This window comes from Pseudomonas sp. B2M1-30, assembly GCF_025447575.1.
Classification (GTDB): Bacteria; Pseudomonadota; Gammaproteobacteria; order Pseudomonadales; family Pseudomonadaceae; genus Aquipseudomonas; species Aquipseudomonas botevensis.
The window spans coordinates 228,830-284,426 of record NZ_JAOEJT010000001.1 but is presented as its reverse complement, the minus strand read 5'-3'; the positions used below and the strand labels follow the sequence as shown (position 1 = coordinate 284,426).

The window sequence follows — 55,597 nt, the reverse complement described above, 5'->3', positions numbered from 1 at the left end:
CCCAGCATCGACACGGCCATGCCGCTGAGCAACAGGCCTTTGCGCCCGATCACGTCGGACAGCGGCCCGATCAATACCTGAGCCACCGCGATCCCGACGGCGAACAGACTGACCGAGAGGGCGATGGCCGCCAGCGTGTTGCGGAAATGTTCGGCCAGCTCCGGAAACGAGGGCAGCAGGACATCCAGCGGGAAAACACCGAGCAACACCATCGCCAGCAACAGGCTGACGGCTCCGCGCCGCTGTCGGGTGGTTGCCACGGGGTTTGCGCTATCCATCGATCAGTCCTGCCTGGGCGAACAGTGCGCGGTTACGGGGGGATTCGAAAAAACCGGCCTTGCGCAGCGCGTCCAGCGTCGCGGTGGCGCCTGAGCGGGCGCGCTGCCGGCTGAGCGGCGTCGCCGCCGTCTCGCAGACAATCTGCGTCACGGCCTGTTCGGCGATGCCTGCGCCGCGCAGGCTCTGTCGCAACCAGTGTTCGTCGACCTCGAAGAAAATCTCGATGATGTCCAGCAGCATTGCACTGGCAAAGAGCTGCTGGCGGCTGCTCAGGGTCAGCCACAGGTAATGGAACACTTCGGCGAAGTAGCGGCTGTGACGGGCCTCGTCGGCCAGGTGGTCGCGCAGCATGTCATTCACACTGGACACCAGGCTGTCGCGACAGACGTCGAGCAGCTCCCGGGCGATGATGGTTTCCGAGACGAAGCCGAGGAGAAACCACGCCAGTGGGCGGTCCATTTCCGGCGTTCGGGCAACCAGTGCGTTCATGCAGGTGATGCGCCGTGGCATCTGCGGGCGCTCGGCGATTCCGTACAGGGCGGCAATCTGTTCCGCCAACTGACTGGAGAACAGCGCGTGATACCCCTCGTCGGTATAGAGCTGGAGCGCGGCGGTCTTCATCGGTGGCGGGACTTCGGCCGGTAGCTCTGCGTGGATGATGACTTCCACCGCGCGATTGACGATGCGGTGTTCGAGGAGTGTGGTGTAGTCGAGAAAATGCACCAGGTGATTGGCCGTCAGCCGGTGCAGCACGTCGCGCCCGGCGGCTTCAATGGCCGGATGGGCCAGATAGGGCAGGAGGGCGGGGGGAAACCAGTGGCGGGTTTGCAGTTGCTGCTGCACGTCTTCCGGCAACTGATAGTCATGGGTGCTGCTGCGCACCGAGGCGCGGCGGTTCCAGTCGCCCAGCGTGAATCCGGGAGCGTCGTGTACGGAGGTCTTGAGGGTGCTCATGGCTGTGTTTCCCGCAACAGATCGCGCATTTCCTGGCACATCGCCTGGCCGTCGCTTTTGCCGCAGCCGACGAAGAACAGCGGTTGCTCGGCGTCCTCGAGTTTCAGCAAAGCCTGGACCTGTTCGTCGGTGAAGGCCCCGGTCAGCCAGGTGTTCAGGCCCAGGGCGGTGGCGACCAGCTGGAACGTCTGCGAGAGGTGGCCGGCCTCCACGAAGGCCATGCGATAGGCCCGTGAATGCAGGTATTTCCACCAGAGCCGGTCGAACCGGGCGGTGATGAACAGGCCCAGTGGCAGATTGTTGATGAAGTGCTGGCCGCCGAGCAGTTGGCCCAGGGCGCTATCGGGCAGCGGGTTCACCTGTGTCAAGGCGTGTGCGGCCGGGCAGTAGGCGTAGACGCCGGGTTCCAGGCCTTCGACGTTCTGCACCAGCAGAAAACCTTCGCAGGCGTTCAGCCCACCCCCGGAAGGGCTGCTGCGTCGTGCGCCGAGGCCAGGGGCGACGCCGTCGTCGCTGGCATGTTCGCGTTCGTGCAAGTAGCCCAGGGACAGATAAAGCAACGTGCTGACGTCGCTCAGGGAAAGGCTGCTATCGCTGAAACTGCGACAGGTTTTACGCCGGGTCAGGGCTGCGGACAGGCTGTCGCGAGCGACTGCGCCAGGTGTCGGGAGCGCGATGCGCGAACTTCCGGGATATTGCGGCCGATCGGTTTTCGGCGCGGGTGTGGCGAGTACTTCCGTGCAATGTTCCAGATATTGTCTGGACCATTCCTTGATGTTCTGTGGTGTGTGTGAACTGGGTATGTTTTGCGTGCCGATATGAAATATCTTTGATAGTTCATCCCAGCCCCATGCGGGACTTTCAATGAATGTTGTACTTATTATTCCGGCATTCAATAGTTGAGTGTCTATCGTGTTTTGTTTATCGAAAGTATTCGGCTCGTTGATAAGTTGTGCAAGTCGACTGGAATATTCAAGGTCAAGTTCATGTTGAACATGATCCTTGTAGTTCCAGACCACCTGCCCAGGGGGGCGCGGAAGTATGAACAGGTAGGGATTGATGTGCATTTTCGCGGGTTCGCTCTGGATGAAATCAAAAAGACGCCGGGGGGCCGGCACTCCCCTGCGTCCTGATTTACTTAACGGGTCGCTTTAGGGGCAACCAGAAAAGCCAGGTTGGCGATTTTGCTGGATTCGAGAGTAATGGTTTTCATGAGTGAACTCCTTGTTCATTGTTGATTTGATGATGAGTGCCACCTCGTGGTGACAACTTAATAATAGTTTGTAATGGATTGTTGGCAAACAAATATTGAGTAGGAATATTCCAGTAATTTTGTCGGAGCAATCTTGTGTCTTGAGACTAACTTGTAGGGTTTATTTCCTTGTTTGCAAGATACAGGGAAATATCCTCGTCGCTTGTAGGGCGCAAGAGTAGGAAGGTTATAAATATGAAGGGTAAATCCGCAGCCGGGCGTTGTGCCGTCGTGCAAAGCAAACGGGGAGCCCGTGGGCTCCCCGTTTTCGCCGATCAGCTGTTTGGCAGCAGGCGGCAGGTGATGCTCTTGATGTAGCGGGTTTCGGCGATGGCCGGGTGGACCGGATGATCCGGACCCTGACCGCCACGCTCCAGCAACTGGATGTTGCGATCCAGGTGGCGGGCGCTGGTCAGCAGGATGTTCTGCAGGTCGTCTTCCGGCAGGTGCATCGAGCAGGATGCGCTGACCAGGATGCCGTCCTTGGTGAGCAGGCGCATGGCTTGCTCGTTGAGGCGGCGGTAGGCGCCTTCGCCGTTCTTCATGTCTTTCTTGCGCTTGATGAACGCCGGCGGGTCGGCAACGATCACGTCGAAGCGCTCTTCGGCAGCCTTGAGTTCTTTCAGCGCTTCGAAGACGTCGCCTTCGATGCAGGTCATCTTGTCGGCGAAACCGTTCAGGGCGGCGTTGCGCTCCACGCCATCGAGGGCGAAGCCCGACGCGTCGACGCAGAACACTTCGCTGGCACCGAACGCACCGGCCTGCACGCCCCAGCCACCGATGTAGCTGTACAGGTCCAGCACGCGTTTGCCGTTGACGTAAGGCGCCAGGCGCGCGCGGTTCATGCGGTGATCGTAGAACCAGCCGGTTTTCTGGCCCTGGATCACCGGGGCCTCGAATTTCACGCCGTTCTCTTCCAGCGCGACCCATTCCGGCACCAGGCCGAACACGGTTTCGACGTAGCGGTTCAGGCCTTCGGCATCGCGGGCGGCGGAGTCGTTCTTGAACAGAATGCCGCTTGGCTTGAGCACCTGAGTCAGCGCGGCGATCACGTCATCTTTATGCGCTTCCATGGTTGCCGAGGCGATCTGTACCACGACGATATCGCCGAAACGGTCGACCACCAGACCCGGCAGCAGGTCGGAATCGCCGTAGACCAGACGATAGAAAGGCTTGTCGAACAGGCGCTCGCGCAGCGACAGGGCGACGTTCAGGCGATGCACCAGCAGCGATTTGTCTAGCGATAGCTTGATGTCGCGCGACAGCAGGCGGGCGCAGATCAGGTTGTTCGGGCTCATCGCGACGATGCCGAGCGGTTTGCCACCGGCGGCTTCGAGGATGGCCTGGTCACCGGCCTGGAAGCCGTGCAGCGGCGTGGCGGCCACGTCGATTTCGTTGCTGTAGACCCACAGGTGACCGGCGCGCAGGCGACGGTCGGCGTTGGCTTTTAGGCGCAAGCTAGGCAGGGACATGACGTCGCTCCGGAAAAAAGAGCGGGAGTATACCGTGTTGCGGCTGGCGTCGGGCCGGGTGAGCGATGAAACGCTGACGGCGCCATCGTCGGAACACCGCCCGGAGCAGGCTCGCGTGCACAATTGGATACAAGTGAATCAGGCGAAATCCATGGGCTGGTCTTGAATGAAATCTTCCCGATCTGCCCCTCGAAGTGTCGTCCGTCGGTTTTTAAGGGTTAGAATCGCCGCCTGTCCCAGAGTGTGTACTTATGTCCCAAGAGCTGACCACCGAACAGATTCAACAGTCCCTGCAAGGCATCAGTGTGCCGGCGCAGCCGCAGATCATGGTGGATCTGCAGATGGAGCAGTACATGCCCGATCCGGATCTGGAGACGATCGCCAAGCTGATCTCCCAGGACCCCGGCCTGTCCGGCTCGCTGCTGAAGATCGTCAACTCGCCGTATTACGGCCTGAGCAACAAGATCACCTCGATCAAGCGCGCGGTGAACCTGTTGGGTAGCCGTTCGATCGTCAATTTGATCAATGCGATGTCGATCAAGGGCGAGATGAACGACGACACCATCGTCACCCTCAACCGCTTCTGGGATACCGCCCAGGATGTCGCGATGACCTGCCTGACCCTGGCCAAGCGCGTCGGCACCGAGGCGAGCGACGAGGCCTACGCACTGGGCCTGTTCCATGACTGCGGCGTACCGCTGATGCTGCAGCGTTTCCCTGACTATATGACCACGCTCGAAGAAGCCTATGGCAGCGCCAGTGCCGAATGCCGGGTGGTGGACACCGAAAACCGTGTGTACAACACCAACCATTCGGTGGTCGGTTACTACACCGCCAAATCCTGGCGTCTGCCGGAGCATGTCAGCGCGGCCATCGCCAACCACCACAATGCCTTGGCGATCTTCAGCGACGACACCTCGCGCAACACTCAGATGAAAAATCTGCTGGCGATCCTCAAGATGGCCGAACATATCTGTGCGTCGTACCGGGTACTGGGCAATCAGACCGAAGACTTCGAATGGCAGGCGGTCGGGCCGCTGGTGCTCGAGTACATCGGCCTCTCGGAGTACGACTTCGAAACCCTCAAGCAAACGATCCGCGAACTCGGCGCACACTGATTCAACAAGCCCATTGATTCGAGAAACTCATGCCTGAATTGCCGGAAGTCGAAACCACCCGTCGCGGTATCGCCCCGCATCTGGAGGGCCAGCGCGTCAGTCGGGTGATCGTGCGTGACCGGCGTTTGCGCTGGCCGATCCCCGAAGACCTCGATGTGCGCCTGTCCGGGCAGCGCATCGTGCTGGTCGAGCGGCGGGCCAAGTACCTGCTGATCAATGCCGAGGCCGGCACGCTGATCAGCCACTTGGGCATGTCGGGCAATTTGCGCCTGGTGGAGGTCGGGCTGCCGGCGCTCAAGCATGAGCATGTGGATATCGAGCTGGAATCCGGCCTGGCCCTGCGCTACACCGATCCCCGGCGTTTCGGCGCGATGCTGTGGAGCAACGATCCGCTCAATCACGAATTGCTGATCCGCCTCGGGCCGGAACCGCTGACCGACCTGTTCGACGGCGAGCGGCTGTTCCAGCTGTCCCGTGGACGGTCGATGGCGGTCAAACCGTTCATCATGGACAACGCGGTGGTGGTGGGCGTCGGCAATATTTATGCGACCGAAGCGCTGTTCGCCGCCGGCATCGATCCGCGCCGCGAGGCCAAGGGCATTTCCCGGGCGCGGTATCTGAAGCTGGCGATCGAGATCAAACGCATCCTCGCGGCGGCCATCGAGCGCGGCGGCACCACGTTGCGCGACTTCATTGGCGGCGACGGGCAGCCGGGGTATTTCCAGCAGGAGCTGTTTGTCTACGGCCGTGGTGGGGAACACTGCAAGGTCTGCGGCACGGGGCTGCGGGAAGTCAAACTCGGGCAGCGTGCCAGTGTGTGGTGCCCGCGCTGCCAGACCTGAGCAAAAAGCTGAAAAAGTCCTACGGTCTATAGTGAGTTGTCTCACTGTTCAGCCCGAAGGATCGTGCCATGAAATCCCTGCAAATCCTCTTTGTCACGCTGCTGCTGTGTTCCAGCCTGGCCGTCCAGGCCACGGAAGGCGGCAGCGGTGATCCGCGCTACGCCATCCAGAATCCACCGGCCTACGCCATGCTTGGCGATCTGCTGATTGCCCGGCCATTGCTGGTGGTGGCAACAGTGATCGGGGCGGGGGCGTTTGTCGTGTCGTTGCCGTTTACCGCACTGGGCGGCGGGATTGGCGATGCGGGGCAGGCGTTGGTGGTCGAACCGGCGAAGGCCGCGTTCGTGCGGTGCCTGGGGTGTACGGGGGAGGGGTTTGAGCAGCGCGAGTGAGCTGAGCCGGATGGCAGGGTGTGGCTGACGGCCTCTTCGCGGGCAGGCCCGCTCCCACACTGCCTGAGGTGAACACAAACCTTGTGAGCACCCGAGAACTCCTGTGGCAGCGGGCTTGCCCGCGAAGGCGTCCGGACAGGCGCCGAAGACTCAGGCCTTGCCGGTAATCTTGCGGTACTTCTCCATCAACTGTTCTTCAGTCTCCGGATGGGCTTCGTCCAGCGGAATGCAATCCACCGGGCAGACCTGCTGGCACTGCGGCTCGTCGTAGTGGCCGACGCACTGGGTACACAGGTTCGGGTCGATCACGTAGATCTCTTCGCCTTGGGAAATGGCGGCGTTCGGGCACTCGGGTTCGCAGACGTCGCAGTTGATGCAATCGTCGGTGATGATCAGGGACATGCTAACTCCAGCCGGGGCGGCAGGCCCGGGCGCTATAAATCAATGCGCGCAATTGTGCCGCATTGGCGCCCGCAGTGCACGCGGGCGCCGTTTGAACGGTCTTTACTTCTTGAAACGCTGGGTCAGCGCCTCGGCCACGACTGGGTGGACGAACTTGCTGATATCGCCGCCCAGGGCCGCGATTTCCCGCACCAGGGTCGAGGAAATGAACGAGTAACGCTCGGACGGCGTGAGAAACAGGCTCTCCACATCCGGCGCCAGTTGGCGGTTCATGTTGGCCAGCTGGAATTCATACTCGAAGTCCGACACCGCGCGCAGGCCACGCAGGAACACATTGGCGTTCTGCTCTTTGGCGAAATGCGCCAGCAGCGTCGAGAAACCGACCACTTCCACGTTCGGCAGGTGCTTGGTGACTTCGCGTGCCAGCTCGACCCGTTGCTCCAGCGGGAACAGCGGGTTTTTCTTGGGGCTGGCGGCGACGGCGATGATCACATGGTCGAACAGCCGCGAGGCGCGTTCGACCAGATCGCCATGGCCCTTGGTAATAGGGTCGAATGTACCTGGGTACAACACTCGGTTCATCGCGTCGTCCTGGCGGGAGTCCGTTGGGGAGTCGGATGGTATCGCAGCCGTCCCGGTCGGCCAAGTCGCCTGTTGGGTAAGAAAGCACTATAGACGATAGGAATATTCGGTTTTTTCACGGGTTTCTCAACCGTTCGCCGAGAGATGTCGCCAGTTGCGCCGTCAGACCATACACCGACAACTGCGGGTTGGCGCCGATGCTGGTGGGGAACAGCGAGCCATCGTGAATCGACAGGTTGCGCAACTGATGATGCCGGCCAAGGCTATCGGTGACCGCGCTTTTCGGGTCTTCGCCCATGGCGCAACCGCCCATGACATGGGCGCTGCCCAGCCGCGTGCGATACAACTCCAGGCTCAGGCCGTCGATCAATGTTTGCGCCTCGGCCAGGCTGTTCACGTAGCGTGCGTCGGCGTGCATCGGCATCACCGCTTTGGCGCCGCCGGCGAACTGGATTTCGGCCATGACGTGGAAGGCCCGGCGCAATCCGTCCCAGGCATAAGGCGACACTTGATAGTCGAGCACCGGCGAGCCATCGCCGCGCAACTCGACGCTGCCACCCTGGCTGTCCTGATGAAAACCGTCACGCAGCAACGCCAGCATCGCGTGGGTACGCGGCAAGTCCGCCATGTGTCGGGCGTTCTCCTGACCAAAACCGCCGAGCAGCGTGGCGGCCAGCGCCGGATGCAGCGGCGGCACTTCGAGTTTGAACGCCATCGGCCCGGTGGTGCCGTCCTTCCATTGGAAATGGTCGGAGTAGATCGACTGCGGTGCCCCGTAAAACGGGTTGATGACCTCGTCGAAACGCCCGGCGGACATGTTCACCGGATGCAGGAAGGTGCGTTTGCCGAGCCGCTGGTGCGGATCCGGTGCGTCCGAGCGCAACAGCAGCGCCGGGCTGTTGATGCCGCCACCCGCCAATACGTAATGCCGGGCCTTGACCGTGATGGTGCGGCCGGTCGGTTCGACGCAGCGTTCGTCCATCGCCACGCATTGCAGGCCGGTGACCTTGTCGCCATTGATGGTGAGTTTTTCCGCGCGGGCCAGGTACAACAGCTCGCCGCCCTTCTCCAGCGTGGCCGGAATGGTGGTGACCATCATCGATTGCTTGGCGTTGGTCGGGCAGCCCATGCCGCAATAGCCCAGGTTCCAGCAGCCGCGCACGTTACGCGGAATCACGTGCCAGCTATAACCGAGCTGTTCGCAGCCTTTGCGGATCACATCATTGTTGGCGTTGGGCGGCACCCTCCACGGTGCAATGCCCAGGCGCTGCTCCATTTTTTCGAACCACGGCGCCATCTCCGCCGGGCTGTGGCCCTTGACGTTGTGCTCTTTGGCCCAGTGTTCGAGGGTTGGCTGCGGTGTGCGGAAACTCGATGTCCAGTTGACCAGCGTGGTGCCGCCAACCGCGCGGCCCTGCAGGATGGTGATCGCGCCGTCCTTGCTCATGCGGCCGATGCCTTCCTGGTAAAGGCTGCTGTAGGCCTGGTCTTCGAGCAGTTTGAAATCGCTGCTGGTCTTGAGCGGGCCTTCTTCGATCAGCAGCACCTTGTAGCCGGCGGCGCTGAGGATTTCCGCCGTGGTGCCGCCTCCTGCGCCGCTGCCGATGATCGCGACATCGGCTTCGAGGGTCAGGTCATCGGTCAGTTGCGCGCCGTTGTAGGTTTTCCAGCCACGGGCGAGGCCTTCGCGGAACGGGTCGGGTACGGGCATCTATCAGGTTCTCTTTATTATTCTGGATGCGGTGGTGCGGCGGCTGCGGCCTGCGTGGGCAAGCCCGCTCCCACATTGGGTTTCAGACCGTGGGCGGACCGGGGTAACCGCAGTGCGCCCAGGATTCGGCGCGGGTGTACCAGGCCATCATCACCATTTGTTGCAGGGAGCTGTGGCCCATGCGCAACAAACTCAGCGAGCTGTTTTCCCAACGTTCGAGGAAGTGGCGCATCGCTTCGGGACTGGCGTTTTCCCAACTGCCCCAGATCCCCGTCAGCGGCCCGCGCGTCACGGCCATGCCCAGCACGTCGAACAATTGTCGGGTGAGCTTGAGCATTTCCGGCGACAGATGATCGAGGCTGGCATCCAGCGATTTGAGCGTGCCGTCGATGGCGGCGGGCATCGTCTCGACGGTCACGGCGCCGTCGAGCATCACCGGAATCAGTGCGCGCAGAAACAGCAGGTCACCGTTGCGCAGCGCGGCAAAACCATTCGCCGGAACGCTCGACGAACAGCCACTGAGGCTGGCGCCAACGCCGGCGGTGGCAAGGAAGGCCGTGGCGCCGAGGCTGAATTTCAGCAGGCCCCGACGCGACAGGGCGGGTGTTTCGGTCAGGCTTGGGTGCATTGTTGTTATTACCCGGCGGAGACGTTAGCGAATGAACAGCTTCTGGATCAGTTTCTGGATGGATTTTCCGTACGGCGGATAAATCAGCCGGGCCGCGTTGAAGCGCTGTTTCACCAGTACGCCTTTGGCCTTGCTGAACGTCAGGAAGCCCTCGTGGCCGTGGTAGTGGCCCATGCCCGACGGGCCGACGCCGCCAAACGGCATGTCATCCTGGGCGACGTGCAACAGGGTGTCGTTGAGGCATACACCGCCGGAATGGGTTTCGTGCAGCACGCGGTTCTGTTCGCGTTTGTCGTAGCCAAAGTAGTAAAGAGCCAGAGGACGTGGCCGCTGATTGATGTAAGCAAATGCCTGGTCCAGATCCTGATACGGCACGATCGGCAGCAACGGGCCGAAGATCTCGTCCTGCATCACCGTCATCTCATCGCTGACATTCAACAGCAGGCTGTGGGGCATGCGTCGGCCCTGGCCCTGATCGAACAGCGGGATCAGCAGCGCGCCCTTGAGGGTGGCGTCGCTGAGGTAGTCGTTGAGCCGCGCGAGCTGACGTTCGTTGATGATCGCGGTGTAGTCCGGGTTGTCGGCGAGTGTCGGATAAAAGCCGCGTACCGCCTGGCGATAGGCTTCGACGAAACCGCCGACCCGGTCTTCCGGCACCAGCACGTAGTCGGGGGCGACGCAGGTCTGCCCGGCATTGAGGGTTTTGCCGAAGGCGATGCGTTCGGCGGCGTCCTTCAGCGGCACGTCGCGGGAGACGATGGCCGGGGATTTGCCGCCCAGCTCCAGAGTCACCGGCGTGAGGTTTTCCGCTGCGGCGCGCATCACGTGCTTGCCGATGCTGGTGGCACCGGTGAACAGCAGGTGATCGAAGCGCACGCGGGAAAACGCCACGCCGATATCCGCCTCGCCAAGCACCACGCAGACCAGATCCTCGGGGAATATCCGCGCCAGCAATTCCTTGAGCAGCAAGCCGGTGGCCGGGGTCGATTCGCTGAGCTTGAGCATCACCCGGTTGCCCGCCGAGAGCGCGCCCACCAGCGGGCCGATCGCCAGAAACAGCGGGTAGTTCCACGGCACGATGACCCCGACCACGCCCAGCGGTTGGTACACCACTTTTGCCGACGCCGGCTGAAAGGCGATGCCGACTTTGCGCCGCGACGGCTTCATCCATTGCTTGATGTGGCGGCTGGCGTAGTGAATGCCGTGCAGGCTCGGCATCAGTTCGGCGAGCAGCGTTTCATCGGCGCTGCGGTGGCTGAAATCGGAGCTGATGGCGTCGATCAGGGCCTGCCGTTCGTTGCTCAGCACATCGCGCAGGGCCTTGAGCCATTGCTGGCGCTGGGCGGCGGGCGGCATCGGGTTGGCGGCGTAAGCGGCCCGCTGCGCTTCGAACAGCCGGTTGAGCTCTTCCAGCGGCTGTTGCAGCGTTTGCAGGTAGGCAATATCGGCGGTCATCGTCGGCTCCGGATTTGTTGTTGTGAGGAACTTTTTAGAGTCTATGCTCTATAAAGTCAAATGACTTCCTTGTGCGTGATGGTTTTATCCCGTTCCGGATAGGTCGTAAGATGCCCGTCAACGCACTCTGAATTAAAGCTCAAGCCATGGCCCCACGAATAAAAACCAGCGAGCGCATCGTGCAGAACAGCCTTGAGCTGTTCAATCAGCAGGGCGAGCGCAGCATCAGCACCAATCACATCGCCGCCCATATGGAGATTTCTCCGGGCAATCTGTACTACCACTTCCCCAACAAGCAGGCGATCATCGCCGTGCTGTTCAGTGAGTACGAAAGCCTGGTCGACAGCTTCCTGCGTCCGCCCCAGGGGCGCGCCGCGACGGTCGAGGACAAGCGTTTCTATCTCAAGGAACTGCTGTCGGCGATGTGGCGTTACCGCTTTCTGCACCGCGACCTCGAACACCTGCTCGACAGCGATCCGGATCTGGCCGGGCGCTACCGGCGCTTTTCCCAGCGCTGCGTGATCCAGGGCGCGGCGATCTACGATGGCTTCGTCGCGGCCGGGATCCTGAAGATGGACCGGGTGCAGATCGAGTCCCTGACCCTCAACGCGTGGATCATCCTCACCTCCTGGGTGCGCTTTCTGTGCACGACCCGGGAAAACTCCAACCACCTCAGCGAGCAGGCCATCAAGCGTGGCGTGTATCAGGTGCTGGTGCTGGAGGCGGGGTTCGTCACCGACGAGGCCCGCGATGCGGTCAACGCATTGTTCGAGGAGTTCTACGTACCGCTGGCCCAGGCGCTCGAAGAAAAGCCGTAATCCCTTTCCCTCTCAGGAGTCGTCCGTTATGCCGATTGCGCAACTGATCAGCCCGCAGGCGCTGCATGCCCGCCAGGAACAACCGGGGCTGGTGATTCTCGATTGCCGTTTTGCCCTCGAAGATCCGGACTACGGCCAGCGCAGCTACGCCGAGGGTCATATCGCCGGGGCGAGCTTCGCGGATCTGGAGCGTGACCTCAGCGGCCCGGTGATCAAGGGCGTGACCGGGCGTCATCCACTGCCGGAGCCGGCGGCACTGATCGAGCGCCTGCAAGCCTTTGGCATCAATGACGACAGCGAGGTGGTGCTGTATGACGACGGTCCCGGTGCCTACGCGGCGCGGGCCTGGTGGTTGCTGGCGTGGCTGGGCAAGCGTGACGGCGTGTTCATTCTCGATGGCGGGCTCAAGGCCTGGCACGCGGCGGGCCTGCCACTGAGCCTGGACCCGCCGGTCGCCCATCGCGGCAACTTCAACGGTCAGCCGGACATGCACCTGTTGCTCAGCGCCGAGCAACTGCAAAAACGTCTCGGCCAGCCAACCCTGACCCTGCTCGATGCCCGTGCCTTGCCGCGCTTCAAGGGTGAAGTGGAACCGATCGACCCGATCGCCGGGCACATCCCCGGCGCGCAATGCGCGGCGTTCACCGACAACCTGGGCAGCGATGGTCGTTTCCTGCCGGCCGATCAGCTCAAGCAGCGCTTTGCGGCGAAACTCGACGGGCGTTCGCCGACGGACCTGGTGGCGTATTGCGGCTCCGGGGTGACGGCCTGTCACAACCTGTTCGCCCTGTGCCTGGCGGGTTATCCGCTGGCGGCGTTGTATGCCGGGTCATGGAGCGAGTGGATCAACGAGCCTGGCCGAGGCATCGCCACCGGCGAATAATCCTCGCCATTGCTTTTCTGCGGGAGGGGGGTGGCTTCCTCCCGCATCGAGCTTTCAGCGCTCTCGGGCTTCGGGCAATTGCCGGGCGCTGCGATACGCGGCCGGTCCCACGCCGTAGACATGCTTGAACTGCCTGCTCAAATGGCTCTGGTCGGCAAATCCCAATTGCGTGGCGACTTCCACCGGCAGGCAACCGCTCTGCAACAGCCCGCGAGCGCAGGCGATGCGTTGCTGCATCAGCCAGGTGTGCGGCGGCATGCCGGTGGCGCGGCGGAACACGCGGGCGAAGTGGAACGGCGACAGGTTCACCGCCGCCGCCAGTTCTTCCAGCGACGGTGGCGCCGCCAGTTGCGCATTCAGCAATTCCTTGGCCATGGCCACCGCCCGATGCTCCTTGCCCGGTTGGCCAGCGATCTGCACCGCCGCGTGACGCTGCAACAGCAGCATCATCATTTCGCGCCAGACCGTCTGCTGCTGTAACGCGGTGGCCGGACTTTCCAGCAAGCGATGCAACTGACAGAAACCATTGACCAGATCCGGATCGCGATACAGCGTCGCGCCGAAGGCCGGCATGGGCGCCGTGGGCAGGTCCAGTTCTTCCAACAGGCCGACGATCTGTCCGGTGTCGGGATAAAACGCCCGGTACAGCCAGCCGTCTTCGGTGCCTTTGTGGCCGTTGTGCACTTCGTCCGGATTGATCAGCACCAGCGTGCCGCTGCCGGCCAGGTGTTCGGCGCCGCGATAGCGGTAGCGCTGGGCGCCGGCCATGATCATGCCGATCACGTAGCCGTCATGGACATGCGGGGCAAAGCGATGCTCGATGTAGCGTGCGGTCAATAACTCGACCCCGGTCAGCGGTGCGGCCTGCCAGAAACGGATCGATTCGCCCTGTTCGTTCATCGCCTCACCCACGCCCGGCGCTGGCGAGCCATTGCGGAATGCGCCGCTCCAGGTAGTAACCCGGCGTGCGGAACGAGCCGTCGACGAAGCCGACATGCCCGCCCCGGGCCTGCAATTCGAACTCGGTCGAGGTCGACAGCTCGCTGGCTTGCGGCAGGCTGTGGGGGAACACAAACGGATCGTCCGCCGCCTGAATGATCAGGGTCGGGGTGCGGATTTCGCCGAGAAAGTAACGGCTCGAGGCGCGGCGATAGTAATCCTCGGCATCGACGAAACCATTCAGCGGCGCGGTCACCCGGCCATCGAAGTCCCAGAAGGTGCGCATGTTTTCCAGCGAGCCGAGCGCTGCCAGTGCCGCCAGGCCGTCCTCGCGTCCGTCATGCTGGAACTGACGTTGTTTGTTCTTGATGTAGGCCAACATCTCGCGCATGAAGTGCGCCTGATAGACCCTGGAAAACCCCTGGCCGATGCGGTCGGCACACTGATCCAGACGAAACGGCACCGAGACCGCCACCGCGCCGAGCACACCGCTGGCGCTGCCGGTTTCCCCCAGATGCTTGAGCAGCACGTTGCCGCCGAGGGAGTAGCCGACCGCATACAGCGGCGCCAGTGGCCGCTTGGCGCGCAGGTGCTTGATGGTTTCGGCGAGGTCTTCGCTGGCGCCGGAGTGGTAGCTGCGCGGCAACAGGTTCGGCTCGCCCGAGCAGCCGCGCCAGTTCAACGCGACACTGGCCCAGCCTTGCGCCGCCAGCGCGGCCTGGATGCCGGCGACATAAGGCGAATTGGAGGAACCGGTCAGCCCGTGCAGCACCAGCACCAGAGGTGCGTCGGCGCTGTGCGGGCCATGCCAGTCGAGATCGAGGAAATCGCCATCGTCGAGCCACAGGCGTTCGCGCTCGCGCTCCAGATGCACGGTCTTGCGCCACAGAGGCCCCCACAAGGTTTGCAGGTGCGGATTGCCGAGGCCGAAGGCGGGGGTGAAACGAAAGCCGGATTCGGTGGAAGGCAAAGGTGCGCGCACGGTCAATCTCGAAAAGGGTTATGCAGGCAGCGGCGACGCGAAGTGGCGGCTGCGACGGTCAAGGAAAGCCTAACTTGCCACAAACCCGGTATCCGCGCGACACGTCTGCCCGGACGGGTTGATGACTGGAGCATCCACTGGCTGTGGCAGCGGCAGTTGCTCGACCGTCGGGCCGACGCTGATCACTCGCCACTGCTCATCGGACCAATGCCGGTTCAGCGCGGATTTGATTTGCTTGAGCGTCAGTCGCTGCACCTGCTCCATGAAGTAATCCAGATCAAGGGGCAGCTCATGGCGATTGATCTGCACCAGACGTTCGAGGATCTGCTGATTGCTGGCGCTGTCCACGACACTGGTATTGGCCAGGCGTCGCTTGAGGTGGTCGAGTTCTGCCTGGGTCGGGCCATCGCGTAAATAGTCGCTGAACATCGACCGCACCAACGCCGCCGTCTCGCGGGTGAACTGCGGGCTGGTGTGCAGGCTGATCGTGGTCATTCCGCTTTGCGCCCAGTCTTCCGTACGGGCTTTGGCGCCGTACACCAGGCCACGTTTTTGCCGCAGTTCGTTGATCAGGCGCGAGTTGTTGCCGTTGCCGAACATCAGCGTCGCCGCATACAGCGCGGGGTAATCCTGATGCTGGCGCGAGACGGCGGGTTGCCCGAGCAGCAGGTACGTCTGTTCCTGCTCGCGCTCGACATGACTTTCTTTGACCGTGCCGGTCGGTTTGGCTGATGCAAGGGCTGGACTCGCGGGGGGGGCGGGCAGTGCGTCGGCGATCTGCCGGCTGATGGCCTGGGCCTGCTCCAGCGTCAGGTCGCCCACCAGGGTGATTTGTGCATGGCGCGCCGAGTAGGCCTGGCGGTGGAAGTCCTGCACGGCCTGGCGGGTGATCAGATCCAGGCTCGCCTGGGTTCCATAGATCGAGTGGGCGAACGGCGTTTCGGGAACCAGAAGCGCCTGGAGGCGCAGGGCGGCAATGATCTCCGGCTGTCGGGCCGTGGTCAGCAGGCGGCCACGCAGTTCGTTCTTGACCCGAATCAAACCGTCTGCGGACAGTGACGGCTGGCCGAGAATCCGGGTGAAAAGTTGCAGGGCCGGTGCGCTTTTCTCAGGGTCGCTGAGGCTGCGCAGGGAGTAACTCGCGCGCTCCTGATCCAGTTTCATGCCCAGCCTGGCGCCGACGCCATCGAAGGTTTCACTGATGGCCGTGTAATCGGCCTTGCCGGCCACGCCTTCGTTGAGCAGGCTGAACGTCACGCCGGCCAGGCTGGGCGAGGTGACGTCGCGGGTGCTGCCGGCGGCGAAGCTGACATGGACATCGAACATCGGCGCTTGCGTGGTGCGGATGAACAGGATCTTGGTGCCGCTGCGGGTTTTCCAGCCCTTGATGGTCAATGGCCGTGGCGTGGGGCGAATGCCTTGCGCTTCCCGCAGCGATTGCAGGCGTGGTGCGGGGAATCCGGCTGGCGCGGTAAGCGCGTGATCGGCCGTCGCCGGTTCGGCGCTCAGGCAGGTAATCAGCACCAGCCAGAACAGGGCGATTCGCGGGTCATGGAGGCATTTATTCATGGCCGGCCTCCTTCACCAGAACATGGGCCGTGCTCAGGCGCTCACGGGTCAGATACGTCTCGGCGGTCCGACGAATGTCGGCGGGTGTCACTTTCTTCAGCTCCTCGATGTCCTGGTCCAGCAGTTGCCAGGGCAGGCCGCTGCTTTCCAGCAAGGCCAGTTGATGGGCGGTGTGTTCGATGAAGTCCCGGGTATAAATCTGCCGCGCAATCAATTGGGTTCGGGCGCGCTCCAGTTCGTCTGCGCCAGGCGCGGTGGCGCGCAGTTCGTCGAGCATTTGCCAGATTCGCGTTTGCGCCGCATCCAGGCTGGCGGTATTCGAGTCAGTGAGTCGGGCGGTGAGTGTCAGCAGGCTGTCGCCTCGGGTGTGCGGGGTGTAGTCGGCCTCGACTTTGCTGAACAGGCCTTCCTGGAATTGCAGACGCTTTTGCAGGCGCGCGCTGGGCGAACCCGCCAGCAGCATCTCGATCAGACGCAGGGCGTATACCGTGCGGCTTGCCGTAGCGGTGACCTGTCCCGGCACATTGAAGGCCATGATCAACTCGGGCGCGTGGACGGGGAGGTGAAGTGTCACCTGGCGTTCGCCCGGCTCGGGCAACTCGCGCATCGGCTGCATCGCCGGAAAGGGTCGACTGGCGATTGCGCCGAACCAGCGCCTGGCCAACGGTTTGACCTGCTCGAGGGTCACGTCACCGACGATCACCAGCACCGCGTTGCCGGGGGCGTAGCGCGATTGATACCAGTCGCGCAGATCGCTGGCGGTCAGGCGGTACAGGTCGTTCATCCAGCCGATGACCGGCGTGCGCAGGCCGCTGGAGGGGAAGGCCAGGGTCGAGAGGCGTTCGAGGGCGGTTTCCATCGGGTCGTCGTCCACCCGCAGGCGGCGCTCTTCACGGATCACCGCCATTTCGGGGATCAGCTCTTCGGTGCGCAGGTGCGCGGTCGACATCAGGTCGGCCATCAATTCGAAGGCGACCCCCAGATACTGCGTCGCCAGCGTCTGGTGATACGCGGTCACATGCTGGCCGGTGAAGGCATTTTCCGCAGCGCCCAGTGATTCAAGAATGGCCGCGGCCTCTCCTGAACACAGCTTGCTGCTGCCTTTGTAAAGCATGTGTTCCAGGGCGTGGGACAGGCCGGTGTGGCCGGGGGATTCGTCGCTCGAACCGACCTTGAACCAGAGCTGCGTGGTCACCAGCGGCGCGCGGTGATCTTCGCGCACGATGACCTTCAGGCCGTTGTCCAGCACGAAGTCATGAGTGGGAGGGGCGGGGGTCGCCAGCGCCAACAGCGGGGTCAGCGCCAGAACAAGCAGCATCCTGCTGCACAAGGTATCCATGGGGGATTCGTCCTCAGTGGGTTACGGAAATTCGCAAGCCACTGTGACGATTGCCCGATGCGGATGTGCGGTAGTTATCTACCACACAGCCGTTGTTGCCCATCGGGACGGATTACGCGCCGCGCTGCCACAGCGCGTAGTACACCTGCCCGGATTTCTGCTCGCGGTGCAGACGCCAGTTGCCCGGCAGGCCGAGGGTCGATGGCGCGGTTTCGCTTTCGGTGTAGATCCATGCGTCAGCGGCCAGCCATTGGCGCTCTTCCAGCAGCGTGCAGGCGGCGGGCAGCAGGTTCTGGTTGAACGGCGGGTCGAGGAACACCAGGTCGAACGCGGTGGCTTCCTGGGTTTCCAGATAACGCAGTGCATCGGCGGTCTGCACCTGGCCGGTGGTGCAGCGCAGGGTGCCGAGGTGTTCTTTGAGGCTCGACACGGCGACGTGACTGGCATCCAGCGCCACGCCCATGGCCGCGCCACGGGACAGCGCTTCGAGGAAGATCGCCCCGCTGCCGGCGAACGGATCGAGCACCTTGGCCCCGGCCACGTACGGCGCGAGCCAGTTGAACAGGGTTTCGCGCACGCGATCCGGCGTCGGCCGCAGGCCCTGGACGTCCGGGAAGCTCAGTTTGCGACTGCGCCATTCGCCGCCGATGATGCGCAGCTGGTTCACGCCATTGTGTTGCTTGGGTGCAGGCTTTCTTGGACTGGCCATTAATGCTCCGGAACCCCGAGCGGCTGCTCGGCAGGTTTATCAGATGGGGCCGGTAACGGCTTTTGCGGCACGGTCGGGCCAGCGCTGACGATGACCAGTTTGTCCGTGCTCAAGTGTTTGTTCAGGGCATCCTTGACCTGCTCGACGGTCAGGCTCTGGGACTGACGCATGAAGTCATCCAGGTAGCTCAGCGGCAGATTGTAGAAGCCCATGGCGCCGAGCTGGCCGACGATGTCGGCGTTGCTCGCCGTGGACAGCGGGAAGCTGCCGGCCAGTTCGCGTTTGGCGTCGTCGAGTTCTTTCTGGGTCGGGCCGGTCTTCAGGTAATCGGCGAGTACGTCCTGCACCAGTTTCAGGGTGCCCTCGCTCATTTCCGCGCGGGTCTGCAGGTTGATCATGAACGGCCCGCGCACCTGCATCGGGCTGAACGCCGAATACACGCCGTAGGCCAGGCCACGTTTCTCACGCACTTCGCTCATCAGACGGGTGCCGAAACCGCCACCGCCGAGGATCTGGTTGCCCATCGACAGCGCGGCGTAGTCCGGGTCGTCACGGTCGATGCCCAGTTGCGCAATCATCAGGTTGGTCTGCTTCGACGGGAACTCGATATGGCTGACGCTGGCCTTCGGCTCCTGCGGCTGGGCAATCTTCACCAGCGCCGGGCCTTTCGGCAGGGCGGCGGAGACCTGGTTGGCAATCGCCTCGGCTTCGGCGCGGGACAAATCACCCACCAGTGCAATCACCGCGTTGCCGGCGGCGTACGCCCTGGCATGGAACTCACGCAGTTGCGCCAGGGTGATCTTCGGCACGCTTTGCGCGCTGCCATCGCTGGAATGGGCATACGGGTGCTCGCCATACAGACGCTTCATCAGCTCGAGGCTGGCGAGTTTGCCGGGATTCTGTTTCTGGTATTCGAACCCGGCAAGCATCTGGTTCTTGATGCGCGCGAAGGAGTCGGCGGGGAAGGTCGGTTTGCCCACCACTTCCGAGAACAGTTTCAGTGCCGGCTCGCGCTGCTCGGCGGCGCTCAGACTGCGCAGCGAAGCAATGGCCATGTCCTTGTAGGCGCCGTTGCCGAAGTCCGCACCGAGGCTTTCGAAACCCTGGGCGATGGCGCTGACGTCTTTGCCGGCGACGCCCTCGTTGAGCATGGCGTTGGTCAGCAGGGCCAGGCCCGGCGCGTTGCCGTCCTGGCTGCTGCCGGCGGAAAAGATCAGGCGCATGTCGAACATCGGCAGCTCGCGCGCCTCGACGAACAGCACCTTGGCGCCTTCGGCAGTGTTCCAGGTCTGCACCTCGAGCTTGCGGCTGCTCGGTGTCTTGCCGTCGAGCTCGGCCAGGGATTGCAGTTTCTGGCTGGACTTGGCGTTATCCAGCGCTTCACTGGCCTTGGTGTTGTCGCTTGGCGCCAGGTAGAACGCGGTGGCGCCGATCACCGCCACGGCAATCAGGCCGAGCAGCAACAGACGTGGGGTTTTGCGCTCACTCATGAGTCGTCTCCTGTGGCAGAACATGGGCGACGCTGAGACGTTCGCGGGTGAAATACAGCTTGGCGGCGTTCTGGATGTCCTGCGGGGTGACGCTTTCCAGATCGGCCAGTTCGGTGTCCATCAGCTTCCACGACAGGCCTACAGTCTCCAGTTGGCCGATGGCGGTGGCCTGGCTGGTGATCGAGTCGCGCTCAAAGACCAGGCCGGCGATGACTTGCGCGCGCACCCGCTCCAGTTCTTCGGCGGACGGCGCGGTGGTTTTCAGCTGTTCCAGCAGTTTCCACAGACCGGCTTCAGCCTGGGCCATGGTTTTCTTCTTCTGCGTGTTCGGGGTGGCGGACAGGGTGAACAGGCTATCGCCGCGCGTATAGGCGTCGTAACTCGACGCGCCGCCGGATACCAGCTCTTCGCCGCGCTCCAGTTGGGTCGGGATGCGACCGCTGTAGCCGCCGTCCAGCAGCGCCGAGATCAGCCGCAGGGCATTGACCGAGCGTTTGTCTTCGGCGGTGGCGAGACTCGGGACGTTGAAGCCGAGCATCAGGCTCGGCAGTTGCGTCTGCACGTGCAGGGTGATCTGGCGCTCGCCGGGTTCGGCCAGTTCCAGCGGCTTTTTCGCCGGTGGCACGTCGCGTCTGGCGATCGGCCCGAAATAGCGCTGGGCGAGGGTCTTCACTTCGTCCGGGGTGACGTCGCCGACCACCACCAGCGTGGCGTTGTTCGGTACATACCAGGACTGATACCAGTGACGCAGCTCCTCGACCTTCATCCGGTCGAGGTCGGCCATCCAGCCGATGGTCGGCGTGTGGTAGCCACTGGCCGGGTAGGCCATCGCCTTGAAGCGCTCGTAGGCCTTGGACATCGGCTTGTCGTCGGTGCGCAGGCGGCGTTCTTCCTTGATGACCTCGATTTCCTTGGCGAACTCGTCGGCCGGCAGGCGCAGGCTGGCCATGCGGTCGGCTTCGAGTTCGAAGGCCACGCCCAGGCGATCGCGGGCCAGCACCTGGTAGTAGGCGGTGAAGTCGTCGCTGGTGAATGCGTTTTCTTCGGCGCCGAGATCACGCAGGATCAGCGAGGCTTCGCCGGGGCCGACTTTCTCGCTGCCCTTGAACATCATGTGTTCGAGGGCGTGGGACAGACCGGTCTGGCCCGGGGTTTCGTAGCTGGAGCCGACCTTGTACCAGACCTGCGACACCACCACCGGCGCGCGGTGGTCCTCGCGCACGACGACCTTCAGGCCGTTGTCGAGGGTGAATTCATGGGTCGGTTGCGGGTCGGCCGCCAGGGCCGAAAGGGGCAGACAGACTGTGCCGAGCAGCAGGCCGGCAGCGCGGCGGGCTAGAGCATTCATTCGTTTTTAAACCTGTTGGGCTGCCCGCTTGGTCTTAGCGTCGGCGGGCGAGAGGGTGCTAGGATACTGATCCGTTTTACCGGCGACCACGCCTATCAGGTTTCAAAACTTGATCAGGCTGTATGGGTTCGCGGCAGAAAGCTGAGGTTTATCGACTAAACTTCGCTTTTTCGCCGAATTTTCCGGTTTGTCCTTCATTGAAACGATTCCTTTGAGGTGCCGCTGGTGCCTCGACAAAATGTTGCGCGTGAACAAGCTGGGTGAAACACAGTCTGTTCTGCATCGAATATTTATTTGCCGGGGCGCCTGATGGCGCGTCGCTACCGTGAGATAGCCGTCCTCCATGTTTGGTTCCAACGACGACAAGAAGACCCCAGCTGCGGCTGGCGAGAAGAAAGGCCTGTTCGGATGGCTGCGCAAAAAACCGCAGGAGCCCGTCGTCGAACAGCCGGCCGCGATTCCTGAGCCAACCCCGGCTCCCGCTCCCGTAATAGAAGAAGCGCCGGCGCCGGTTGTCCTGCCGATTGCCGAACCGGTGCTGCAACCGGTGGCCGAGGCCGAACCTGAAAACACTCATGCCGCCGAACTGCCGCTGACCCCGGTTGCCGAGCCCTGGCTGACCTTGCCGGTGGCGGAAGAGCCGGTGGCGCTGGTCGCAGAGGCCGCGCCGCATGTGACCCCGCCGATTCCGGCCCCGGCTGCGCTTGTTGCCGAAGCTGTCGAGATTGCGCCGGTTGCTGCAGTTGCTGAACCTGCGCCCGTCATCGCCGAGCCTGCCGCTGTCGCAGCGGTTGCCCCGGTTGTTGAAATCGCCGAGCCTGCACCTGCACCTGCACCTGCACCTGCACCTGCACCTGCACCTGCACCTGCACCGGTTGTCGCGGCGCCAGTCGTTGCGCTCGAAACGCCCGCAGAACCGCCGCGTACCGAGGAAGCCAAAGCCGGTTTCTTCGCCCGCCTCAAGCAAGGCCTGTCCAAGACCAGCGCCAGCATCGGCGAGGGCATGGCCAGTCTGTTCCTCGGCAAGAAAGCCATCGATGACGATCTGCTCGATGAACTCGAAACCCGTCTGCTGACCGCCGACGTCGGTGTCGAAGCCACGTCGCTGATCATTCAGCGCCTGACCCAGAAGGTCGCGCGCAAGGAACTGACCGACTCGGATGCCCTGTACAAATCCCTGCAAGCCGAACTGGCCACGATGCTCAAGCCCGTCGAGCAGCCGCTGAAAATCGTCTCGCAAAGCAAGCCTTTCGTGATCCTGGTGGTGGGCGTCAACGGCGCCGGCAAGACCACCACCATCGGCAAACTGGCGAAGAAGCTGCAACTGGAAGGCAAGAAAGTCATGCTCGCCGCCGGTGACACCTTCCGCGCGGCGGCGGTGGAGCAATTGCAGGTCTGGGGCGAGCGCAACAAGATCCCGGTGATCGCCCAGCACACTGGTGCCGACTCCGCCTCGGTGATCTTCGACGCCGTGCAGGCCGCCAAGGCCCGTGGCATCGACGTGCTGATCGCCGACACCGCCGGTCGCCTGCACACCAAAGACAACCTGATGGAAGAGCTGAAAAAGGTCCGCCGGGTGATCGGCAAGCTCGACGCCGATGCGCCGCACGAAGTGCTGCTGGTGCTCGACGCCGGCACCGGCCAGAACGCCATCAATCAGGCCAAGCAATTCAACCAGACCGTCGAACTGACCGGCCTGGCGCTGACCAAGCTCGACGGCACCGCCAAGGGCGGGGTGATTTTCGCCCTGGCCAAGCAGTTCGGCCTGCCGATCCGCTACATCGGCGTCGGTGAAGGCATCGACGACCTGCGTACCTTTGAAGCCGAACCCTTTGTCCAGGCACTGTTTGCCGAGCGGGAGCGTTCATGATTCGTTTCGAACAGGTCGGTAAGCGCTACCCGAACGGTCACGTCGGCTTGCATGAGCTGAGCTTTCGAGTCCGTCGTGGTGAGTTCCTGTTTGTCACCGGCCACTCCGGCGCCGGCAAGTCCACGCTGTTGCGCCTGCTGCTGGCGATGGAGCGTCCGACCAGCGGCAAGCTGCTGCTGGCCGGGCAGGACCTGAGCACCATCAGTAACGCGCAGATTCCGTTCCTGCGCCGGCAGATCGGCGTGGTGTTCCAGAATCACCAGTTGCTGTTCGACCGCACGGTGTTCAACAACGTCGCCTTGCCGTTGCAGATTCTCGGGTTGTCCAAGGTGGAAATCGCCAAGCGCGTCGATTCGGCACTGGATCGCGTGGCGCTGTCGGACAAGGCCGATCTGTACCCCGGCGACCTGTCCACCGGTCAGCAACAGCGCGTCGGCATCGCCCGCGCCATCGTTCACCGGCCGGCCCTGCTGCTGGCGGACGAACCGACCGGTAACCTCGATCCGCGTCTGGCGGCCGAGATCATGGGGGTGTTCGAAGACATCAACCGCCTGGGCACCAGCGTGCTGATCGCCAGTCACGACCTGGCCCTGATTGCGCGGATGCGCCATCGCATGCTGACCCTGCAACGCGGCCGATTGATCGGCGACGGGGAGGCCGGTGTATGAGTGCGACACGCAGTCCGAAGGTTTCCGAGCGGGTGGCCCCGAAGGCCGCCGATCCGCAACCGCCGAAGAAGAAAAAACACGACGATGACGATGGCCCGGATTTCGCCACGTTGTTCCGTGCCTGGATCGAAAGCCATCGCGCCAGCCTGCTTGACAGTCTGCGTCGCCTCGGCAAGCAGCCGATCGGCAGCTTTTTCACCTGCATGGTGATGGCGGTGGCGCTGAGCCTGCCAATGGGCTTGTCGTTGTTGCTGAACAACGTCGAGCGTCTGGGCGGTTCGTGGCAGCGCGCGGCGCAGATTTCCCTGTATCTGGACCTCGATGCCAGCCCGCAGCAGGGCGAGGCGTTGCGCGAGCAGATCAAGGGCATGCCGGGTGTGGCGGATGCCGAATATGTCGGTCGCGACCAAGCGCTGGAAGAGTTCCAGCAACAGTCCGGTCTCGGCGAGGCCCTGCGTGAGCTGCCGGAAAACCCCCTGCCCGGCGTGGTGCTGGTGACGCCGAAGGAAGTCGACAAGTCGACTCTGGAAGCATTAAGACAAAAACTATCCGAGCTGCCCAAGGTACAACAGGCACAACTTGATCTAGTCTGGGTCGAGCGTCTGGCCGCCATCCTCAAGCTCGGTGACCGTTTTGTCTTCGGTCTGACGGTGCTGCTGGTTTCCGCATTACTTTTGGTGATAGGCAATACCATTCGTCTTCATATTGAAAACCGCCGCACAGAGATCGAAGTGATTAAACTGGTCGGCGGCACTGACAGCTATGTGCGGCGTCCCTTCCTTTATATGGGCGCGTTGTATGGTTTCGGTGCGGGGATCCTGTCCTGGGGCGTTCTGGCGTTCGGTCTGAACTGGCTGAACGATGCGGTGGTGGGGCTGGCCGGCTTGTACGGCAGTGATTTCGCGCTGGCGGGAGTGCCAGTTGCCGACGGTCTGTCGCTCTTGCTTGGCGCGGTGCTGTTGGGTTATATCGGTGCATGGATTGCAGTCGCACGCCATCTCAGGGAGCTGGCGCCGAAGTAGAATCTTTTTTGCGCGTGATTGACCTTGCGGTGTTTAAGGAAACTTTCATTTGAGTTTCCGGTCAATTTTTCGCAATGCTGAAAAGCATGAGTCTGTAAGTCGGAGGTTTTTCCGTATGTCCAATTCTTTGCAACCTGCGTATGCATTGGTTCCAGGCGCAAACCTGGAAGCCTATGTGCACACCGTCAACAGCATTCCATTGCTGACGCCGGAGCAGGAGCGTGAACTGGCCGAGAGTCTCTACTATGAGCAGGATTTGGGGGCGGCTCGGCAGATGGTGCTCGCCCACCTGCGTTTTGTCGTACACATCGCCCGTAGCTATTCCGGCTACGGTCTGGCTCAGGCTGACCTGATCCAGGAAGGCAACGTCGGCCTGATGAAGGCCGTGAAGCGTTTCAACCCGGAAATGGGCGTGCGTCTGGTGTCCTTCGCGGTGCACTGGATCAAGGCCGAGATTCACGAGTTCATCCTGCGTAACTGGCGGATCGTGAAAGTCGCGACCACCAAGGCCCAGCGCAAGCTGTTCTTCAACCTGCGCAGCCAGAAGAAACGTCTGGCCTGGCTGAACAACGAGGAAGTCCACCGCGTGGCAGAAAGCCTCGGTGTGGAGCCACGGGAAGTGCGCGAGATGGAAAGTCGCCTGACCGGCCATGACATGGCCTTCGACCCGGCCGCAGAAGCGGACGACGACAGCGCCTTCCAGTCGCCGGCCAACTATCTGGAAGACCACCGGTACGACCCGGCCCGTCAACTGGAAGATGCCGACTGGAGCGACAACTCCAACCACAACCTGCACGAAGCGCTGGAAGTGCTGGACGACCGCAGCCGTGACATCCTCTACCAGCGCTGGCTGGCAGAAGAGAAGGCCACGCTGCACGACCTGGCGCAGAAGTACAACGTGTCGGCCGAGCGGATCCGTCAGCTTGAGAAGAGCGCGATGAACAAGCTCAAGTTGTCGATTGCCGCCTGACCGGTAACCGCAACAAATAAAAACGCCCCGATCAGCGATGATCGGGGCGTTTTTGTTTGTGTTCGCTTTGTGGGAGCCGTTGTAGTCGAATTACTGAGCCCACGGTGCGCGGCGCGAATCATTGAGCGTCAGCAAATAGCTATCTCCACCCAGCTGGCTCATCTGCTGGCGAATCCATCCGGCCCGGCGTGAAACATAAGCCGTCGGATGGCTCGCGCTCCAGACCCGGGGGTTGGGCAGTACCGCCGCCAGATAACTGGCCTGCTGTCGGGACAATGAGCGGGCGCTCACGCCAAAGTGGTGCCGCGCCGCCGCTTCGGCGCCAAACACGCCGTCGTCCCACTCGACGCTGTTCAGGTACACCTCAAGAATCCGCTGCTTGGGCCAGAACACCTCAATCAGCCCGGTAAACCAGGCCTCCAGACCTTTGCGCAGATAGCTGCGTCCGGACCACAGAAACAGATTCTTCGAGACTTGCTGGCTCAGGGTGCTGGCACCGCGAATCGAGCCGCCGAGTTCGTTGTGCGCCAGTGCGGCCTTGATCGCGCTCAGGTCAAAACCCCAGTGCTCGGGGAATTTCTGGTCTTCGCCGGCAATCACCGCGACTTTCAGGTCATCGGAGATTTCATCCCAGGGTTTCCAGGTCCGTTGCAGGTCGATGGGCTCGCCGTCGACCCAGGATTCGATCTTGCGCTCGACCATCAGCGCCGTCCCCGGCGGCGGCACGAAACGGAACAGCAACACCAGCAAGACGCTGCCGCCCGCAAACCAGAGCAGGGCCTTCGTGAGACGACGGAAAAATAAACGCAGCATAGAGATGGCTTGGCCGAACCGTTTGAGCGGGCCATTATACAGACCCTGCCGATCGAGTCTGGAGTTGCACATGCTGCGTGGTTTTCTGATGCTGGCCGCTTTTTTCGGTTTCACCGGTGTCGGCCTCGGTGCCTTTGCCGCCCACGGCCTGAAAAACCGCCTCACGCCGGAGTACCTGGCGATTTTCCACACCGGCGTCACCTATCAATTGGTACACGCCCTGGCGCTGTTCGGCGTGGCGTTGCTGGCGACACAGATTCAGGGGCGCCTGGTGGCCTGGGCCGGTATCTCCTTCACCGTCGGCATCCTGCTGTTCTCCGGGAGCCTCTATCTGCTCACCACCGTCGGCATCGGCAAGCTTGGCATCATTACCCCGTTCGGAGGCCTGGCGCTTCTGATCGGCTGGCTCTGCCTGGGGCTCGCCGCCTGGCGCTTGCCGCTGACCGCCTGACGCTTATTGCTGACCTTTAGGTCACGATCGGGCTAGAATGCCAGCCCCTAAAAATGATGGCGGCGTTGCGCATGCGCATTCAGTTGAACGGTGAATCCCTTGAACTGCCCGACGGCGAAACCGTTGCGGCCCTGCTGACCCGTCTGGAACTGACCGGACGCCGGGTGGCGGTGGAACTCAATCTGGATATCGTCCCGCGCAGCCAGCATGCCGACACCACGCTCAACGACGGCGACAACGTCGAAGTCGTTCACGCCATCGGCGGCGGCTAGTCAGCCCGCCCGCACGGGTACAGCATTGTGCAAGACCCTCACCCCTCAAGAGGATTCCCCATGAGCATCGTTCGTAGCGACAAGCCTTTCGTCCTGGCCGGTCGTACTTACCAGTCGCGTTTGCTGGTCGGTACCGGCAAGTACCGTGACATGGAAGAAACCCGTCAGGCCATCGAGGCCTCGGGCGCCGAGATCGTCACCTTCGCCGTGCGCCGTACCAACCTCGGCCAGATCGAAGGCGAGCCGAACCTGCTCGACGTGCTGTCGCCGGATCGCTACACCTTCCTGCCGAACACCGCCGGCTGCTACGACGCGGTCGAGGCCGTGCGTACCTGTCGCCTGGCCCGTGAGCTGCTCGACGGCCACAACCTGGTGAAGCTGGAAGTGCTGGCGGACCAGAAAACCCTGTTCCCCAACGTGATCGAAACCCTCAAGGCCGCCGAAGTGCTGGTCAAGGAAGGTTTCGACGTGATGGTCTACACCAGCGACGACCCGATCATTGCCCGGCAACTGGCGGAAATCGGCTGCATCGCGGTGATGCCGCTGGCCGGTCTGATCGGTTCGGGCCTGGGGATCTGCAACCCGTACAACCTGCAGATCATCCTGGAAGAAGCGAAAATCCCGGTGCTGGTGGATGCCGGTGTCGGCACCGCTTCCGACGCCACCATCTCCATGGAACTGGGTTGCGATGCGGTGCTGATGAACTCGGCCATCGCTCACGCCCAGCAGCCGGTCATGATGGCCGAAGCCATGAAACATGCGATCGTCGCAGGCCGTCTGGCCTACCTCGCCGGGCGCATGCCGAAAAAACTCTATGCCAGCGCCTCTTCGCCGCTGGATGGTCTGATCAAGTAAGAGCCATTGATGACTGAATCGAACGACACGCCTGTCCTGCCGGACGAAGGCGAAGAGCGCCAACACCGCCGCATCAAGAGTTTCGTGATGCGTGCCGGGCGCATGACCGAAGGCCAGCAACGCGGCCTCGACCAGGGCGCGCCGCTGTACGTGCTGCCGCTGGCCGATGCGCCGGTGGATTACGATCAGGTGTTCGGCCGTTCGGTGCCGCGTTCGCTGGAAATCGGCTTCGGCATGGGCCACTCGCTGCTGGAAATGGCGGCAGCGGCGCCGGATCAGGACTTCATCGGTGTCGAAGTTCACCGTCCGGGTGTCGGCGCGCTGCTCAACGGCGTGCTGACGCAGGGTCTGACCAACCTGCGGGTCTACGATTGCGACGCGATCGAAGTGCTCAACCGTTGCATCGCCGACAACAGCCTCGATCGTCTGATGCTGTTCTTCCCGGACCCGTGGCACAAGAGCCGTCACCACAAGCGTCGTATCGTTCAGGCGTCGTTCGCCGAGCTGGTGCGCAGCAAGCTGAAGGTCGGCGGCATCCTGCACATGGCGACCGACTGGGAACCCTATGCCGAGTACATGCTGGAAGTGATGAGCGTCGCGCCCGGCTATCGCAACCTCGCCGAAGACGGCAAGTGCGTACCGCGTCCGGCCGAACGCCCGATCACCAAGTTCGAGCGCCGTGGCGAACGTCTTGGCCATGGCGTGTGGGATCTGAAGTTCGAAAAGCAGTCCTAAGCGTCACCCAAAAACACCGTGGGAGCGGGCTTGCTCGCGAAAGCCGTGTGTCAGACAACACCCGTGTTGAATGATCCACTGCCTTCGCGGGCAAGCCCGCTCCCACTGTTGTTTTTGCGGTATCGCTGAAGTCAGCGGCGATCCGCGACTACGCCAATCAACACCAGCACCACCAGCAACACCGGCGCCAGGCTGTAGTTGTTGAACTGGCTCAAACCCTTGACCACCCAGGGCGTGGCGTAGATCAGCGCGGCGCCGCTGCCGATCATGCACAGCAGGGCCATCAGCGGCACGCGCAGGGCGCCGGCGATGCTGCCCAGGCGTTGCTCGACCCAGCCTTTGAAATCGGCGCCGAACAGCACCAGCAGGCAACCCACCAGTGCCAAAGCGATTTCCGAGAGGTTGCTGCGGCTCCAGCGCGACACGGTGGCGAGCAGGTCGAGTATCAAATCCATTGGGGTTTCCTTGGGGCTGTCAGCTCAGAAAATTCTGCAGCAAGTCGTTGAGGAACAGTTGTCCGCGCTCGGTGGCCGCCAGACGTGACGGTTCGACCTGCAACAGACCGCTTTGTTCGGCTTCGCGGCGCTGTTCTTCGAGGCTCTCCAGGGACATCCCGGTGCGCTCCGGATACAGCCGCGATTCGACCCCGGCGGTCAGGCGCAGGGCGTTCATCAGGAACTCGAACGGCATCTCGTCGTTGGTCAGGGCTTTCTCGCCGGCCTGGAAGTTCTTCGCCGGGTTGAGGTAGTCCTTCGGCAGGCGCGTCTTCCAGGTGCGCACGATACGCCCGTCCGGATGGCTGAGCTTGCCGTGGGCACCGGCGCCGATGCCGATGAAGTCGCCGAAACTCCAGTAATTCAGGTTGTGCCGCGCCGGTCGGCCGGGTTGGGCGTAGGCCGACACTTCGTACTGCGCGTAACCGTGCTCGGCCAGCAGCGCTTGCCCGGCCTCCTGAATGTCCCACAGGGTGTCGTCTTCCGGCAGCACGGGTGGCTGGTTCCAGAACACCGTATTCGGTTCCAGGGTCAGTTGATACCAGGAAATGTGCGTCGGATTCAGTTCGATGGCCTGGCGCAGATCGCTCAGGGCGTCGTCCAGCGACTGGTCGGGCAAACCGTGCATCAGGTCGAGGTTGAAGTTATCGAACCCGGCCTGGCGCGCCATGCCGGCAGCGCGCACGGCTTCGTCGCCGTTGTGGATGCGGCCGAGGGCCTTGAGTTTTTCCTGCTGGAAGCTCTGGATGCCGATCGACAGGCGATTGATCCCCAGCTTGCGGTAGGCGACGAACTTCTCTTGCTCGAAGGTGCCGGGGTTGGCTTCCAGGGTGATTTCGATGTCGTGGGCAAACGGGATGCGCTGCTCGACGCCCTCAAGCAAGCGCCCAAGGGCTTCGGCGCTGAACAGGCTTGGCGTGCCGCCACCAAAGAAGATCGAACTCAACTCACGGCCATACACCGCGTGCAGATCCTGATCGAGATCGGCCAGCAACGCGTCGACGTATTCCTGTTCCGGCAGCTCGGGGCTGGCGGTGTGCGAGTTGAAGTCGCAATACGGGCATTTACGCACACACCACGGGATGTGGATGTACAGCGCCAGGGGCGGCAGCGTCGGCAACGGTGCCCGAGGCGAGGACGCGGCGCCGCCGACGATCAGCGACGACGCGGGGGAACTGTCGGTCATTTCAGGCCCAGACGCTGGCGCAGCAGATCCATTGCACGGGCGCGGTGGCTGATCTGGTTCTTGTCCGCCGGGCTCAGTTCGGCGCTGGAGACATTACGCTCCGGCACCCAGAACAGCGGGTCATAACCGAAACCGTGTTCGCCGCTGGCGGCGGTCAGGATACGTCCGTGCCACAGGCCTTCGCAGAGGATCGGCAACGGGTCGTCGGCGTGACGCACCAGCGCCAGCACGCAGACGAATTGCGCGCCGCGCTCGGCTTCGGGCACGTCCTTCAGAGCGTCGAGCAGTTTGGCGTTGTTCGCCGCATCGCCCTTGCCGTCGGCGTAACGCGCCGAGTAGATGCCCGGCGCGCCGCCGAGGAAATCCACCGCCAGGCCCGAGTCGTCGGCCAGCGCCGGCAGGCCGGAAATCCGCGCGGCATTACGCGCCTTGAGGATCGCGTTCTCGACGAACGACAGGCCGGTTTCTTCCGGCTCCACGCTGCTGAATTCGCCAATCGAGCGCAGTTGCACCGATTCGCCGAGCATGGCCTGGAGTTCCTTGAGTTTGCCGGCGTTGTGGCTGGCCAGTACGAGTTGCTTGAGGTTCATCATTCGCCGGGGAAAATGTCTTGGTTGAAGTTGATGGTGTTGACCTTGTCGCCGGTCTGCACCTTGATCTCAAAGGTGCGGGTTTCCTGCTGTTCCACCGGGAACTGGGCGATGTAATACACCGCGCCCTGTTCGGTGACCTGGCGGAAATTCAGGGTCACACTCTGGCTGGTCAGGTCTTTGACCGTGCCAGTGACAGTGGCAGTCAGCGGCTTGCCGTCCTTGAGCACCGAGACGTTGATCACGCCCTGGTTCTTGCTGCGGATCAGCTCCACAGCCTTGGCGATGTCCGGTTGCAGATACGTCGAGTTGAAGGTGTTGTAGTGAACCGTCACATCACCGAAGACTTCCTTGCGCTCGCCCTTGATGACGTCGGCGGCCATGGCGGTGACGCTCAGGCAGGCAGTTAACAGCAACAGCGCTAGACGACCCATGATCGTTCTCCTCGAATGTTGTGGTTCAAACCGCGATTTTGTGATCCGCAAGCCCGGGGCTGCTGACGCGGTAGATACCGATCTCACCTAATAGATTAGGCCATAGCTTACTGGCCCACCCATGCCGGTGCTGTTGATCCACGGCAAGCCGATCAATGACCTTCGCCGCACGTTCGCGACACAACTCTTCAAAGTCTTCGAAAGTGCAAAAGTGAATGTTCGGCGTGTTGTACCAGGTGTACGGCAGGAACTCGGACACCGGCATCCGGCCCTTGCTCGCCAGATACCAGCGGCAGCGCCAGTGGCCGAAGTTGGGGAAGGTGATGATGCACTGGCGACCGACCCGCAGCATTTCGTCGAGGATCTTGTCCGGGTAATGCACAGCCTGCAGAGCCTGGGTCATCACCACGACGTCGAAGCTGTTGCTGGCAAAGTTGCCCAGGCCCTTGTCCAGGTCCTGCTCGATGACGTTGATGCCCTTGGCGACGCACTCGGCGATGTTGTCCGGGTCGTTTTCCAGGCCGTAGCCGGTGACCTGTTTATGGTCGCGCAGCCAGGTCAGCAACTCGCCATCACCGCAGCCGAGGTCGAGCACGCGGCTGCCGGCGGGGATCCATTCCTGGATGATTTCCAGATCAGCTCTCATGGCTTTCTCACAACGTAATGCGGTTCATGTAATTGCCGAACGCCTGCAAGTAGCGCGGGATCGGAATCAGGAATGCGTCGTGGCCCTGGGGCGCATCGATTTCCAGGTAACTGACGTCCTTGCGCGCGGCCATCAGCGCGTCTACCAGTTCCCGCGAGCGGGCCGGGGAGAAACGCCAGTCGGTGGTGAACGACATCACGCAGAATCTGGCTTTGGCGCCTTCGAAGGTTTTCGCCAGGTTATCGTCGAAGTTCGCCGCCGGATCGAAGTAGTCCAGGGCCTTGGTCATCAACAGATAGGTGTTGGCGTCGAAGCGTCCGGAAAACTCTTCGCCCTGATAGCGCAGGTAGCTTTCGACCTGGAACTCGACGCTGTGGAAGTCGTAGTTGAGCTTCTCGCTCTTCAGGCCTCGGCCGAATTTCTCGCCCATGGAGTCGTCGGACAGGTACGTGATGTGGCCGACCATCCGCGCCAGCATCAGGCCGCGCTTGGGAATGACGCTGTGTTCCTGAAACGAGCCGCCATGGAACTCCGGGTCGGTGAGGATCGCCTGGCGCGCCACTTCGTTGAAGGCGATATTCTGCGCCGACAACTTGGGGGCCGAGGCGATGGCGAGGCAGTGACGCACGCGATCCGGGTAGGTGATGGTCCATTGCAGCGCCTGCATGCCGCCCAGGCTGCCGCCGATCACCGCCGCCCACTGGCCGATGCCGAGCAGATCGGCCAGGCGCGCCTGGCTGTGTACCCAGTCTTCCACGGTCAGCACCGGGAAGTCGGCGCCGAACGGCTTGCCGGTGTCCGGGTTGGTGCTGCTCGGGCCGGTGGAGCCGTTGCAGCCGCCGAGGTTGTTCAGGCTGACCACGAAGAACTTGTTGGTGTCGATCGGTTTGCCGGGGCCGATGCAGCTGTCCCACCAACCGGGTTTGCGGTCGTCGGGGCTGTGATAGCCGGCGGCGTGGTGGTGACCGGACAGGGCGTGACAGATCAGCACGGCGTTGCTCGCTTGCGCGTTCAGCGTGCCGTAGGTTTCGTAGATCAGGTCATAAGCGGCCAGCGAACGGCCGCAGGCCAGGGCCAGCGGTTCGCTGAAGTGCGCCGTTTGCGGCGTCACCAGACCAACAGAATCGGGGGGAAAGGCAGCTGGCATCGACCCTGCTCTCGTTGAAATGAGGCGTAAGTCTAAAGACCGGGGGGGTTAGCGGCAAGCAGCCCTCACCCTAACCCTCTCCCGGAGGGAGAGGGGACTGACCGAGGCGTTCTTGCGAGCTGCGCCGACCTGGCATTTTTGAGGTGAACTCAAGTCCCGAAAACAATAAAGTGCGGCCCCCTCTCCCTCGGGAGAGGGTTGGGGTGAGGGGCGACTCGATTTCAGGAAGCGCGCGCAACCAGCCCCGGCAACGCCGGCAGCTTCTTCGGCGAGCAGATCCGCACACGTTTCTGCCGGTTCAACTCACCGCTGATCAGGCTGACCTGACTCTTGGAAACCCCAAAAGCCTTGGCCAGAAACCCCATCAGGTACGCATTGGCCTTGCCTTCGACCGGCGGCGCGGTCAGACGGATCTTCAGGCGGTCGCCGTGCAGCCCGCAGAAATCATCGCTGCGGGCTGCCGGTTGCAGGTGACACTCAAGGATCAGGTCGTCACCGTCCCAACGGAACCAGCTCACATCAGCAGGCGCAGGATTTCCGGCATCATCGTCATCGCCGCAAGGTTGTTGATCACCAGCATGTCCAGCAGCTTCAGCGCCAGGAAGGCGAAGATCGGCGACAGGTCCAGGCCGCCCATGCTCGGCAGGAAGCGACGGAACGGCGCCAGGGCCGGCTCGCAGATCTGGTTCACCAGTTCGGCGCCCGGGTTATGGCTGCCCGGCGCGACCCAGGACAGGATCACGCTGATGATCAGGGCGAAGAAGAAGATCTTCAGGAACAGCGCGGTCACGCCGATGATCGACCAGATAAACAGTTGCAGTGGATTGCCGGTGGTGCCGTAGGTCAGCAGCAGGGTCAGCGCCATCAGCGCCAGTTGCACGAGAATCGCCAGTACCAGCGACGACATGTCCAGGCCGAACAGGCTCGGGATGACCCGGCGCAGCGGCTTGAGCAGGGGTTGGGTGGCCTTGACCACGAACTGGCACAGCGGGTTGTAGAAGTTCGCCCGCACCAGTTGCAGGACGAAGCGCAGCAGCACGATCAGCAGGTACAGGCTGCCGAGGGTTTGCAGCACGTAGACCGCTGCGGTGTTCAAACCAATCATGTAAGGCTCCTTATTTGCCCAGTTGTTCGGCCATCTCGGCCGAGCGGTGCGCGGCGGCGCCGAGTGCTTTTTCCACCACTGCTTCGAAACCGTCAGCCTGGAACGACTTGATGGCCGCTTCGGTGGTGCCGGCCGGCGAGGTCACGCGACGGCGCAGTTCGGCGGCGTCGACGTCACTGGAAACGGCCATGTGCGCGGCGCCCAGGGCGGTTTGCAGGGTCAGTTGCTCGGCTGTTTCTTTCGGCAGGCCGAGTTTGACCCCGGCAGCGGTCATTGCTTCGATCAGCAGGAAGAAGTACGCCGGGCCGGAGCCGGAAACGGCGGTGACCGCATCCAGCTGTTGCTCTTCGTTCAGCCACAGGGCGATGCCCACGGCGGACAGCAGTTCTTCGGCCTGCTGGCGTTGTTCGGCGGTCACTTGTGCGGTGGCGTACAAGCCGCTGACGCCTTGGCGCAGCAGCGCCGGGGTATTGGGCATGCAGCGCACGATCGGTTGGGCGCCGAGCCAGGCGTTCATGCTGGCGCAAGTGATGCCGGCGGCAATCGAGACCACCAGTTGATTCGGTTTCAGGCTCGGGCGAATCGCCTCGCAGACCGCTTTCATCGCCTGTGGCTTGACCGCCAGCACCACCACGTCGGCGCCGTCGACGGCCTGGGCGTTGTCGGCAAAGGTTTCGATGCCGTGTTCGGCACTGACCCGGCCACGGGTCTCTTCGCCCGGATCGCTGGCGCGGATCTGCGCGGCTTCCAGACCCTTGGCGCGCAAGCCGCCGATCAGACTGGCGGCCATGTTGCCGGCGCCGATGAAGGCAATACGTGTGTTGCTCATGTCAGATCCTTATCTGGAAGGGTTCGAGTAGTCGCGGGCACCGAACAGGGCCGTACCGATACGCACCCAGGTGGCGCCCTGGGCGATGGCCGACTCGAGGTCGTGGCTCATGCCCATGGAAAGTGTGTCGAGGGGCAGATCAAGGCTGGCCTGCAACTTCTGAACGGCGGCGAATGCCGCGTCCTGCTCGGCGCGATCTTCGGTCGGCTCGGGGATTGCCATCAGCCCGCGCAGCTTCAGGCGCGGCAGGGCGCTGATGGCCTGGGCCAGGGCTGGCAGGTCTTGCGGCGTGCAGCCGGACTTGCTGGCCTCGCCGCTGACGTTGACCTGAATGCAGATGTTCAGTGGCGGCAGATCCGCGGGGCGTTGCTCGGACAGGCGTTGGGCGATTTTCAGACGATCCACGGAGTGCACCCAGGCGAAATGCTCGGCAATCGAGCGGGTCTTGTTCGACTGAATGGGGCCGATGAAGTGCCAGATCAAGGGCAGGTCGGCCAGTTCGAGCTGTTTGCCCAACGCCTCTTGCAGGTAGTTCTCGCCGAAATCGCGCAGGCCGGCGGCGTACGCTTCGCGCAGGGCTTCGGCCGGTTTGGTTTTGCTCACGGCCAGCAGCTGGACGCTGTTTTCATCGCGTCCGGCGGCTTGGGTGGCGTTACGGATTCGCGAACTAACCAGTTGGATGTTGTCTGCTATCGTGGACATCAAATCCTGCCTGAAAAGTGCCTGCACTCGATCATGCGGCGTTAAAAGTCACCTCAGAATGCCATTGACTGACGTCAACTCCGCTTCTTCGCTGACTTTTGCCTTGCCTGATCTTCGTTCGGCTACTTTTCAGGCAGGATTTGGCGCCAGCGGTCTGAAGGTTCGCGGCATTCTACTGGAATTGAGGGACGCTATGGATATCACTGAACTGCTGGCCTTCAGCGCCAAACAGGGCGCTTCCGACCTGCATCTGTCGGCCGGACTGCCGCCGATGATCCGCGTGGATGGCGATGTGCGACGGATCAATCTGCCGGCGCTGGATCACAAGCAGGTGCATGAGCTGATCTACGACATCATGAACGATCACCAGCGCGTGGAGTTCGAGAAACACCTGGAAACGGATTTTTCCTTCGATGTGCCGGGCGTGGCGCGATTTCGGGTCAACGCGTTCAACCAGAATCGCGGCGCCGGTGCGGTGTTCCGGACGATCCCGTCGAAAGTGCTGACCATGGAGGATCTCGCCATGGGCGACGTCTTCCGCAAGATCACCGACGCTCCGCGCGGGCTGGTGCTGGTGACCGGGCCGACCGGCTCCGGCAAGTCCACCACCCTGGCGGCAATGATCGATTACCTCAACACCCATCGCCATCACCATATCCTGACCATCGAAGACCCGATCGAGTTTGTCCACGAGTCGCGCAAATGCCTGATCAATCAGCGTGAAGTCCATCGCGATACCCGCAGTTTCGCCACGGCTCTGCGTTCGGCGCTACGTGAGGACCCGGACGTGATTCTGGTGGGCGAGATGCGCGACCTGGAAACCATTCGCCTGGCCCTGACCGCCGCCGAAACCGGGCATCTGGTGTTCGGCACGCTGCACACCACGTCGGCGGCAAAGACCATCGACCGGGTCGTGGACGTGTTCCCTGGCGACGAGAAGTCGATGGTGCGTTCGATGCTGTCTGAGTCTTTGCTGGCGGTGGTGTCGCAGACCCTGATCAAGAAAATCGGTGGCGGCCGGGTGGCGGCGCACGAAATCATGCTCGGAACATCGGCGATCCGTAACCTGATTCGCGAGGACAAGGTGGCGCAGATGTATTCGGCGATTCAGACCGGTGGGTCGCTGGGGATGCAGACCCTGGACATGTGCCTGAAGGATCTGGTGACCAAGGGCCTGATCAGTCGCGAGCATGCGCGGGAGAAGGCGCGGACACCGGATAATTTCTAGTGGCGAAAAAAACGCAGCCCGAGGGCTGCGTTTTTTGTGGTTTTGCCTGAAGAATCAGCGCTGAACCACGCGCATCTGCTTGCTGGCCGGCTCTTTCGGCAGCACCCGCTTGGCAACCACGTAGTGCTGTTCCCAATACGGCTTGTTCAGCGTATCAATGCTCACCGCTTTGCCGCGACGCGGCGCATGGATGAAGCGGTCGTTACCCAGGTAGATGGCGACGTGATTGACCCGACGGCTCTTGATGTTGAAGAAAATCAGGTCGCCCGGTTTCAGATCCTTGCGCTCGACTTTCTCGCCGTGACCGCTGGCCATGGCGTTCGAGGTGCGGGGCAGGTCGAACGTGGCGTCGTTGAACGCGTATTTCACCAGGCCGCTGCAATCGAAGCCTTTACTCGGGCTGCTGCCGCCCCAACGATAGGGAGTACCGAGGACGTTTACCGCACGGCTGAGGACATTGCTGCTTTCCTTGGTCGCCATCGGTGGCACCAGCTTGCCGTGGCTTTTGCTGCTCAGCGTGGTGGTCTTGCCTTGCTTGCTTTTGCTCGATGGAGCAGAAGCATGGGATTTGGGGGTGAAACCGTTAACGTTGGGAAGACGTTGCTCACGATTGGTGGCGTGGGCGGCCAGTGGCATTAATAGGCAAATGGTTAGCCATGTCTTGAAAAATGGACGCATTAGGCAGGGCTCTTGTGTGTTAGCGCGCAACTTTATAACAGCTTTTTTGTCCCTTCCGAGGCCGTTGGTCGATTCCATCTGGTGGCAACGGAACCAAACAAGCGGCAAATGGACGCAATTGTCGGACAGAAGTCAGGCGCTATAAGGCTTTGACGGACCACAAGGTAGCATTTGCCGTACGTCGGCTACCTGTAAAAAAGTCACAAAGAATTCAAGAATATTTATCTATCGTGTGAATCGAGGTCTTCATGAACCGCTATCAAACCCCTGTTGTACAGCAGGACACCCACAGCAAAGTGATCGGTTATCTGCTGTGGATTTTCGGTTTCACCGGGTCGCACCGCTTCTATTACGGCAAACCGGTGACCGGCACGATCTGGTTTTTCACTTTCGGGTTGCTGGGGATCGGCTGGCTGATCGACGTGTTCCTGATTCCGGCGATGGACCGGGAAGCAGACCTGCGTTTCACCGCCGGGCCGATTGAATATAACGTGGCGTGGATTCTGCTGACCTTCCTCGGGGTATTCGGCGTACACCGGATGTATCAGGGCAAGTGGATCAGCGGCCTGCTGTATCTGTTGACCGGCGGGCTGTTCTTTATTGGCGTGCTGTATGACTTCTGGACGCTGAACGATCAGGTGTCAGTGCGTAATGCCGAAGGGCGGGGCGCCTTTCAGTAATTGATGTCGAGGGGGCAGGCAAGCCCCCTCGACACCCGGTCTTGCATTTGTGTCATTTCCATTGCGCGAAGGTTTGCATTTGGAGGGCGACAAAGGTCACGGCAGTGACACCATAAAGTATTGCAATGATGGCGTGATTGGGTATGGACCAATACACAATCCTGTCCACCAAGATCACCAGAGATACTGTGGCAAACAAGCAGGATGATATTTTCAGTAGCAGGCCTGCAAAAAAGTTGGCGTGTCCCCGGCATAATAAGAAAATCTGCAATAGGTGCGTTAGTGCCAGTGTCAGGAAAATCACCAGCGTTACACCGATGGGCAAACCAATTGAGTCCTGGTTTACGTCATATGCTCCTGCTTCGAGATTTTCTACTAGTATGAGTATTCCTGCGCCAGATGTGATTGTGAGAGCGATCGGGTAAATATAACTAAATAGTTTGTAGGTAATGTTCATTCGCTCTCCATTGTGCAGGTGTCTGTAAAGTTACTGATGCTCAAGGCAAAGTATGGAACATGTCCATTTCTGCTGAGGTTATGACTGGGCCGTTACTCAGTGGTAGTGAATAGGTTTGGCCGTCATTGGTGACAATGGCCTCTCCTGCACCCTGCCAATCTGCTGTTGCGTATGTTCCCCATCTGAAACCGGAGTCAACTGTAAAGCCGCCAGAATTTCCTGTTGTGCCTCTGGTGACAATAGGGGGAAGCGTAAGTCCATTCTTCATATGCTAATCCTTGTGGGTATTGGTTATCCTTTTGACAGTTTTATGTTAATGGCTGCGCGTAAGTGTCGCCTATGAGAACTTTGTAGGCTGTTTCTGATTGTGTCGAGGTTGTTTTTACGAGAGTGTAAAAACGTCGGATATTTCTTTATGGCGGGCGGCCGATTTCCTACGTCAATCGGTGTAGATCTAACGGCGGAGATAGCGCGAAGGAGATGGTGTTGCGAGGAATGACTTTAAGCGTGACTTTACCAGCAAGGATGTTTGTCGCTATTAAATAGAATTCAAGAGATAGCAGGCCATTACAGCCTGCTATCTCTTGCCTTCATGCCTGATGGCTGATCCGGCCATCCACCAGGGTGTAACGCACCACACCCGGCAGGCTATGGCCGAGGAACGGGCAGTTCTCGCCCTTCGACAGCCAGGTTTCGCCGGCAACGGTCGAGGCCTTCGGATCGAACAGCACGATATCCGCCGCGCCGCCCACCGTCAGTTTGCCCGCCGGCAGGCGCAGGGCGTCGGCCGGGCCGGCGCTCAGGCGGGCCAGCAGGGTCGGCAGGTCGAGCAGGCCGTCTTCCACCAGCGTCATCGCCAGCGGCAGCAGCAGTTCGACGCTGCTGATGCCCGGCTCGGTCGCGCCGAACGGCGCCAGTTTGGCGTCGCGTTCGTGGGGTTGATGGTGGCTGGAAATTGCCGAGACCACGCCGGACTTCACCGCTGCGCGCAGGCCATCGCGGTCGGCGCGGGTGCGCAGTGGCGGTTGCACATGGTAGAGGCTGCTGAAGTCGATCAGCGCTTCATCGGTGAGAATGAGCTGATACAGCGCCACATCCGCCGTGACTTTCAGGCCACGCGCCTGGGCCTGGGCGATCAGCGCAACGCCGCGAGCGCTGGTCAGCTGGCTGAAGTGCGCGCGTACGCCCGTCTGTTCCACCAGCAGCAGATCCCGGGCCAGGGCCACGGTTTCGGCGGTTTCCGGAATGCCCGGCAGGCCGAGGAAACTGGCGGTCGGGCCTTCATGGGCGAGGCCGCCGTCGGCCAGGTCGTGATCCTGCGAGTTGAAGATTACCGTCAGGTCGAAGGTCGCCGCGTAGTCCAGCGCCCGGCACAGGGTACGGGTGTTGCGGAAACTCTCCAGGCCGTTGCCGAAGGCCACGCAGCCGGCGTCACGCAAGGCCACCAGCTCGGCCAGTTGTTCGCCGTCCAGGCCCTTGCTCAGGGCGCCGATCGGGAACACCTTGGTGTTGCCGGCCTCGCGGGCGCGGTCGAGGATCAGTTCGGCCACGGCGGAGGTGTCGAGCACCGGTTTGGTCTTCGGCGGGCAGCACAGGCTGGTCACGCCACCGGCGGCGGCGGCGCGGGTTTCGCTGGTGATGCTGCCTTTGCGGCTGTAGCCCGGCTCGCGCAGGGCAACGTTCAGATCGACCAGCCCCGGAGCGGCCACCAGGCCCTGGGCGTCGATGGTGTCGACAGCGGTGAAACCGGCCGGAGCGGCGCCGAGGGCGACGATCTTGCAGGCTTCAACGTGAATATCGGTGATTTGATCCAGGCCGCTGCTTGGATCGATGACGCGGGCGCCGAGAATGCTGAGCTTCACTGGGCGTTCTCCTGCTCGAATTGACGCTGGGCGGTCTGCCCGCTCATGGCCATGGACAGCACGGCCATACGAATCGCGATGCCGTAGGTCACCTGGTTGAGGATCACCGAATGCGGGCCGTCGGCCACCGCCGATTCGATTTCCACGCCACGGTTGATCGGCCCCGGGTGCATGACGATGCAGTCAGGCTTGGCCCCGGCCAGGCGTGCGGTGGTGAGGCCGAACAGGCGATAGAACTCGCCTTCGCTCGGCAGCAGGCCGCCGGTCATGCGTTCGCGTTGCAGGCGCAGCATGATCACCACGTCGACGTCTTTGAGGCCTTCGGTCATGTCGGTGTAGACCTTCACGCCGTATTGCTCGATACCGATCGGCAGCAGGGTTTTCGGCGCGATCACGCGGATGTCCTGGCAGCCGAGGGTTTTCAGCGCGAGCATGTTCGAGCGCGCGACCCGCGAGTGCAGGATGTCGCCGACGATGGCCACCGAGAGGTTTTCGAAGCTGCCCTTGTGCCGACGGATGGTGAGCATGTCGAGCATGCCCTGGGTCGGGTGGGCGTGCCGGCCGTCGCCGCCGTTGATGATCGCCACTTGCGGGCAGACATGTTCGGCGATGAAGTGCGCGGCGCCGGAGTCACCGTGGCGCACGACGAACATGTCGGCGGCCATGGCTTCCAGGTTGCGCAGGGTGTCGAGCAGGGTTTCGCCCTTGCTGGCCGACGAAGTCGACACGTTCAGGGTGATCACGTCCGCCGACAGCCGCTGGGCCGCCAGTTCGAAGGTGGTACGGGTGCGGGTGGAGTTTTCGAAGAACACGTTGCACACGGTCTTGCCGCGCAGCAACGGGACTTTCTTCACCGCCCGGGCGCCGACTTCGAGGAACGAGTCGGCGGTGTCGAGGATTTCCGTCAACAGCTCGCGGCGCAGGCCGTCGAGCGAGAGGAAGTGGCGCAGCTGGCCCTGATCATTGAGCTGCAGCGGGCGCTTGGTATCTAGAGGCGTCATCGCGAAGGGGACTCTCAATAGGGCGGATTAAAGGGCAAGGTCTTGCAGTTCGAGGTTCAGCTCCGGGCCGGACAGCTTGACCCGCTCGTGGGCGGCCAGCGACAGGGTCGCGCCCACCACGTTCGGGCGGATCGGCAGTTCGGCGGCGTCCAGGTCCAGCAGGCAGACCAGGGTCACGCTGGCCGGACGGCCGTAGTCGAACAGTTCGTTCATGGCGGCGCGGATGGTGCGGCCGCTCATCAGGACGTCGTCGATCAGCACCAGATGCTGGCCTTCGATCTCGAAGGGCAGGGCAGACGGGCGCACTTGCGGGTGCAGGCCGTTCTGGCTGAAGTCGTCGCGATAGAAGGAGACATCCAGGGTGCCCAGTGGCGCGTCGCTGCCCAGTTCCTCGAGCAGTGCCTGGGCGACCCAGACGCCGCCGGTGCGAATGCCGATGTAACGCGGTTCGCTGATGTCACGCTGGGCGAGGTGCGTCTTGAGGCGGGTCGCCATCTGGCTGATCAGATCGGCGGGATTGGGCAGGCTCATGGTTGCTCCTTCTTGGGGTCGAGCCGGTGCTTGAAGCTGGTGGCTCGGGTTGTAACCAAAAGAAAAGCGCCGTAGCGCTTTTCAGGATTCGAATAATGCGGTGTTTTCGTCGAGCCAGCCCTGCAATAGCAGGGCGGCGGCGATGGCGTCCACCGGGTTGTCGCGGTAACTGCCCTTTTGTCCGCCACGCTGCAGCCGTTCGCCCTTGGCCTCGAACGTCGTCAGGCGCTCGTCATGGGTATAGAAAGGCAGGTTGAAGCGGCCGTTGAGGCGTCGGGCGAATTTTTCCGCGCGGACGCACATCTCGCTCGGCGTGCCGTCCATGTTCAGCGGCAGGCCGACCACCACGGCGTCGGGTTTCCATTCCTTTATAAGGGCCTCGACCTGATTCCAGTCGGGCACCCCGTTCTGCGCTTTCAGGGTGCAGAGTTCGCGGGCCTGGCCGGTAATCACCTGGCCGACCGCCACGCCGATCTGTTTGGTGCCGTAGTCGAAGCCGAGGATCAGGCGCAGGGCCATCAGGCGTGACCTGCCTGGCTGGTCAGCAGGCTGAGGTTGATCCCTAGGTGCCTGGCCGCCGCTTCCAGACGCAGCTCGCTGCTGGTGTTGAACAGGATATCGGCGTCGTACGGGCAGGTCAGCCAGGCGTTGTCGGCCAGTTCCGCTTCCAGCTGCCCGGCTTCCCAGCCGGCATACCCGAGGGTAATCAGGCTTTTCGCCGGGCCGACGCCATCGGCGATGGCAAACAGCACGTCCTGGGAGGTGGACAGCGCCAGCTCGCCGTCCAGCTCGACGGTGGCCTGGAATGTCTGGCCCGCCGGATGCAGGACAAAACCGCGATCGGTCTGCACCGGGCCGCCAATGAAGATCGGCACATGCTGGCACAGTGCTGGCGGATCGATATCCGGGCGAAGTTGCTCGAGAATGTCAGCCAGATTCAGCTCTTGCGGTCGGTTGACCACCAGCCCCATGGCGCCATTGGCCGTGTGCTCGACGATGTAGGTCAAGGTGTGGGCAAAATTCGGGTCGGCCATGTGTGGCATGGCGATCAGGAAGTGATGCTTGAGGTAACTGGGGCTGACGTTTTTCATGTGCGCTAGTGTGGCGGTCAAGGGCCGAACTGACAAGCCGGGGATGTCTGGAAATACCCGGCTCAGTTGCTGGAAAGCTTGTCGCCCCGGGCGAATTTCCAGGTGCGGATGATTTCCAGGCGGTCGATGTCCGACAGATCACCGGTAAACGGTGCAAAGGGTGCCGCCAGTCGGACGATGCGCTGCGCCGCCTGGTCCAGCAGTGGTTGGCCGGAGGACTCCAGCACCAGCACTTCGTACAGCGAGCCGTCGCGGTTGATCGACACCATCAACCGCAGGTTGCCGTAGATCTGCTTGCGCCGGGCTTCTTCGGGGTAATTGAGGTTGCCGATGCGCTCGACCTTCTTGCGCCATTCGTCTTTATACCAGGCACCCTTGTCGCGCATGGTCGACGCGGCGCTCAAGCGGTGGATGCGCGGGCGCTTGGCGTACAGCTGTTGTTCGTTGGCCAGTTCGGCTTCGAGGCTGGCGATGTCGCTGGACAGCTGCGAGCTGTCGAACGTCGGCGCGTCGACCGTCGGTTTGACCTCGGTTTTGGTTTCTTCTTTCTTGGTCGGGGCCTTTTTCGGCTTCGGCGCGATGGTGGTCACCGCTGCCTTGGGCGCGGCCTCCTGCACTTCCGGCTTGGCGGCCGGCGGCGGAGTGACCTTCTTGACCTGATTGTCCTGGAACGGCGCGACCTCGGTGGTCTTGGGAATCGCCTTCTTGTCGAGGGTGCCGCTGCCTTCCTGGTTTTCCTGGGCGAGGAAGTCGGCCTTCGCGGGTTTCTTCTCGCTCTTGAACGTGGCGAGGGTGATTTCCAGGGTTTTGCTGATCTGTTTCGGCTCGACCATGGTGAAACCCACGCCGAGCAGCAGCGCCAAATGAATCAGCGCCGCGAGAAAAAGGGTAAATCCGAGGCGATCGGCCGGGCGCACGCCGCGATGGGCGAGTTCAGCAGGCAGATCGGACGGGAGAGTCATGACAAGAAAACCAACATCGCGTTTTTCAAAGGCTGCGCATGATAACGCAATGTTGGTTTCGCGCCTTGGGCTTCACGCTTCAAGCGACAGGCTGCATGTGACGCACGTCAAACTCGCGGCTTTTTGCCAGCAGCTTGCAGCTTCTTGTCGATCGCCTCCATCAACATTCCGCCGATATCGGTGCCGAAGGCATTGTCGATTTCGCGGATGCAGGTCGGGCTGGTGACGTTGATTTCGGTCAGGTGCTCGCCGATCACGTCCAGGCCGACAAACAGCAGGCCCTTCTCGCGCAAGGTCGGGCCGACCTGGGCGGCGATCCAGCGATCCTTATCGGTCAGCGGACGGGCTTCGCCACGACCGCCGGCCGCGAGGTTGCCACGGGTTTCGCCCTTGGCCGGGATCCGCGCCAGGCAGTAATCCACCGGTTCGCCGTCGATCATCAGGATGCGTTTGTCACCGTCGACGATGGCCGGCAGGTAACCCTGGATCATGATCTGCTGCTTGCCGTGCAGGGTCAGGGTTTCGAGGATCACCGACAGGTTCGGGTGACCGGCGGTGTGGCGGAAGATCGACGAGCCGCCCATGCCGTCCAGCGGCTTGAGGATGACGTCGCCATGATGGTCGGCAAATTCGCGCAGCACGTCCGGGCGACGACTGACGATGGTCGGCGGCGTGCACTGCGGGAACAGCGTGGCGAACAGCTTTTCGTTGCAGTCGCGCAGGCTCTGCGGCTTGTTGACCACCAGCACGCCGGCGGTTTCGGCCTGTTCGAGCAGGTAGGTGGAGTAGACGAACTCCATGTCGAACGGCGGGTCCTTGCGCATCAGGATCACGTCCAGGTCGCTCAACAGGTTGTCCTGCTCGGCTTCCAGTTCGAACCATTTTTCCGGGTTGGCGAAGACCTTCAGCGGACGCATCCGCGCCCGGGCCTGGCCTTCGGCCTGATACAGGTCTTGCTGTTCCATATAGAACAGCTCCCAGCCGCGCTTCTGCGCGGCCAGCAGCATGGCCAGCGAGCTATCCTTTTTATAGGAAATGCTGGCGATAGGGTCCATGACAATCCCGACGCGAACGCTCATTGGGGTTTCCTCGAAAATTGGCTACCGGATCGGTATTGAAAAAGTGGCGTCAGAGTGGCTCCGGGCGGGTTTGCGGTCAAGGAAAAACCCGTCGATAGATTGCATCTGGAGACTGTGCTAAAAAGGCTGGCATAGCGCGCTGGCCCTTGAAGAACAAGGGTTTTCAGCCATCACTCATCGCAAAACGGACAAATTGATTCGCAAAGGCGACGGTAGAGCCCTCTTATGGAACAGCAGTCCAGCGCCTTGAAGGTCATGGTGATCGATGACTCGAAAACGATTCGTCGCACCGCCGAAACGTTGTTGAAGAACGCGGGGTGCGAAGTCATCACGGCCATCGACGGTTTCGATGCCCTGGCGAAGATCGCCGACAACCACCCCGGAATCATTTTTGTCGACATCATGATGCCCCGTCTGGATGGTTATCAGACCTGCGCTTTAATCAAGAACAACAGTGCGTTCAAGGCCACGCCGGTGATCATGCTGTCGTCGCGGGACGGGCTGTTCGACAAGGCCAAGGGGCGGATTGTCGGTTCCGATCAATTTTTGACCAAGCCTTTCAGCAAGGAAGAACTGCTCGACGCGATTGCGGCCCATGTTCCGGGCTTCGCTGCTGTTTTGCCGCAGTAAGACACGTACAGAGACGCGCGGCCAGCGGGCCGGGTGTCGACAAGAAAATGGGGAAGACCATGGCACGTATTCTGATCGTCGATGATTCGCCGACCGAAATGTACAAACTGACCGGCATGCTGGAAAAGCACGGCCATGAGGTGTTGAAGGCCGAAAACGGCGCGGACGGCGTGGCCCTGGCCCGCCAGGAAAAACCCGACGCGGTGCTGATGGACATTGTCATGCCCGGCCTCAACGGCTTTCAGGCCACCCGCCAGTTGACCAAGGACAGCGAAACCAGCCACATCCCGGTGATCATCATCACCACCAAGGATCAGGAAACCGACAAGGTCTGGGGCACCCGCCAGGGCGCCAGGGATTACCTGACCAAACCGGTCGACGAAGAAACCCTGATCAAGACCCTGAACAACGTGCTGGCCGGTTGATCGCGCCGCCATGAGCGAGTCGCTGACCGCGTTCGAGCTGTTGTGGCAGATCGACCAGCGCTGCCGCCTGCTGGCGGCGGACCTGCCGTCGCAGGCGGCGCGTCAGGATCGCTGGAGCGGCATCGGTTTTCGCCTGGGCGAGCACTGGTACGTCACGCCAATGGGCGAAGTCAGTGAAGTGCTGCCCGAACCGCGCTTCACCCAGTTGCCGGGGGTCAAGTCCTGGGTCAAGGGGGTGGCCAACCTGCGCGGGCGGCTGTTGCCGATCATGGACCTGTGCGGCTTCTTCGGCCATGACCTGTCGCCGCTGCGCAAGCAGCGCCGGGTGCTGGTGGTGGAGCATCAGGACGTGTTCGCCGGACTGATGGTCGACGAGGTGTTCGGCCTGCAGCATTTCGAGCAGGACAGTTTCGAGCCGCTGCCGATCAGCGAGCGCTTCGGCGCGAAGGCCGAGTTCGTCAAAGGGCACTTTCGCCGCGAGCAGGACTGGCGGGTGTTCAGTCTGTTTGCGCTGGCGCAGTCGCCGGGCTTCATGAACGTCGCAATATAGTCGCAACAACAGAGAACTCATGTGGGAGCGGGCTTGCTCGCGAAAGCGGTGTTCCGTTCAACACTCATGCTGGCTGCCTCACCGCATTCGCGAGCAAGCCCGCTCCCACGGTTCTTCGGCAAGTCTTGGAAGGTGCGGATGATAAAAGCAAAAACAGGCAAGCCCGCAGAAGGCTCGCGCAGCCGCTCGCAGATCATCGTGCTGTTTATCGCGCTGATCGTGTTCATCATGCTGCTGTTCGCCAACTTCGCGTACCTCAATACCCAGGCCAACTACGACAAGCAGTACATCGGTCACGCCGGTGAACTGCGAGTGCTGTCGCAGCGGATCGCCAAGAACGCCACCGAAGCCGCCGCCGGCAAGGCCGCCGCGTTCAAGCTGCTGAGCGATGCGCGCAACGATTTCGCCCAGCGCTGGGGCTACCTGAAAAAAGGCGACCCGGCCACCGGCCTGCCGCCCGCGCCGGCCACCGTGCGCCCGGAAATGCGCGCCGTGCAACTGGACTGGGAGCGCCTGCTGAAAAACACCGACGCCATCCTCTCCAGCGAGCAGACCGTGCTGTCGCTGCATCAGGTCGCCGCGACCCTGGCCGAAACCGTGCCGCAGTTGCAGATCGAATACGAAAAAGTCGTGGAGATCCTTCTGCAACGCGGCGCTCCGGCGGCGCAGGTGGCGATGGCCCAGCGTCAGTCGCTGCTGGCCGAACGGATTCTCGGCGCGGTCAACACCGTGCTTTCCGGTGACGAAAACTCGCAACAGGCCGCCGACGCGTTCGGCCGCGACGCGACCCGCTTCGGCCAGGTGCTCAACGGCATGCTGCAAGGCAACCCGGCGCTGAAAGTCAGCCAGGTCGAAGACCGTGACGCCCGGGCACGTCTGAGCGAGATTTCCGAACTGTTCCAGTTCGTCTCCGGCTCCGTGGATGAAATCCTCGAAACCTCGCCGGAGCTGTTCAAGGTCCGCGAGTCGGCCACCAATATTTTCAGCCTGTCGCAAACGTTGCTCGATGAAGCCTCGCACCTGGCCAGCCGTTTCGAGAACCTGGCCGGCGGGCGCAGCACCGATACCATCGGCGGCTATGTGCTGGGGCTGCTGGCGCTGGCCTCGATCATCCTGATCGGCATGGTCATGGTGCGCGAAACCAACCGTCAGTTGCGTGAGACCGCCGAGAAGAACGAGCGCAACCAGAACGCGATCATGCGCCTGCTCGATGAAATCGAAGACCTCGCCGACGGCGACCTGACGGTGACCGCCTCGGTGACCGAAGACTTCACCGGCACCATCGCCGACTCGATCAACTATTCCGTCGACCAACTGCGTGATCTGGTGGCGACCATCAACCTGACGGCGGGGCAGGTCGCGGCGGCGGTGCAGGAAACCCAGGCCACCGCGATGCACCTGGCGCAGGCCTCGGAGCATCAGGCGCAGCAGATTTCCGAAGCCTCGACGGCGATCAGCGACATGGCCGAATCCATCGATCAGGTGTCGGCCAACGCCGCCGAATCCTCGGCGGTGGCCGAGCGCTCGGTGGAAATCGCCAACAAGGGCAACGAGGTGGTACACAACACCATCCACGGCATGGACAACATTCGCGAACAGATCCAGGACACCGCCAAGCGCATCAAGCGCTTGGGTGAGTCGTCCCAGGAAATCGGCGACATCGTCAGCCTGATCGACGACATTGCCGACCAGACCAACATCCTCGCCCTCAACGCGGCGATCCAGGCGTCCATGGCCGGTGATGCCGGGCGTGGTTTCGCGGTGGTCGCCGACGAAGTGCAGCGTCTCGCCGAGCGTTCTTCCGCCGCGACCCGGCAGATCGAAACCCTGGTGCGGGCGATCCAGACCGACACCAACGAAGCGGTGATTTCCATGGAGCAGACCACCACCGAAGTGGTGCGCGGCGCACGGCTGGCGCAGGATGCGGGAGTGGCCCTGGAAGAAATCGAAGGCGTGTCCAAGACCCTTGCGGCGCTGATTCAGAGCATCTCCAATGCGGCGCAGCAGCAGACGTCTTCGGCCGGGCAGATTTCCCTGACGATGAACGTGATCCAGCAGATCACCTCGCAGACCTCGTCCGGTTCCACGGCCACCGCCGAGAGCATCGGCAACCTGGCGAAGATGGCCAGCCAGTTGCGTCGCTCGGTGTCCGGTTTCACCTTGCCGACCACGCCTGTGCCCGAACCTGTGGCGAGCAAGGCGTGAAGTCTGCGGCGGATCAATGTTGAGCGGAGTGGTTATGGGTGATCGGCACGACTACGTGGCCCTCGAATGGGTCAAGGGCGAAATTGCCGAAACGCTGAAGCAGGCGCATCAGGCGATCGAAATCGTGCTGGACGATCCGCAGGCCTCCGCTGGCCTGGACGAGTGCCTGACGTGCATCCATCAGGTGCACGGCAGTTTGCAGATGGTCGAGTTCTACGGCGCGGCGTTGCTGGCCGAAGAGATGGAGCATCTGGTCGACGCCTTGCAACATGAGCGCGTCAGTCATCGCGACGAAGCCCTGCATCTGCTGATGCAGGCCCTCGGCCAATTGCCGACTTACCTTGACCGCGTACAGGGCGCCCGCCGCGATCTGCCGCTGGTGGTGTTGCCGCTGATAAACGACTTGCGCAGCGCGCGCGGCGAAAGCCTGTTGTCGGAAACCAGCCTGTTCAGCCCGCAACTGCCACAACTGCCGCCCCTGAGCCAGGAAGCACTGGCGCTGCTGGAGCCGGCGGAGCTGCCCGGCGTGCTGCGCAAATTGCGCCAGATGCTGCAAATGGCCCTGGTCGGTCTATTGCGCGAGCAGGACGATCAGCCCCATCTGGGCTATTTGGCGAAACTCTTTACCCGCCTCGAAGCGCTGAGCGGCAACGCGCCGTTGAGCCCGTTGTGGCAGGTCGCCTCGGCGCTGGTCGAGGGCATGCGCGAGGGGCGGATCGCCAACAGCCCGGCGCTGCGCAGTTTGTTCAAGGACGCCGACAAGGAACTCAAGCGCCTGCTTGACCAGGGCATGGCCGGCCTCAATCAGCCGCCACCGCCGGAGCTGCTCAAAAGCCTGCTGTTCTATATTGCCAAAGCCGAACATCCCACCGGGCAGATGCTGACCATGAAAGATCGCTACTCCCTGGACGACGCGTTGCCCGACAGCGCGATGGTCGACGAAGAACGCGCACGCCTGGCCGGCCCCGACCGCGATGCAATGCGCTCGGTGCTCGTGGCGTTGTGCGAGGAGTTGGTGCGGGTCAAGGAACGTCTCGACCTGTTCGTGCGCAGCGACCGTCAGCACGCCTCGGATCTGGACAGTCTGCTGGCGCCGCTGCGGCAGATCGCCGACACCCTGGCAGTGCTCGGTTTCGGCCAGCCGCGCAAGGTCATCATCGATCAACTGGCGGTGGTGCTCAGCCTCGCCCAGGGCCATCGCGAACCGAATGACGCGATCCTGATGGACGTCGCCGGGGCCTTGCTCTACGTCGAGGCGACGTTGGCCGGAATGGTCGGCACCGTCGAGCCGGAGAGCCAGGACGACAGTCGCCTGCCGACCACCGATCTGACCCAGATCCATCAGATCGTGATCAAGGAAGCGCGCATCGGCCTGCAACAGGCCAAGGACATGATCGTCGACTACATCGACGCCGATTGGGACCGGCAGCAACTACAGGGCTTGCCGGCGCTGTTGACCCAGGTGCGTGGCGCGCTGGCGATGATTCCGCTGAGCCGCGCGGCGAGCCTGCTCGAAGCCTGCAACGGTTTTATCCGCGAACACTTGCTGCTTGATCCGCATGAGCCCGGCTGGCAGCAACTGGATCATCTCGCCGACGCCATCAGCAGCCTGGAGTATTACCTCGAACGCCTGAGCGACGACCCGCAAGCGCCGAGCGAACAACTGCTGGATGTGGCGCAAAAGAGCCTGGCGCGCCTCGGCTACTTCCCCAGCGAACAGCATGTGCCGCTGCTGGATGACCGGCTCAGCCCCGGCGAGGCGCTGGTGATGCAAGACTTGCAGGAACTGGATGATCCGCAGGTCGCCCAGTCGCTGGCCGATGTGCTGGCCAGTCCGGTGTCGGCAGTCAACCCGCCGGCGCAGACCACGCCGGGCAGCCTGATGCCGCCGCCGGCCGGTGAAGAACCGGTGGATGACGAGTTGCGCGAAGTGTTTCTCGAAGAGACCGAGGAAGTGCTTGCGGTGCTGCGTGAATACCTGCCGCGCTGGACCGCCGCGCCCGACGATCGCGAGGCGCTGAGCGAACTGCGTCGCGCCTTCCACACCTTGAAAGGCAGCGGTCGCATGGTGCGTGCGCTGATCCTTGGCGAGCTGGCGTGGGCGCTGGAAAACCTGCTCAACCGAGTGCTGGAAAGCAGCGTCGAACCCGATTCGGCGGTGCAGCAGTTGCTCGATGACACCGTGCTGCTGTTGCCCGATCTGATTGCCGAATTCGCCATCAACGCCCAGCGCCAGCGTCACGATGTCGATCAACTGGCGGCGCGTGCCCATGCGCTTGCCAAGGGCGACAAGCCGCTGCCCGCCGAAGATGTGGCGGACGTCGCGGCGCTCGACCCGTTGTTGCTGGAGATCTTCCGCAACGAGGCCGAAACCCATCTCGCCAGCCTCAACCGTTTCCTCGATCAAGCCGCCGAGCACGTGCCGTTGCAGGCCAGCGACGAGTTGCAGCGGGCGCTGCATACCCTCAAGGGCAGCGCGTCGATGGCCGGCGTGTTGCCGATTGCCGAACTGGCGGCGCCGCTGGACAAACTGGCCCGGGAGTTCAAGGCCCATCAACTGCCGCTGGATCTGGACGAAGTCGAACTGCTGCTGGAGGCCGAAGGCCTGTTTCGCATCGGCCTGCGCCAGTTTCGACACGATCCGCTGGCGCCGATCGTCGGCGCGCATTCGTTGATCAAACGCACGGAGGCCTTGCTCGGCGAGCGTCTGGACGCGGTGCTCAACGCGCCGGATCGCGGCTCGCGGATCAAGCGCGATCCGCAATTGATCAACAACTTCCTGGCTCAGGGCATGGACATCCTGCTCGACGCCGAAAACCTTTTGCAGCGCTGGCAGCAGCACCCCGGCGAACGTCAGGAGCTCAGCGCGCTGCTGGATGAACTGACCACCCTCGGCGAGGGCGCGCACCTGGCGGACCTGCTGCCGGTGGACGTGTTGTGCGAAGCCTTGCTCGACCTGTATGGCGCGGTGGAAGAAAGCAGCCTGGCGGTCAGCGAGCGGTTCTTCGCCGAGGCGCAGCAGGCCCACGAAGCGCTGATCAACATGCTCGACGAACTGGCCGCGGGCCAGGAAGTCACGCCGCAGCCACAACGCATTCGCGCCTTGCACGAACTGCTCGACGAAAGCCTCGACCCATCGGCCATGGGCCTGATCCGCAGCGACGGCAGCCGTACCCTGAGCATCCATGAGCTGGGCAGCGCCACCGCCCAATTGCATCAGCGCGCCAACGACCTCGCGCCGGATGACGAAATCGTCGAGATCTTCCTCGAAGAAGCGGTGGACATCATCGACAGCGCCGACCAGGCCTTGCAGCGCTGGCTGAGCGATCCGGAAAATGCCGCGCCGCTGTCGTCGCTGCAACGGGACATGCACACCCTCAAGGGTGGCGCGCGGATGGCCGAGGTCGATGCGGTGGGCGATCTGGCCCATGAGCTGGAGGGGCTTTATGGCGGTCTGGCGGACCGTCGTTACAGCCACAGTGCGGCATTGGAAAAACTGTTGCGCCACAGCCATGAACGGCTGGCGCTGTTCCTCGAACACTTGCACAACCATCAGCCACTGGACGATGCGCAGGATCTGATCGAGGCCATTCAGCGCTTGCGGCACAGCGCCGCCGGCACGCCGCCAGCGGCTGAATCAGCCGTGGGGCATGAAGGTGCCGGGCACGATCCGGAGCTGCTGGAGATCTTCCTCGAAGAAGGTTTCGACATCATCGAAAACTCCGGCGCGGCGCTCTCACGCTGGCAAGCCGAGCCGGGAAATCGTCAGGAAGTGGAAACCCTGCTGCGCGACTTGCACACCCTCAAGGGCGGTGCGCGGATGGTGGAAATCGGCCCCATCGGCGACCTCGCCCATGAGTTGGAATACCTCTACGAAAGCCTCTCCAGCGGCGTGCTGCATCCGAGTGCCGAGCTGTTTGCGCTGGTGCAGCGCAGCCACGACCGGCTGGCGCAAATGCTTGATGGGGTACGCGCCGGGCAGCCGTGTCCGCCAGCGGATCGGCTGATCAGCGCGATCCAGAATTTCAGTCACCCGACCACACCGCAAATCCCGGCGCCGGTACTGCCGGTGGCGCTGAAAAGCGAGCCGGTCGCCGCACCCGCCGAGCCGGGCGCGGACATGGTCAAGGTCTCCGCCGAACTGCTCGACGAACTGGTCAACCTGGCAGGGGAAACCTCGATTTTCCGTGGTCGGATCGAGCAGCAGGTCAACGATGCACAAGTCGCCCTGAACGAGATGGAAACCACCATCGAGCGGATGCGCGACCAGTTGCGCCGTCTCGATACGGAAACCCAGGGGCGGATTCTCAGCCGTCAGCAAGTGGACGCTGAACGCCTCGGCTACGAAGAGTTCGATCCGCTGGAAATGGATCGCCACTCGCAGTTGCAGCAACTGTCCCGGGCGCTGTTCGAGTCGGCTTCCGACCTGCTCGATCTGAAGGAAACCCTCGACCGTCGTACCCACGACGCGGAGAACCTGCTGCAACAACAGGGACGGATCAACACCGAGTTGCAGGAAGGCCTGATGCGCACGCGCATGGTGCCGTTCGAGCGCATGCTGCCGCGCCTCAAGCGCATCGTCCGCCAGGTGGCCGAAGAGCTGAACAAGGACGTGGCGTTCGTCGTCGGCAATGCCGAAGGCGAGATGGATCGCAACGTCCTCGAACGCATGGCCGCGCCGCTGGAGCACATGCTGCGCAACGCCGTCGACCATGGCCTGGAGTCCGCCGAGGTGCGGCTGGCGGCGGGCAAACCAGCGCAGGGGCAGATCACGCTCGACCTGTCCCGCGAGGGCGGCGACATCGTCTTCGACATCCGCGATGACGGCGCCGGCGTGCCGCTGGACGCGGTGCGGCGCAAGGCGGTCAAGCGTGGCTTGCTGGCGCCGGACGCGGACATCAGCGACCGCGACGTGTTGCAGTTCATCCTCCAGCCGGGCTTTTCCACCGCCGAAAAAATCACCCAGATCTCCGGGCGCGGCGTCGGCATGGACGTGGTCCATGAAGAGGTGCGCCAACTCGGCGGCAGCATGAGCATCGATTCGGTGCCGGGGCAGGGCGTGCATTTTCGCATTCGCCTGCCGTTCACCGTGTCGGTCAACCGCGCGCTGATGGTGCAGAGTGGCGAGGATCAGTACGCGATTCCGTTGAACACCATCGACGGCATCGTCCGCGTGCTGCCGAATGAGCTGGAAGGGTTTTTCCATCTCGATCCACCGGTCTACGAGTACGGCGGCCAGCGTTACGAGCTGTGCTATCTGGGCGAATTGCTGAAGACCGCGCCGCGCCCCAAGTTGATCGGCCAGAGCCTGCCGGTGCCAGTCTTGCTGGTGCAATGCAACGAGCGTCACATCGCGGTGCAGGTCGATGCCATGGCCGGCACCCGCGAGATCGTGGTCAAGAGCCTCGGCCCGCAGTTCGCGGCGGTGCAGGGCGTGTCCGGGGCGACGATTCTGGGCGATGGCCGGGTGGTGCTGATTCTCGATCTGCTGGCTCCGATCCGCGCGATGCAGGTGCGCATGCCGCAACGTCCGGCCGGCCAGGAAGTCAGCAGCGAGCCGAAGAAGCCGCTGCTGGTGCTGGTGGTCGACGATTCGGTCACCGTGCGCAAGGTCACCAGCCGCCTGCTCGAGCGTCACGGCATGAACGTGCTGACCGCCAAGGACGGGGTCGACGCGATGCTGCTGCTCGAAGAGCACATGCCCGACGTCATGCTGCTGGATATCGAGATGCCGCGCATGGATGGTTTCGAAGTGGCGACCCAGGTGCGCCACGACGAGCGCCTGCAACACCTGCCGATCATCATGATCACCTCGCGCACCGGGCAAAAACACCGCGACCGCGCCATGGCCATCGGCGTCAACGACTACCTCGGCAAGCCGTACCAGGAATCGGTGCTGCTCGAAAGCATCGCGCAATGGAGCAAGAAACATGCATGAGCGGCGCCATAACGCCCGCAGCAGTCAGCTCACCGGGCTGCTGCTGCCGCTGTCCGACCGCAACCTGATCCTGCCCAACGTCGCCGTCGCCGAACTGATCGACTACCAGGCCAGCGCCTTCGACCTCGATACACCCCCGTGGTATCTGGGACGGGTGACCTGGCGTGAACGGCAGATTCCATTGCTGAGTTTCGAGTCGGCGTGCGGCAACAAAATCGTCATCGGCGAGCGGGCGCGGATCGTCATCCTCAATGCGCTGGGCGGGTTGCCGGAGCTGAAGTTCATTGCCTTGCTGGTGCAGGGAATTCCCCGTTCCTACAAGCTCGA

General features: G+C 62.4%; 57 protein-coding genes (2 of these 57 cut by a window edge). 21 read left to right on the top strand and 36 right to left on the bottom strand.

The annotated features are described in order from the left end of the window. From N8H74_RS01280 to N8H74_RS01265, 4 genes are all read right to left on the bottom strand, one after another. Positions 1-278 carry the 5' end (the start) of an MFS transporter gene (locus N8H74_RS01280; RefSeq protein ID WP_262145910.1) on the bottom strand. Its footprint begins 955 nt before the window's first position, so 278 of the gene's 1,233 nt are visible here — the first part of the coding sequence; the start codon lies at positions 276-278; its stop codon lies off the left edge, out of view. Then, positions 271-1,233, bottom strand: coding sequence for a diiron oxygenase (locus N8H74_RS01275; protein ID WP_262145909.1), 963 nt, complete (start codon positions 1,231-1,233; stop codon positions 271-273). The genes N8H74_RS01280 and N8H74_RS01275 overlap by 8 nt, the downstream gene beginning before the upstream one ends. Then, entirely contained in the window at positions 1,230-2,300 is a 1,071-nt protein-coding gene (locus N8H74_RS01270; RefSeq protein ID WP_262145907.1) for a SagB family peptide dehydrogenase, read from the bottom strand. The genes N8H74_RS01275 and N8H74_RS01270 overlap by 4 nt, the downstream gene beginning before the upstream one ends. Before the next feature lie 460 nt (positions 2,301-2,760). Beyond that, a complete protein-coding gene (locus tag N8H74_RS01265) occupies positions 2,761-3,957 on the bottom strand; it encodes a class I SAM-dependent rRNA methyltransferase (RefSeq protein ID WP_217829396.1) in 1,197 nt (398 codons plus the stop codon). Positions 3,958-4,262: 305 nt separating this feature from the next. On the opposite strand from N8H74_RS01265, the gene N8H74_RS01260 reads away from it, so the two are divergent. The 3 genes from N8H74_RS01260 (at position 4,263) to N8H74_RS01250 (ending at position 6,309) form a co-directional block, all read left to right on the top strand. Then, on the top strand, positions 4,263-5,075 hold the full coding sequence (locus N8H74_RS01260) for an HDOD domain-containing protein (RefSeq protein ID WP_217829636.1): 813 nt from the start codon (positions 4,263-4,265) through the stop codon (positions 5,073-5,075). Positions 5,076-5,104: 29 nt separating this feature from the next. Then, positions 5,105-5,917, top strand: a complete 813-nt coding sequence (gene mutM / locus N8H74_RS01255) for a bifunctional DNA-formamidopyrimidine glycosylase/DNA-(apurinic or apyrimidinic site) lyase (protein WP_217829397.1) — start codon at positions 5,105-5,107, stop codon at positions 5,915-5,917. Positions 5,918-5,985: 68 nt separating this feature from the next. After that, positions 5,986-6,309 (top strand): multidrug transporter, encoded by a 324-nt coding sequence (locus tag N8H74_RS01250; RefSeq protein ID WP_217829398.1) that lies wholly within the window; start codon positions 5,986-5,988, stop codon positions 6,307-6,309. Between the two features lie 150 nt (positions 6,310-6,459). On the opposite strand, the gene N8H74_RS01245 is transcribed toward N8H74_RS01250, so the two are convergent. The 5 genes from N8H74_RS01245 to N8H74_RS01225 all read right to left on the bottom strand — a co-directional run bounded on the left by N8H74_RS01245 (position 6,460) and on the right by N8H74_RS01225 (position 11,087). Continuing rightward, on the bottom strand, positions 6,460-6,711 hold the full coding sequence (locus tag N8H74_RS01245; RefSeq protein WP_003195146.1) for a YfhL family 4Fe-4S dicluster ferredoxin: 252 nt from the start codon (positions 6,709-6,711) through the stop codon (positions 6,460-6,462). A gap of 102 nt (positions 6,712-6,813) precedes the next feature. Continuing rightward, positions 6,814-7,293 carry a pantetheine-phosphate adenylyltransferase gene (coaD, locus tag N8H74_RS01240; RefSeq protein ID WP_217829399.1) on the bottom strand — a complete coding sequence of 160 codons (480 nt, stop codon included), beginning with the start codon at positions 7,291-7,293 and terminating at the stop codon, positions 6,814-6,816. 115 nt (positions 7,294-7,408) lie between these two features. Then, positions 7,409-9,004 (bottom strand): GMC family oxidoreductase, encoded by a 1,596-nt coding sequence (locus N8H74_RS01235; protein ID WP_262145906.1) that lies wholly within the window; start codon positions 9,002-9,004, stop codon positions 7,409-7,411. A gap of 82 nt (positions 9,005-9,086) precedes the next feature. Continuing rightward, positions 9,087-9,632, bottom strand: coding sequence for a twin-arginine translocation pathway signal protein (locus N8H74_RS01230; protein ID WP_262145904.1), 546 nt, complete (start codon positions 9,630-9,632; stop codon positions 9,087-9,089). 24 nt (positions 9,633-9,656) lie between these two features. Beyond that, positions 9,657-11,087 (bottom strand): coniferyl aldehyde dehydrogenase, encoded by a 1,431-nt coding sequence (locus tag N8H74_RS01225; RefSeq protein WP_262145903.1) that lies wholly within the window; start codon positions 11,085-11,087, stop codon positions 9,657-9,659. Between the two features lie 146 nt (positions 11,088-11,233). On the opposite strand from N8H74_RS01225, the gene N8H74_RS01220 reads away from it, so the two are divergent. Next, positions 11,234-11,905 (top strand): TetR/AcrR family transcriptional regulator, encoded by a 672-nt coding sequence (locus N8H74_RS01220; protein ID WP_217829403.1) that lies wholly within the window; start codon positions 11,234-11,236, stop codon positions 11,903-11,905. 28 nt (positions 11,906-11,933) lie between these two features. After that, a complete protein-coding gene (locus N8H74_RS01215; protein WP_262145902.1) occupies positions 11,934-12,788 on the top strand; it encodes a sulfurtransferase in 855 nt (284 codons plus the stop codon). A 54-nt stretch (positions 12,789-12,842) separates the two neighbouring features. Here N8H74_RS01215 and N8H74_RS01210 read toward each other — a convergent pair whose 3' ends face one another. The 7 genes from N8H74_RS01210 to N8H74_RS01180 form a co-directional block, all read right to left on the bottom strand. Beyond that, entirely contained in the window at positions 12,843-13,688 is an 846-nt protein-coding gene (locus N8H74_RS01210; RefSeq protein WP_262145900.1) for an AraC family transcriptional regulator, read from the bottom strand. 4 nt (positions 13,689-13,692) lie between these two features. Next, positions 13,693-14,709 carry a hydrolase gene (locus N8H74_RS01205; RefSeq protein ID WP_262145899.1) on the bottom strand — a complete coding sequence of 339 codons (1,017 nt, stop codon included), beginning with the start codon at positions 14,707-14,709 and terminating at the stop codon, positions 13,693-13,695. 69 nt (positions 14,710-14,778) lie between these two features. Next, the gene (locus tag N8H74_RS01200; RefSeq protein WP_262145897.1) at positions 14,779-16,278 is read right to left on the bottom strand and encodes a pitrilysin family protein; all 1,500 of its coding nucleotides are present in this window, start codon (positions 16,276-16,278) and stop codon (positions 14,779-14,781) included. Continuing rightward, entirely contained in the window at positions 16,271-17,617 is a 1,347-nt protein-coding gene (locus N8H74_RS01195; RefSeq protein WP_262145896.1) for a pitrilysin family protein, read from the bottom strand. Before N8H74_RS01195 ends, N8H74_RS01200 begins: the two co-directional genes overlap by 8 nt. A 112-nt stretch (positions 17,618-17,729) precedes the next feature. Then, the gene (gene rsmD, locus N8H74_RS01190; protein ID WP_262145895.1) at positions 17,730-18,326 is read right to left on the bottom strand and encodes a 16S rRNA (guanine(966)-N(2))-methyltransferase RsmD; all 597 of its coding nucleotides are present in this window, start codon (positions 18,324-18,326) and stop codon (positions 17,730-17,732) included. Continuing rightward, on the bottom strand, positions 18,326-19,816 hold the full coding sequence (locus tag N8H74_RS01185; RefSeq protein ID WP_262145894.1) for a pitrilysin family protein: 1,491 nt from the start codon (positions 19,814-19,816) through the stop codon (positions 18,326-18,328). The genes rsmD and N8H74_RS01185 overlap by 1 nt, the downstream gene beginning before the upstream one ends. Continuing rightward, the gene (locus tag N8H74_RS01180; protein WP_262145892.1) at positions 19,809-21,164 is read right to left on the bottom strand and encodes a pitrilysin family protein; all 1,356 of its coding nucleotides are present in this window, start codon (positions 21,162-21,164) and stop codon (positions 19,809-19,811) included. Before N8H74_RS01180 ends, N8H74_RS01185 begins: the two co-directional genes overlap by 8 nt. 343 nt (positions 21,165-21,507) lie before the next feature. On the opposite strand from N8H74_RS01180, the gene ftsY reads away from it, so the two are divergent. The 4 genes from ftsY to rpoH all read left to right on the top strand — a co-directional run bounded on the left by ftsY (position 21,508) and on the right by rpoH (position 25,694). After that, positions 21,508-23,034 (top strand): signal recognition particle-docking protein FtsY, encoded by a 1,527-nt coding sequence (gene ftsY, locus N8H74_RS01175; protein ID WP_262145891.1) that lies wholly within the window; start codon positions 21,508-21,510, stop codon positions 23,032-23,034. Next, positions 23,031-23,702 carry a cell division ATP-binding protein FtsE gene (gene ftsE / locus N8H74_RS01170; protein ID WP_217829412.1) on the top strand — a complete coding sequence of 224 codons (672 nt, stop codon included), beginning with the start codon at positions 23,031-23,033 and terminating at the stop codon, positions 23,700-23,702. Before ftsY ends, ftsE begins: the two co-directional genes overlap by 4 nt. Then, positions 23,699-24,724, top strand: a complete 1,026-nt coding sequence (ftsX, locus tag N8H74_RS01165; protein WP_217829413.1) for a permease-like cell division protein FtsX — start codon at positions 23,699-23,701, stop codon at positions 24,722-24,724. The genes ftsE and ftsX overlap by 4 nt, the downstream gene beginning before the upstream one ends. 115 nt (positions 24,725-24,839) lie before the next feature. Then, positions 24,840-25,694: an RNA polymerase sigma factor RpoH gene (gene rpoH, locus N8H74_RS01160; protein WP_217829414.1), complete on the top strand. Its 855-nt coding sequence runs from the start codon at positions 24,840-24,842 to the stop codon at positions 25,692-25,694. 90 nt (positions 25,695-25,784) lie between these two features. Here the strand turns inward: rpoH and mtgA are convergent, their stop codons facing one another. Beyond that, positions 25,785-26,507: a monofunctional biosynthetic peptidoglycan transglycosylase gene (gene mtgA / locus N8H74_RS01155; RefSeq protein ID WP_217829415.1), complete on the bottom strand. Its 723-nt coding sequence runs from the start codon at positions 26,505-26,507 to the stop codon at positions 25,785-25,787. Positions 26,508-26,577: 70 nt separating this feature from the next. On the opposite strand from mtgA, the gene N8H74_RS01150 reads away from it, so the two are divergent. The 4 genes from N8H74_RS01150 to trmB all read left to right on the top strand — a co-directional run bounded on the left by N8H74_RS01150 (position 26,578) and on the right by trmB (position 28,820). Next, the gene (locus N8H74_RS01150) at positions 26,578-26,958 is read left to right on the top strand and encodes a DUF423 domain-containing protein (protein ID WP_262145890.1); all 381 of its coding nucleotides are present in this window, start codon (positions 26,578-26,580) and stop codon (positions 26,956-26,958) included. A 71-nt stretch (positions 26,959-27,029) separates the two neighbouring features. Continuing rightward, positions 27,030-27,230 carry a sulfur carrier protein ThiS gene (thiS, locus tag N8H74_RS01145; RefSeq protein ID WP_165557463.1) on the top strand — a complete coding sequence of 67 codons (201 nt, stop codon included), beginning with the start codon at positions 27,030-27,032 and terminating at the stop codon, positions 27,228-27,230. A gap of 60 nt (positions 27,231-27,290) precedes the next feature. Beyond that, a complete protein-coding gene (locus N8H74_RS01140; RefSeq protein WP_217829417.1) occupies positions 27,291-28,085 on the top strand; it encodes a thiazole synthase in 795 nt (264 codons plus the stop codon). A 9-nt stretch (positions 28,086-28,094) separates the two neighbouring features. Beyond that, positions 28,095-28,820, top strand: coding sequence for a tRNA (guanosine(46)-N7)-methyltransferase TrmB (gene trmB, locus N8H74_RS01135; protein ID WP_262145889.1), 726 nt, complete (start codon positions 28,095-28,097; stop codon positions 28,818-28,820). A 131-nt stretch (positions 28,821-28,951) separates the two neighbouring features. Here trmB and N8H74_RS01130 read toward each other — a convergent pair whose 3' ends face one another. From N8H74_RS01130 to N8H74_RS01085, 10 genes are all read right to left on the bottom strand, one after another. Continuing rightward, entirely contained in the window at positions 28,952-29,275 is a 324-nt protein-coding gene (locus N8H74_RS01130; RefSeq protein WP_011336381.1) for a DUF3392 domain-containing protein, read from the bottom strand. A gap of 19 nt (positions 29,276-29,294) precedes the next feature. After that, positions 29,295-30,500, bottom strand: coding sequence for a radical SAM family heme chaperone HemW (hemW, locus tag N8H74_RS01125; protein WP_262145887.1), 1,206 nt, complete (start codon positions 30,498-30,500; stop codon positions 29,295-29,297). Continuing rightward, positions 30,497-31,093 carry an RdgB/HAM1 family non-canonical purine NTP pyrophosphatase gene (gene rdgB / locus N8H74_RS01120; RefSeq protein WP_217829419.1) on the bottom strand — a complete coding sequence of 199 codons (597 nt, stop codon included), beginning with the start codon at positions 31,091-31,093 and terminating at the stop codon, positions 30,497-30,499. The genes hemW and rdgB overlap by 4 nt, the downstream gene beginning before the upstream one ends. Beyond that, positions 31,090-31,524 carry a DUF4426 domain-containing protein gene (locus tag N8H74_RS01115; RefSeq protein ID WP_217829420.1) on the bottom strand — a complete coding sequence of 145 codons (435 nt, stop codon included), beginning with the start codon at positions 31,522-31,524 and terminating at the stop codon, positions 31,090-31,092. The genes rdgB and N8H74_RS01115 overlap by 4 nt, the downstream gene beginning before the upstream one ends. Positions 31,525-31,549: 25 nt before the next feature. Next, positions 31,550-32,170 carry a methionine biosynthesis protein MetW gene (metW, locus tag N8H74_RS01110; protein WP_217829421.1) on the bottom strand — a complete coding sequence of 207 codons (621 nt, stop codon included), beginning with the start codon at positions 32,168-32,170 and terminating at the stop codon, positions 31,550-31,552. Between the two features lie 7 nt (positions 32,171-32,177). Then, the gene (locus N8H74_RS01105) at positions 32,178-33,317 is read right to left on the bottom strand and encodes a homoserine O-acetyltransferase (RefSeq protein ID WP_262145886.1); all 1,140 of its coding nucleotides are present in this window, start codon (positions 33,315-33,317) and stop codon (positions 32,178-32,180) included. Between the two features lie 221 nt (positions 33,318-33,538). Then, entirely contained in the window at positions 33,539-33,835 is a 297-nt protein-coding gene (locus N8H74_RS01100; protein ID WP_262145884.1) for a DUF167 domain-containing protein, read from the bottom strand. Further along, positions 33,832-34,422 (bottom strand): YggT family protein, encoded by a 591-nt coding sequence (locus N8H74_RS01095; protein ID WP_217829424.1) that lies wholly within the window; start codon positions 34,420-34,422, stop codon positions 33,832-33,834. The genes N8H74_RS01100 and N8H74_RS01095 overlap by 4 nt, the downstream gene beginning before the upstream one ends. 10 nt (positions 34,423-34,432) lie before the next feature. Beyond that, positions 34,433-35,251: a pyrroline-5-carboxylate reductase gene (proC, locus tag N8H74_RS01090; protein ID WP_262145882.1), complete on the bottom strand. Its 819-nt coding sequence runs from the start codon at positions 35,249-35,251 to the stop codon at positions 34,433-34,435. Between the two features lie 9 nt (positions 35,252-35,260). Beyond that, on the bottom strand, positions 35,261-35,953 hold the full coding sequence (locus tag N8H74_RS01085) for a YggS family pyridoxal phosphate-dependent enzyme (RefSeq protein WP_217829426.1): 693 nt from the start codon (positions 35,951-35,953) through the stop codon (positions 35,261-35,263). A gap of 193 nt (positions 35,954-36,146) precedes the next feature. Between N8H74_RS01085 and N8H74_RS01080 the strand changes: the two genes are divergently transcribed. Further along, the gene (locus N8H74_RS01080) at positions 36,147-37,181 is read left to right on the top strand and encodes a type IV pilus twitching motility protein PilT (RefSeq protein WP_217829427.1); all 1,035 of its coding nucleotides are present in this window, start codon (positions 36,147-36,149) and stop codon (positions 37,179-37,181) included. Positions 37,182-37,235: 54 nt separating this feature from the next. Here N8H74_RS01080 and N8H74_RS01075 read toward each other — a convergent pair whose 3' ends face one another. Then, positions 37,236-37,859, bottom strand: a complete 624-nt coding sequence (locus tag N8H74_RS01075) for a C40 family peptidase (RefSeq protein WP_217829428.1) — start codon at positions 37,857-37,859, stop codon at positions 37,236-37,238. A 248-nt stretch (positions 37,860-38,107) separates the two neighbouring features. On the opposite strand from N8H74_RS01075, the gene N8H74_RS01070 reads away from it, so the two are divergent. Then, positions 38,108-38,539, top strand: a complete 432-nt coding sequence (locus tag N8H74_RS01070; RefSeq protein ID WP_262145880.1) for a TM2 domain-containing protein — start codon at positions 38,108-38,110, stop codon at positions 38,537-38,539. Positions 38,540-38,591: 52 nt separating this feature from the next. On the opposite strand, the gene N8H74_RS01065 is transcribed toward N8H74_RS01070, so the two are convergent. From N8H74_RS01065 to gshB, 8 genes are all read right to left on the bottom strand, one after another. Further along, complete coding sequence (locus N8H74_RS01065; RefSeq protein ID WP_262145879.1) at positions 38,592-38,996, bottom strand: hypothetical protein; 405 nt, start codon at positions 38,994-38,996, stop codon at positions 38,592-38,594. Between the two features lie 590 nt (positions 38,997-39,586). After that, positions 39,587-40,858 carry a dihydroorotase gene (locus N8H74_RS01060; RefSeq protein ID WP_262145878.1) on the bottom strand — a complete coding sequence of 424 codons (1,272 nt, stop codon included), beginning with the start codon at positions 40,856-40,858 and terminating at the stop codon, positions 39,587-39,589. Continuing rightward, the gene (locus N8H74_RS01055) at positions 40,855-41,859 is read right to left on the bottom strand and encodes an aspartate carbamoyltransferase catalytic subunit (RefSeq protein WP_025109148.1); all 1,005 of its coding nucleotides are present in this window, start codon (positions 41,857-41,859) and stop codon (positions 40,855-40,857) included. Before N8H74_RS01055 ends, N8H74_RS01060 begins: the two co-directional genes overlap by 4 nt. 27 nt (positions 41,860-41,886) lie before the next feature. Continuing rightward, positions 41,887-42,390, bottom strand: a complete 504-nt coding sequence (gene pyrR, locus N8H74_RS01050; protein ID WP_217829431.1) for a bifunctional pyr operon transcriptional regulator/uracil phosphoribosyltransferase PyrR — start codon at positions 42,388-42,390, stop codon at positions 41,887-41,889. An 81-nt stretch (positions 42,391-42,471) separates the two neighbouring features. After that, the gene (gene ruvX, locus N8H74_RS01045; RefSeq protein ID WP_217829432.1) at positions 42,472-42,909 is read right to left on the bottom strand and encodes a Holliday junction resolvase RuvX; all 438 of its coding nucleotides are present in this window, start codon (positions 42,907-42,909) and stop codon (positions 42,472-42,474) included. Further along, on the bottom strand, positions 42,909-43,481 hold the full coding sequence (locus N8H74_RS01040; RefSeq protein ID WP_217829433.1) for a YqgE/AlgH family protein: 573 nt from the start codon (positions 43,479-43,481) through the stop codon (positions 42,909-42,911). The genes ruvX and N8H74_RS01040 overlap by 1 nt, the downstream gene beginning before the upstream one ends. Positions 43,482-43,543: 62 nt before the next feature. After that, positions 43,544-44,443: an energy transducer TonB gene (locus N8H74_RS01035; RefSeq protein ID WP_217829434.1), complete on the bottom strand. Its 900-nt coding sequence runs from the start codon at positions 44,441-44,443 to the stop codon at positions 43,544-43,546. Between the two features lie 107 nt (positions 44,444-44,550). Next, entirely contained in the window at positions 44,551-45,522 is a 972-nt protein-coding gene (gshB, locus tag N8H74_RS01030) for a glutathione synthase (RefSeq protein WP_217829435.1), read from the bottom strand. 225 nt (positions 45,523-45,747) lie between these two features. On the opposite strand from gshB, the gene pilG reads away from it, so the two are divergent. From pilG to N8H74_RS01000, 6 genes are all read left to right on the top strand, one after another. Continuing rightward, positions 45,748-46,152: a twitching motility response regulator PilG gene (gene pilG, locus N8H74_RS01025; protein ID WP_217829436.1), complete on the top strand. Its 405-nt coding sequence runs from the start codon at positions 45,748-45,750 to the stop codon at positions 46,150-46,152. 59 nt (positions 46,153-46,211) lie between these two features. Further along, on the top strand, positions 46,212-46,577 hold the full coding sequence (pilH, locus tag N8H74_RS01020) for a twitching motility response regulator PilH (RefSeq protein WP_217829437.1): 366 nt from the start codon (positions 46,212-46,214) through the stop codon (positions 46,575-46,577). A gap of 10 nt (positions 46,578-46,587) precedes the next feature. Then, entirely contained in the window at positions 46,588-47,127 is a 540-nt protein-coding gene (locus N8H74_RS01015; protein ID WP_217829438.1) for a chemotaxis protein CheW, read from the top strand. 138 nt (positions 47,128-47,265) lie between these two features. Then, positions 47,266-49,332, top strand: a complete 2,067-nt coding sequence (locus N8H74_RS01010; protein WP_217829439.1) for a methyl-accepting chemotaxis protein — start codon at positions 47,266-47,268, stop codon at positions 49,330-49,332. 34 nt (positions 49,333-49,366) lie between these two features. Continuing rightward, entirely contained in the window at positions 49,367-55,270 is a 5,904-nt protein-coding gene (locus N8H74_RS01005; RefSeq protein WP_262145874.1) for an Hpt domain-containing protein, read from the top strand. After that, positions 55,263-55,597, top strand: the 5' portion of a protein-coding gene (locus N8H74_RS01000) for a chemotaxis protein CheW (protein ID WP_217829441.1). The gene runs 133 nt beyond the window's last position; the window shows 335 of its 468 coding nt (coding positions 1-335); it begins with the start codon at positions 55,263-55,265; its stop codon lies beyond the right edge, outside the window. The genes N8H74_RS01005 and N8H74_RS01000 overlap by 8 nt, the downstream gene beginning before the upstream one ends.

Coding starts and splice junctions, on each gene's coding strand:
- N8H74_RS01005 (WP_262145874.1), top strand. CDS start 49,367: ATGGGTGATCGGCACGACTACGTGGCCCTCGAATGGGTCAAGGGCGAA.
- N8H74_RS01195 (WP_262145896.1), bottom strand. CDS start 17,617: ATGGATACCTTGTGCAGCAGGATGCTGCTTGTTCTGGCGCTGACCCCG.
- ftsX (WP_217829413.1), top strand. CDS start 23,699: ATGAGTGCGACACGCAGTCCGAAGGTTTCCGAGCGGGTGGCCCCGAAG.
- N8H74_RS01055 (WP_025109148.1), bottom strand. CDS start 41,859: ATGACGCCTCTAGATACCAAGCGCCCGCTGCAGCTCAATGATCAGGGC.
- N8H74_RS01220 (WP_217829403.1), top strand. CDS start 11,234: ATGGCCCCACGAATAAAAACCAGCGAGCGCATCGTGCAGAACAGCCTT.
- N8H74_RS01185 (WP_262145894.1), bottom strand. CDS start 19,816: ATGAGTGAGCGCAAAACCCCACGTCTGTTGCTGCTCGGCCTGATTGCC.
- N8H74_RS01010 (WP_217829439.1), top strand. CDS start 47,266: ATGATAAAAGCAAAAACAGGCAAGCCCGCAGAAGGCTCGCGCAGCCGC.
- N8H74_RS01275 (WP_262145909.1), bottom strand. CDS start 1,233: ATGAGCACCCTCAAGACCTCCGTACACGACGCTCCCGGATTCACGCTG.
- hemW (WP_262145887.1), bottom strand. CDS start 30,500: ATGACCGACAGTTCCCCCGCGTCGTCGCTGATCGTCGGCGGCGCCGCG.
- rdgB (WP_217829419.1), bottom strand. CDS start 31,093: ATGATGAACCTCAAGCAACTCGTACTGGCCAGCCACAACGCCGGCAAA.
- thiS (WP_165557463.1), top strand. CDS start 27,030: ATGCGCATTCAGTTGAACGGTGAATCCCTTGAACTGCCCGACGGCGAA.
- N8H74_RS01070 (WP_262145880.1), top strand. CDS start 38,108: ATGAACCGCTATCAAACCCCTGTTGTACAGCAGGACACCCACAGCAAA.
- N8H74_RS01075 (WP_217829428.1), bottom strand. CDS start 37,859: ATGCGTCCATTTTTCAAGACATGGCTAACCATTTGCCTATTAATGCCA.
- pyrR (WP_217829431.1), bottom strand. CDS start 42,390: ATGAGCCTGCCCAATCCCGCCGATCTGATCAGCCAGATGGCGACCCGC.
- N8H74_RS01225 (WP_262145903.1), bottom strand. CDS start 11,087: ATGACCGCCGATATTGCCTACCTGCAAACGCTGCAACAGCCGCTGGAA.
- N8H74_RS01270 (WP_262145907.1), bottom strand. CDS start 2,300: ATGCACATCAATCCCTACCTGTTCATACTTCCGCGCCCCCCTGGGCAG.
- rsmD (WP_262145895.1), bottom strand. CDS start 18,326: ATGGCCAGTCCAAGAAAGCCTGCACCCAAGCAACACAATGGCGTGAAC.
- N8H74_RS01235 (WP_262145906.1), bottom strand. CDS start 9,004: ATGCCCGTACCCGACCCGTTCCGCGAAGGCCTCGCCCGTGGCTGGAAA.
- ftsE (WP_217829412.1), top strand. CDS start 23,031: ATGATTCGTTTCGAACAGGTCGGTAAGCGCTACCCGAACGGTCACGTC.
- coaD (WP_217829399.1), bottom strand. CDS start 7,293: ATGAACCGAGTGTTGTACCCAGGTACATTCGACCCTATTACCAAGGGC.
- N8H74_RS01250 (WP_217829398.1), top strand. CDS start 5,986: ATGAAATCCCTGCAAATCCTCTTTGTCACGCTGCTGCTGTGTTCCAGC.
- N8H74_RS01265 (WP_217829396.1), bottom strand. CDS start 3,957: ATGTCCCTGCCTAGCTTGCGCCTAAAAGCCAACGCCGACCGTCGCCTG.
- N8H74_RS01095 (WP_217829424.1), bottom strand. CDS start 34,422: ATGATTGGTTTGAACACCGCAGCGGTCTACGTGCTGCAAACCCTCGGC.
- metW (WP_217829421.1), bottom strand. CDS start 32,170: ATGAGAGCTGATCTGGAAATCATCCAGGAATGGATCCCCGCCGGCAGC.
- N8H74_RS01140 (WP_217829417.1), top strand. CDS start 27,291: ATGAGCATCGTTCGTAGCGACAAGCCTTTCGTCCTGGCCGGTCGTACT.
- N8H74_RS01085 (WP_217829426.1), bottom strand. CDS start 35,953: ATGTCCACGATAGCAGACAACATCCAACTGGTTAGTTCGCGAATCCGT.
- pilH (WP_217829437.1), top strand. CDS start 46,212: ATGGCACGTATTCTGATCGTCGATGATTCGCCGACCGAAATGTACAAA.
- N8H74_RS01200 (WP_262145897.1), bottom strand. CDS start 16,278: ATGAATAAATGCCTCCATGACCCGCGAATCGCCCTGTTCTGGCTGGTG.
- N8H74_RS01130 (WP_011336381.1), bottom strand. CDS start 29,275: ATGGATTTGATACTCGACCTGCTCGCCACCGTGTCGCGCTGGAGCCGC.
- mutM (WP_217829397.1), top strand. CDS start 5,105: ATGCCTGAATTGCCGGAAGTCGAAACCACCCGTCGCGGTATCGCCCCG.
- N8H74_RS01015 (WP_217829438.1), top strand. CDS start 46,588: ATGAGCGAGTCGCTGACCGCGTTCGAGCTGTTGTGGCAGATCGACCAG.
- pilG (WP_217829436.1), top strand. CDS start 45,748: ATGGAACAGCAGTCCAGCGCCTTGAAGGTCATGGTGATCGATGACTCG.
- ftsY (WP_262145891.1), top strand. CDS start 21,508: ATGTTTGGTTCCAACGACGACAAGAAGACCCCAGCTGCGGCTGGCGAG.
- mtgA (WP_217829415.1), bottom strand. CDS start 26,507: ATGCTGCGTTTATTTTTCCGTCGTCTCACGAAGGCCCTGCTCTGGTTT.
- proC (WP_262145882.1), bottom strand. CDS start 35,251: ATGAGCAACACACGTATTGCCTTCATCGGCGCCGGCAACATGGCCGCC.
- N8H74_RS01210 (WP_262145900.1), bottom strand. CDS start 13,688: ATGAACGAACAGGGCGAATCGATCCGTTTCTGGCAGGCCGCACCGCTG.
- N8H74_RS01150 (WP_262145890.1), top strand. CDS start 26,578: ATGCTGCGTGGTTTTCTGATGCTGGCCGCTTTTTTCGGTTTCACCGGT.
- N8H74_RS01105 (WP_262145886.1), bottom strand. CDS start 33,317: ATGCCAGCTGCCTTTCCCCCCGATTCTGTTGGTCTGGTGACGCCGCAA.
- N8H74_RS01065 (WP_262145879.1), bottom strand. CDS start 38,996: ATGAACATTACCTACAAACTATTTAGTTATATTTACCCGATCGCTCTC.
- trmB (WP_262145889.1), top strand. CDS start 28,095: ATGACTGAATCGAACGACACGCCTGTCCTGCCGGACGAAGGCGAAGAG.
- rpoH (WP_217829414.1), top strand. CDS start 24,840: ATGTCCAATTCTTTGCAACCTGCGTATGCATTGGTTCCAGGCGCAAAC.
- N8H74_RS01180 (WP_262145892.1), bottom strand. CDS start 21,164: ATGAATGCTCTAGCCCGCCGCGCTGCCGGCCTGCTGCTCGGCACAGTC.
- ruvX (WP_217829432.1), bottom strand. CDS start 42,909: ATGGCCCTGCGCCTGATCCTCGGCTTCGACTACGGCACCAAACAGATC.
- N8H74_RS01245 (WP_003195146.1), bottom strand. CDS start 6,711: ATGTCCCTGATCATCACCGACGATTGCATCAACTGCGACGTCTGCGAA.
- N8H74_RS01115 (WP_217829420.1), bottom strand. CDS start 31,524: ATGGGTCGTCTAGCGCTGTTGCTGTTAACTGCCTGCCTGAGCGTCACC.
- N8H74_RS01040 (WP_217829433.1), bottom strand. CDS start 43,481: ATGAAAAACGTCAGCCCCAGTTACCTCAAGCATCACTTCCTGATCGCC.
- N8H74_RS01215 (WP_262145902.1), top strand. CDS start 11,934: ATGCCGATTGCGCAACTGATCAGCCCGCAGGCGCTGCATGCCCGCCAG.
- N8H74_RS01230 (WP_262145904.1), bottom strand. CDS start 9,632: ATGCACCCAAGCCTGACCGAAACACCCGCCCTGTCGCGTCGGGGCCTG.
- gshB (WP_217829435.1), bottom strand. CDS start 45,522: ATGAGCGTTCGCGTCGGGATTGTCATGGACCCTATCGCCAGCATTTCC.
- N8H74_RS01080 (WP_217829427.1), top strand. CDS start 36,147: ATGGATATCACTGAACTGCTGGCCTTCAGCGCCAAACAGGGCGCTTCC.
- N8H74_RS01035 (WP_217829434.1), bottom strand. CDS start 44,443: ATGACTCTCCCGTCCGATCTGCCTGCTGAACTCGCCCATCGCGGCGTG.